This window comes from Pseudomonas sp. D(2018) (genome assembly GCF_005502555.1).
Lineage (GTDB): Bacteria > Pseudomonadota > Gammaproteobacteria > Pseudomonadales > Pseudomonadaceae > Metapseudomonas > Metapseudomonas resinovorans.
This window is the reverse complement of record NZ_SCOK01000048.1, coordinates 1-42647: the sequence shown is the minus strand read 5'-3', so window position 1 is coordinate 42647 and position 42647 is coordinate 1. Positions and strand designations below refer to the sequence as shown.

Genomic DNA, 42647 nt, shown 5'->3' with positions numbered 1-42647 from the left:
ACCACCACCTCCGCCTCCGCCATCCTTTGCATACGCGCTGGAGAAATTACCGATGTAGTCCGGAACCAGAACTGTCGAGGCCGACAAGACCCCAGCAATTGCCAGAGCCAGCAAACATTTCTTGAGCATCATGATGAACCTCCGGATGGAGTTGCGTAGTCATTTCCCTATCGAACGCAATTGATAGAAGACTCGCAGCCGCCCCGAGGAGCGGCCAACCAACCAGCTCAGCCTTTTTCTGCAACCTGAATGCTTGGCTGCGGATTCCGCGCTATGCGTGCAAGCCAGTCAGAACTTTGGTGTGGGAATTTTTCCCACACCATGAGGCTAGTACTGACAACCCGGGTGTCAACGACCGACTATCCGGATTCGTGGTTCACGTGAGACGTCGAACGCGCAAGCCGCCCCTCCCAGATTTGCTGGCGGCGCTTTGCCCCGTTTGGCGCAGGGCCGCGCGGATCAGGCCTTGGCAGCGGCCAGGTAGGCGCCCAGGCGCTGACCCATCTCCGCACCGAGCGCCTGCAGGCCGCTCATGGGGCGGACCATGACCTCGAACTCGACGATCTTCCCCTGTTCATCGAAACGGATCATGTCGATGCCCTTTAGCTCGCGCCCTCCGACCGAGGCGCTGAACTCCAGCACCACGCTGAGCCCATCGGCGGTTGCAAGCTGGCGGTGGTAGGTGAAGCCGACGAAAACCTTGAGCACGGTGTTGAGGATGGTCGAGACCACCACCGGTCCCGGATAGGGGGTATGCGCCATGGGTGAGCGGAACACCACGTTCGTTGCAAGCAGCTCGGGCAACGCGCTGAGATCCTGCTGCGCGACCATGTCGTGCCAGCGCTGCAGCGACTCGGCGGCCCGGGGGTTCAGGTTCAGTTCGGACATCGTGCATTCCTCTCGATCGTTCTTCTTGTTGGGCGCACCCGCTGCGAATCGAGGCGCCGATTGGTGTGATCGAGACGGACGATAACGAGCGGAAACTCCCGGGCTCAATGATCGAAAATGACAGTCGAATGATCCTGCCGAACAAATTGGGTGGGCAACCCTCTCAATGGGTCACTGGCGTCACCAGGAAGCTCAGTAGCTGTGCGTCGTCTTCCGGCTCGATGGCACGTACCGGGCAAGGCAGCTCGTCCAGCACGGCGCGCCAGAACGCCAGCGCCGTTTCATCCTGGCCATAGAAACGCACCAGCCAGGCACCCTGCCCGCCCGTCAGCACCTGGGTAGCCACAGCTCGCCCGACGCCCAATCGGCGGTACTTCTTGAGGATGAACAGGTCGGCCAGTTCCAGGGCGTCAAGGCCCGGCAACTCGCTGCGCTCGATCAGCAGAAACCCGGCAATGAAGCCATCGACCAGGATCAGGTTGGCGCTCCACTGCGGATCTTGCCAATAGCGCGCCAGATGCTCCTCGTGGATGTAGAAGCGACCGTCGACCTCCACGTCTTCCTGCTCCCAGTCCGACGACTCGTAGGCATAGAACTGGTACAGGTTGCGGATCAACTCGGCGTGCTCCGGGCCGGTCTGCACCAGCTCGATTGCGGCACCACTCATGGTCGGACCTCGCTGCCGTGCTGGTAACGAAAGAGGGAATTGGGAATGACAGGCATGGTTATCTCGATAGAAGGGTGCGATCACGAAGGCCCGCTCAGGGCCTGCCGTTTTCCATGGCGGTATTTATTACGAAAAGTGCTGGGCAACGCCATCGGATCTGCGTGTTGGAGCGACGACTGTTGGAAGAAATCGGGGGATTATCAGCTGAGAGCAGACATTAGTCGCTGCCTGTTCGGCCGATTGCCTTTACCCAGCATGCAGTTGCAGTGCACCTGATCAGCTTCAGGCCCACCCAGTCAGTGTCGACCTGGGTGGACCTGTTGGTGCTACTTCATGCTCCCAAGACGAAGTCAGCCTGGTTGACCGTGGCTACGTTGACGCCTACCAGCGTGATGCTGTCTGCGCCGATAGTGAGGGTGGTCTGGGCGACAGTACCGCTGATGGCAACGGAAGCGGCGAAGTTCGCCGCGCTGATGCCGAGGGCCGAGATATCCAGCACGTCCTGGCCTCCGGCCGGGTTGCTGTCGAAACCGATGATCTGGTCGTGCCCGAAGCCGGCGGAGAGCTGGAAGATATCGTTCCCCGATCCTCCATCCATCAGGTCGTTGCCGGCGCCGCCCACCAGAACGTCATTACCGGTTTCGCCTCGCAGAACATCCGCCCCATCGCCACCCTGCAACAGGTCATCGCCGCTACCACCGGATAGCGAATCGTCACCCTCGTCGCCTTCGAGTCGATCATTGCCCGTGCCACCTGTCAGCGAGTCGCTGCCCTGCCCTCCCTGCAGCAGGTCATTGCCAAGACCACCATCCAGCGAATCGTCACCCTCCAGGCCGATCAGCGTGTCATCGCCGCTGTTACCCATCAGCACGTCGCCCTCGGTTCCGCCACTGATCAGGTTGGCGAGGTTGTTGCCAATGACATAGGTGGAATCGGGCCCGGTGTAGGCCAGATTCTCCAGATTGGCCGCCATGACGTAGCTGGACCGTTGCGAATAGGCCAGGTCATCGCCGCCCCCCGCGGCTTCGACTATCACATCGCCGGACGCCTCCAGGTAATAGGTGTCGTTGCCGGCACCGCCCACCAGCCGGTCCGCGCCGGCGCCGCCGTCGAGCACATCGTCGCCAGCGCCGCCCGTGATGGTATTGGCCAGCGCATTGCCGATGCCGGTGAAGCTGCCGTTGCCGACGAAGGTCAGGTGCTCGACGTTGGCCCCGAGTGTGTAGCTGGCGAGGGTGGTATCGACCCGGTCGGTGCCGCCTGCGGTACCGGCGGCTTCCTCCACCACCTGGTCAGCGGCATCGTCGACCAGATAGACGTCGTTGCCGGCGCCACCCTGCATCAGGTCTGCGCCGGTGCCGCCATTCAGCGTGTCATTGCCGGCATCTCCCTGGAGGGTGTCGTTGCCGTCGCCTCCCTGCAACGTGTCGTTACCGACGCCGCCCTGGAGGGTATCGTCCCCTAGCTCTCCATGGAGTGCGTCATTGCCGTTGCCACCGGTGAGCAGATCGTTGCCGGCCAAGCCAAATAGCTGATCATTACCGTTGTTGCCGTGGGCGATGTCGTCTCCGGCGGTGAAGCTCAGCACATCGGCCGTGGCGCCCACCCCATTCCAGAGGTCGCCGACCACCTGGGTCGGCGCGGAATAGACCACTTCCGCACTCCCCTGGTCGTCGGTGTAGCTGACCATCACCCGCAACTCCTTGCCGACTTCCGCCTGAGTGGGCGTGAAGGTGGCGGCAACAGCGCCGAGAATGTTGACGAACGCCAGGCCGTTGAACACTTGCCACTGGTAGCTGAAGGCGGCGTTGCTGGTGCCGTTGATATCAGTGAACGCGCGGGTAGCGGTCAGCATCTGGCCTTCGGTGGGTGAGGTATCGCTGATGGAGACCGTGCCGACCGGGGCCTGATTGCCGATGAACACCTCCTGATCGAGGAAACGCAGCACCTCGATGTTACTCAGGCGATCGGTGCCATCCAGCTGGGTGCCGCGGGCGTGAACCACGCTCCAGGAGCCGTCGTCATTTCGCGTCCGGTCATAGTTCTCCGCAAGGTCGGAGAACAGCGCGACGTCGCGGTCGCTCGCGTCGTTGGTGAAGAGAATCTCGCGCACGATCTCCAACTGGCCGGGGTTCAGCTCACGGTTGAACATCCGCGTTTGCAGCTCGACCAGGCTGTTGAAGCGCAGTTCGTTGCCGCTGCCATCCACCATCGGCACACCGTTCGCGTCGAGCAGTCGCAGCTGAACGTTGAGCCAGGCATCGCCGTCGATGAAATCATCACCACCACGCCCTTCGATCAGATCGCTGCCGCCACCGCCCAGCAGGATGTTGCCGCTGTTGAACGCAATCAGGGTTTCCGCATCGACACCAACCGACGGCGTGTAATCGGGGATCACATCGCCCAGCAGGTCCCGCAGACCGTCGATGCGATCCACCCCGGCCTGGGAGAGGAAGTTGTTGTTATCCAGGAACAACTCCGGCTCGCCCGTGGGGTCATTGGTGCGGTCGTCGCCGCGCAGGGTGTCATCGAGGTTCCAGCCGGACAGCGCTTCCACTTCGCTGAAGCGGTCACGCAGCACCTCGATGGGCATGTTCGGGAAAATCGCCTGGTTGAGGTCGGAATCCGCCACCACCGGGCTGTTCAAATGGACAGCCCAGTCGAAGCCCCACATGCCGATGTTCTTCTGGATGCCGGCACTCTGGAACATGATGTCGTCGCCCGACTCGGCGTCGTAGTCGGTATCCCCGCCGCCGCCATTGAGCACGTCATGGCCGATGACCTTGCTCTCGAAGAAGATGTCGCCGTTGTCACCCGCGATGTAGTCGAAGCCGGCCCCACCTTCGACCCAGTCATCCCCTTCATTGCCGAACAGCGCGTCGATGCCATCGCCGCCATAGACGAAGTCGTTCCCACTGCCGGCCAGTACTTGCTTGCCATCCGTACCGCCGATGATGAAATCCTTGCCGGCGCCGCCGAACAGCAGGTCGATGCCATTGCCGCCGCTGATGACGTCGTTGCCGTCCTCGCCCTTGATGTTGTCGTCACCCCCGATGTCGGTGATCACATCGTCGCCGGCACCGCCATGGAGGATGTCATTGCCGTAACCGCCTTCCAGCGTGTCGTTGCCTCCGTCGCCCCACAGGGTGTCGTCGCCCGTCCCCGCCAGCAGCAACTCGTTCCCCTCACTGCCGCCCAGCACCACATGGTCATCGCCGTGGTACTTGAGCACGCCTTCCGCGCGCTCGACCATCGGCGTCAGGGCCTGGAGTATCGGGTTGCTCCAGGTGGGATCGGCGCCTATCTGCAGCGACTGGTTGATTTCCAGGATGTAGTCCACCGCCGCGAACAGATCGCCCGGCAGGTGCGAGGACCCGGCCGCGCCCAGGTCGGTGTTGGCCATCACCAGGGAGGCGAAGGAGTTGGCCTCCAGTTCGCCCAGCAAGTGCTGCCCCTGCAAGCGCGACAAGTAGTAGAAACGGTCCGCGTTCTGCAGCGTTTCCATCTGGGTTTCGAAGACGAAGTTGAAGGTAGAGCCGAGCATGCCGCCGAACAGCATCTTGCGTTCTGCCAGGCCACCGATCCAGAAGTCCACCAGGTTCAGGCCAGACTCCTGGCTGGCCCAGGTACCGCTGCTGTTGAGGAAGTCCACCCGGTCCGCAGGGGCGTTGGCGCCACCGAGCACCAGCGCTTCGGCCGCCGCACGCTTGTCAGCGAGCGTGGTAGCCGCAGTGACGCTGTCGTGGGTGCCGTAGGCCGCGATGAAGTTGATGATCGACGCGGGGTTCTTCAGGTTCAGCGCGAAGTCCACCCAGCTCACGTAAGGTTTGAGATTGGCGTCGTTGGTCATCTCGAAGAACTGCTCCCGCGCATGGTTCAGCGAGGGCACGCCGGTATCGCGGCCACGGGCAATATTGATGGCGGCCAGGTCCAGCGGCAGTCCCACCAGGTTGTTGCGCAGGGCACCAGTGATGAACTCGTCGATCTCATTGCCCACCTGCCGCGTCATGCCACGGACGATGGCGCCAGCGGCGGCATCCGCATCCCCGGAGCTGCCGAACTCAACAGGATTGAGGAAGGCCTCGATCAGGCCGATTTCGCCGCTCTGCATGTTGATATCGAGACGGTTCACCGTTTCGTTCAGCATGGAGTGGCCGAAGCGGTACACCACATGGGCGAACTCCGCGACGATGGCCGGGTCCAGTTCGACGTTGGGCTGCACCAGGAACACGTCGGTGAAGGGCTGGATCTTGCGCACGAACTCTTCGAACACCAGATGCTGGTATTGCATCTCATTGGTGAAGCGTGCGGCTTGGAACAACCGCTCGCCGTCCCAGGCCAAGGCGTCGATCTCGGCCTGATTGGCCGGCCAGGTGGCGACATCCACGCGTAGCCACTGATTTAGAAAGGTCAGGTCGCCATCCTCCAACAGCGTTGTCTTGATCTGCTCGATCAGGCGGTTGTGCTCGGAGTGGAAGACGTGGTGCACGGCGGTCAGGCCGATATTCTCGTTACCGCGGCCGTCGCCGGTGATGTAGTGGGCATCCAGCAGCTCGTTGTCGTAGGTAGTCAGGGTCGGCAAGTTGCCGGGGCCTACAGGCTGGGTGGGGTCGAAATCCGGATTGGGAACAGGAGCGCCACCCACGCCCAGGGCATCGTCGCCATCGGCCACCTTCAGGCTGCCGTCACTGTTGCGTGGAGCGGCGTCGTGGGCGATGTCATCGAGGAAGGCATGGCCCGTGCGAATCGCTTCTGCGGTGCTGATTGGCGCGGCGGGATTGCCTTCTACCAGACCGCTGACAGTAACGATCTGCGCAAAGCCATTGGCACCTCGTTCGAAGCGACCGTACTCGTCCGTGGCCAACAGCGGCAGATTGGTGACGTCGGCATCGCTGAGGTCGATGCCGAGCTTCTCGCGGGCCTGCTGCTTGATGTCTGCCCAGGTGGCCAGGCCACCACCCGCACCATCGAGCATGCGGCCGGTCGCCACGGGAACCAGCAGTGGTTGGCCATTGCCATCAAGCACCGGCTGCCCGTTGGCGTCCAGTTTCGGCACCATCTCGTACTCACGCAGGAACACCTGGTGGGATGCGTGGGAGGTGTAGGTCTGGTTCTGGTCAACGAAGGGCGTGGTCTGGTTGATGTGTTCGCGCACATCGTCCTCGGTGCCGAGCACCCCATCAGGACCCGGCTGGTTGGTCGCGCGGGTGAGCACCATGAAATTGGTGTGGGAGTCAGGGTCGTAGAGCGGGTCATCCGGCTTCAAGGGGATGTAGACAGTGCCGCTGCCTCCCTTGTTGACCAGGTCCAGCCCGTGGTCGAAAAACTGGCCAAAGATAGCCATCCAGGCGTTATAGGGCGCGGAAATCCCTTCATCCGGCGCAACGTTGGGAATGAACAACAGGTCCGGTGTGTCCGGGTTGCCATCGTGGTCGAAGGCGAAGCTGCCCTCTGTAGCAGCCGCTGCCGCCACGGCGGCCGGGTTGGCAACGGACTGGTCGGAAATCAGGTTGCTGATGGTTCTCGGCGTCGAATCCACCACATAGCCGGACGTCTGTTCGTAAGACGTCTGCGTAGTGCTGTCGGGGAAACCGGGTGGAGCGCCGGGGCCGTCGATGCCGTTCTCGGCATCCCGGAATTCATGGTCCAGCATGCGGGGCATCGTCTGGTCTGCCGAGCCGTAGTTCTCGCGGCCGGGGATCAGGTTGTTCCACATGCCATTGACGGTACGCAGACCAATAGGCAGCAATGGATTGCCTACCAGGTCGTAGAGGGATTCACCAGCGGCGTGGCGTTCGGCAATGACGATCTGGTCGAGGATAAATGCCAAGTCTTGCTTGATCAGGGTGACCATTTTGCTTTCCTTGAGGCAAAGCGCCCCTCTGGGCCATTCGTCAGCGAGGGCGGATGGCCTATTGCTCAGGTATCAACGGTTTTCAGGCAGACGCGACGTCCTCGCACAGGCAGCGGACTGCGCGTTGTCTACGGTGGCGGAATGGGTGCCACTTTTTCACTCAGGCGGCGGTACCTGAGTGATTGGCAGCGAGTGGCGGACCATGGAACAAAGGATGGCCGTGTCGCCGGAACGACAACCACCTTTGCATTGCATTCGAACGGGCCAGAATCAAGACGCCTCCCTGACGCCCTCCCCGAACGGGATGAGTGGAGACTGCTTAACGACTGGGAACTGGCGTCGTGTTCACTTAAATACTCGCCCCCATAGCCGTCAAGAGATCGTCACAATCGAAAAGGCACAACTAAGAAAACCTATCTAATTGAAAATTCGATAGTTTTTTTAAATTATCTGGATTGTCGATATATAGTTCATGACACCCCAGAAAGTGGGGATTACTTCCCCCACTTTTCTTCTTCAATGCTTTAGAAGAACTATTTGACACCCCCATAACTCCCCCACAAATGGGCTATTCACCCAACCGGAAATGGGTCTGCACGCCCGTTTATCTGATGACATCGGTGTTTGTGTCGTTATATTTCCAAGTGCAGCTGCACGTGCAGGCCGCGGGACGCGCCGTCAAGCTCGCCAGGTCAATTCAAGAGGGGCTTTCAACGGATTCCGGCATGTTGCTTGCCTGGTTCCAAGCACCGATCAGCTCATCTGGATAGTACTCATGGATAAAGAAACCCTGGCCTTACTGGAAGTTCTTTTTGAACAAGCGGCGGCGGACTTTGCCGCCCATGGTTTCGCAAGAGTGAACACCCAACTTGCGAACCCAACCCGCGAGCGGATTCAGCATGCAGGGGAATTCTTGCTGGAGCGAGCAGCAGAGAAGTTTCCGAATCTTGATCCATATGTCTCATCGAGTTCGGACGGAACGATCAACCTGATCCTGGGTCGCCAGAAGACACAATGAGGTTTCTACCAGTGGATATTTCGGCGCCCCGTACCGCTATGGCGGCGAATCGCATTCACCTGAACTCGGTGGGCGGCACGCCCTCCCAGCGTTTGAACGCCCGCCGGAAGTTGGCCACATCGTTGTAGCCCAGGGAATAAGCGATCTCCTGCACGGTCAGGCGCCCGGCCTTCAGGTGCTCCACCGCCAAGGTGCGCCGGACGTCTTCGAGAATCAGTTTGAAAGTCGTGCCTTCGTCCAGCAGATGACGGTGGAGGGTGCGCGGGGTCATGTGGAACAGGCGAGCCGTCACCTCCAGGCTGGGGAAACCGTTTTGCTTTTCCAGCATGAGCCGGCGGATGCGCGCGGTGAGGGACGTCTTCTCGCGGAGCTTCATCAATTCGCGCTGGCAGATCTGCTCGGCCTCGCGGAAGGCGACCGGGTCGGCCATTCGCAGCGGGAGGTCCAGCAGGGCCGAGTCGAAGGTGAAGCCTGCCCAGGGCTGCGCGTAGGCGACCGGGCAGTTGAACATTGCACTGGCCAGGTCCGCGTAGTCCGTCGCCGGTAACGGGAAGTTGACCTGGTTGACCCGTGCGCTGCCGGGCGTAATGGCGTCGAAAACGTTCTTGATGGCCAGCATTACCGCCTCCAGCACGGTTTGCTGGATGGGGCCGAGCGGATAGCTGGGAACGAACTGGATGTGTTCCAGTTGCGCCGCCTCGTCATGTTCATGCCTGAGCGTCACGAGTGTGGTGCGCACCGCGAGGTAGCGCTCCACGAGTTGGATCGCCTGGCGCAGCGATTCACTCTGCAGGGCCGCGTAGCCCAGGATGCCGTGGGTGTTGATCCCCAGTCGCTCGCCCAACAGCAGGCCAAACGCGGGCTCGTCGGTCAGTTCCAGTGCGTGCTCGATAAGCCGGCAAAACAACGGCAAGCCTGGCTGGTAGCCCAGGTCATCCAGTTGCCGTGGTTCGACACCGCACTGGAGCAGCCAGTCGGCCGGGTCTGCGCCCATCACCCGCAGCTGTTCGGCAATCTGTCGCAGGTAGTGCACGGGGAGCAGGAAGTCGGACATGGGGGCAGCAGGTTCTCGTGATCTGGCTTAGCGCCAGAATGTCAATTAATGACCCCCTGAATGTCAATCCGGGCTCTCTCTGCCCACCTCCCCTGCGCCCTAGGATTTCAGCGTCCCGAACCTCTACGCCAATAACTAGAACAGGAGGACGCATGTTTTCTCTCTTTACCCGGCATCGCCCAACCACTGCGTTGATCAACGGGGTCAGCGTCGGGGTTTATCCGAAAGAGACGCTGCTGCAGGCCGCCCTGCGCCATGGCATCGACTTTCCCCACAGCTGCCGTGTCGGCGGATGTGCCAGCTGCAAGTGCAAGCTGGTGTCGGGCAGCGTGCGTGAACTGACCGAGACGGGCTACATCCTGTCCGATGAAGAGCTGGACGCCGGCTACATCCTCGCCTGCCAAAGCGTGCCTCGGGGGGATGTACACATCGAAGTGGATCTCGCCCGCCAGCCGAGCAGACGCCAGGTGCGCGGGAAGGTGGTGGCGCAGGACAGGCTGACCCACGACATCACCCGGCTGGTCATCCAACTGGAAGAAAGCCTGGCGTACCGCGCCGGCCAGTACGCCGACCTCAGCCTCGACAGCCTGCCGCGATTGCGCCGCAGCTTCTCCTTTGCCAGCCCCGCACAGCCGGATGCCCAGGTGAGCTTCTTCGTACGCAGGGTGCCTGGTGGGGTGTTTACCGGCGTGGTCAACGACCGCCCCCTGCTCGGCCACGGCGTGACCGTGGAAGGTCCCTTGGGCGATTTCCACCTGCGAGCGGCGGATGCTCCCCTGCTGCTGATTGCCGGCGGTAGCGGCCTGGCACCACTGCTGGCGATGCTGCAGGACGCCGTGGCCAATGGTGTTTCGCGCCCCGTCACGCTGCTGTTCGGTGCCCGCCAGGCGCGGGATCTCTATGCCTTGGAGGACATCAGTGCCATCGCCACGCAATGGCGTGGGTCATTCAGTTTCGTACCGGTGCTGTCGGAAGCTGCCGCCGATGCCGCCTGGCGAGGCGAGCGCGGTCTGGTGACGGCGCAGATACCTGCGCTGCTCCCGCCTGGCGCCCATGCCTACCTGTGCGGACCACCGGCCATGATCGACAGCGCCATCACGCTGCTGCGCGAAGCCGGTGTGCCCCGCGAACACATTCACGCCGACCGTTTCACCACCCTGCAGGACGTGTTGCCCACGTCGGCCTGACACCCTTCAAAACAACAAGAGAGACGACCATGAACGCCCTGCACTACCTCAAGTACTTCCTCTTCCATGCCATTGGCCTGCTGGCGGCCGTAGCGATTCTCGCCGGCGGCGCCTGGATCACCTTCGGCCTGGTGGCGGTGCTGGTGATCTACCTGATCGGCGACGCTGTCTGTGGCGACGACATCAGCACCCCGCGGTTCAACTATCCCGGCATCCTGACCGTGCAGCTCTGGCTGGCGCTGCCGCTACTGGCCTTCATCGTGTTCTCCGCGGTGTGGAGTGTCAGCAGCGGCGACTTGTTCAGTTTCGGCCTGGCGCTGAGCCAACTGACCGGTTACGACTTGATCGCCGCGCGGGACGCCACCTTCGTCGGCCATTACCTTTCCACCTGGATCATCACCGGCCTGATGATCGGCATGGTCGGCACCATCACCGCCCATGAGCTGACGCACCGCACCTGGGACCCGGTTTCCATGCTGGTCGGCCGCTGGCTGCTGGCCTTCAGCTTCGACACCATCTTCTCGATCGAGCACGTCTACGGTCACCACCGCTACGTGTCCACCCGCGAGGACCCGGCCACCGCGCCGCGCGGCCGCAACGTCTACTTTCACATCCTCGCCTCGACGCTCAAGGGCAACCTCAGTGCCTGGCAGATCGAGCGGAAGCGCCTGGCGCGCAAAGGCCATGCCCTGTTCGGCTGGCGCAACGCGGTAATCCGCGGCCACCTGATGAGCCTGTTGCTGGTGCTGGCCGCCTATGCCATCGGCGGTCCGGTAGCCGCGCTGTTCTTCACCGCCTGTGCCTTGTGGGGCAAGGCGCTGCTGGAGATCGTCAACTACATGGAGCACTACGGCATGGTGCGCAACCCGGCAACCCCGGTGCAGCCACGGCATTCCTGGAACACCAACAAGCGCATCAGCTCCTGGGCGATGTTCAACCTGACCCGCCACTCCCACCATCATGCCCAGGGCGAGGTGCCCTATCAGGACCTGAAACCCTTCGCGGACGCGCCGATGATGATCGGTGGCTACCTGACCACCATCATCGTCGCGATGATCCCGCCGCTCTGGCACAAGCTGATGACGCCCAAGGTGCTGGCCTGGGACCGCCACTACGCCAGTGCTGAAGAGCGCCAATTGGCCGCCGAGGCCAACGCCCGCAGCGGCATCCGCGAGCTGATGAGCCACGGCGCGGCCTGAGTTCACCCACTGGACTTGACGGCTCCCTGAAACACCACGCCGCCGACAGGAATGTCCTGCCGGCGGCGTGGTGTTCAGAGCAGGCAGGCCCGCCAGGGCCTTGCCGTTGTCGTCACTTCAGGTCATAGCGGTCCAGGTTCATCACCTTGGTCCAGGCGGCGACGAAGTCAGTCACGAACTTCTGCGGCGAGTCGCTACTGGCGTAGATCTCCGCAATCGCTCGAAGCTGGGAGTTGGAACCAAAGACCAGGTCCGCCACGGTGGCTGTCCACTTGAGATCGCCGCTGGTCCGGTCACGCCCTTCCAGCACATTCGCATCGGATGAGGAACGCTGCCACTTCGTGCTCATGTCCAGCAGGTTCACAAAGAAGTCATTGGTCAGCGCTTCAGGCCGCTTGGTGAACACTCCGTGCTGCGCCTTGCCGTAGTTGGCGCCGAGAACGCGCAAACCACCGACCAGAACAGTCATCTCGGGGGCGCTCAACTTCAGCAACTGCGCCTTGTCCACCAACATCTCGGCCGCCGAACCCTCGAATCCCTTCTTGGCGAAGTTGCGGAAGCCATCTGCGAGCGGCTCCAGCGGTGCGAAGGATTCCACATCGGTCTGGGCCTGCGAGGCATCGGTACGGCCCGGTGCGAAGGGGACGGTCACATCGATGCCGGCCTTCTTCGCGGCGGCTTCAACGCCCACACCACCAGCCAGAACGATCAGGTCGGCGAGCGAGACTTTCTTGCCGGAAGCGTTGAAGTCCTTCTGGACGCCTTCCAGCGCCGCGATGACCTTCGCCACCTCAGCCGGCTGGTTCACTTCCCAATCCTTCTGCGGTGCGAGACGCAGGCGCGCGCCGTTGGCACCGCCGCGCTTGTCGCTGCCACGGAAGGAAGCCGCCGCCGCCCAGGCCGTGCTGACCAGTTGCGAAACGGACAAACCTGTCGCGGCGATCTTTGCCTTCAACGCGGCGACATCCTGCTCATTGACCAACGGATGGTCGACGGCGGGTACCGGGTCCTGCCAGATCAGCTCTTCTTTCGGTACCAGCGGGCCGAGGTAGCGGCTGCGCGGTCCCATGTCGCGGTGGGTCAGTTTGAACCAGGCACGGGCGAAGGCGTCTTCCAGTTCCTTCGGATTGTCCTTGTAGCGCCGGGAGATCTTCTCGTAGACCGGGTCCATGCGCATGCCCATGTCGGCGGTGGTCATCATCGGCGCATGGCGCTTGTTCGGGTCATGGGCGTCCGGCACCGTGCCATCCCCGCTGGTGCCAACGGGTTTCCACTGGTGGGCGCCCGCGGGGCTCTTGGTCAGTTCCCACTCGTAGCCGAACAGGGTTTCCAGGTAGCTGTTGTCCCACTTGGTGGGCGTCGGGGTCCAAGCGCCTTCAAGGCCGCTGGTGATTGCGTCGCCACCCTTGCCGGTGCCGAACGCGTTCCGCCAGCCCAGGCCCAATTCTTCGATCGGAGCGGCTTCCGGCTCCGGTCCGACGTTGGCCGCATCACCGGCGCCGTGGCATTTGCCGAAGGTATGGCCACCGACCGTCAGGGCCACGGTCTCTTCATCATTCATGGCCATGCGGGCGAAGGTTTCACGGACATCGCTCGCCGAGGCTACCGGGTCGGGGTTGCCGTCCGGGCCTTGCGGGTTCACGTAGATCAGGCCCATCTGCACGGCGGCCAGCGGGTTTGCCAGCTCCCGCTTGCCGGAGTAGCGGCTGTTGGGCTTGTCACTGGTGGCCAGCCACTCTTGCTCGGCGCCCCAGTAAACGTCGTCCTCCGGCTCGAAGATGTCCGCACGACCGCCGCCGAAGCCGAAGGTCTTGAAGCCCATGGATTCCAACGCGACGTTGCCGGTGAGGATCAGCAGGTCGCCCCAGGACAGCTTGTTGCCGTACTTCTGCTTGATCGGCCAGAGCAGGCGGCGCGCCTTGTCCAGGTTGCCGTTGTCCGGCCAGCTGTTGAGCGGCGCGAAACGCTGGTTGCCGGTGCCCGCGCCACCACGTCCGTCGGCGATGCGATAAGTACCGGCGGCGTGCCAGGCCATACGAATGAACATTGGGCCATAGTGGCCGTAGTCAGCCGGCCACCAGTCCTGGGAATCGGTCATCAACGCGTGGAGGTCCTTGATCACCGCGTCGAGGTCGAGGGTCTTGAAGGCTTCGGCGTAATCGAATTCACCACCCAATGGGTTGGATTCGGCCGAGTGCTGATGAAGGATCTTGAGGTTCAGTTGGTTGGGCCACCACTCCGCATTGGATGGCGTGACACCTGCGATCACATTTTTGCCAGAGAACGGGCACTTTGCTTCGCTTGACATACTTATCTCCTCTTCTTGTCTTCAGCCAATCACTCTATTCAGCTTGGAATCCACCTTGCGACCCAGCCAATAGGTTTTGGAAATGGCATTGATAGTAGACAAGGATTGTGAAAACCATGCGGGCGCGCCCGTTCGCGCAGCTCGGACGAGGCTGACGCAGCAGCGATATCTCTCTGGATATCAAGGGCTTTGAGGGTGTTGCGTGTTAATTGTCGAATTGATTTAGCTGGCTGATGGACTGCTCTGGCCCTCATAGGCGGACTTAATCGCCCGACCAGGAATGCCAGGGTCTGAAGAGCTTCGGGGCGTCACCCTGTCTCAAACCTTCCATTCCTGTGTGCACTCCATCAGGAAGTCGATGAAGGCGCGCAGGCGCAATGGCACGTGTCGGCCATGGGGATACAGCAGGGTGAAGGGACGGGAGCGCCCGCCGAACTCCGGCAGGACCTCAACCAGACTGCCCTCCTCCAGCTCCTTCTCGACAATGAAGCGGTAAGTCTGGAACAGACCGGCGCCATGCCTGGCCAGGGTCACTCCGCCCAGCACATCGTCCGAACAGCAATAGTTGCCTGTGGCGAGGATCTCGCGCTCCTTGCCGTTGTCGGTGAACAACCAGGAGATACGGCGCCCGCTGCTGGGTAGCTCGTACTGGATGCAATCGTGCCCGGTAAGGTCGTCCAGGGAAGTGGGCGTGCCAGCCCTGGCCAGGTATTCCGGCGCGGCAATCACGACCAGCCGTGCGTCTTCGAGATGGCGGGCATTGAGCGTCGAATCGGGCTGAGCGCGCACACGGATCGCCAGGTCGTAACCCTCACCGACGAAGTCGATGTTCCGGTTACTCAGGTGAACATCGATCCTCACACCGGGATGACGCTCCCTGAAGCGCGGCAGCAGCGGGAGGATGCGGTGGTGGCCATAGGTCGTGGGAATGCTGATGCGCAGCTCGCCGGCCGGTTCGAGTTGCTTGCCCATCACTTCACGCTCGGCTTCCACCAGTTGGGTCAGCGCCTGCCGGCACTGCTCGAAATAGGCGCGGCCACTCTCAGTGAGGCGAATACTGCGCGTCGTCCTCATGAACAGACGTGTGCCCAGGCGCTCTTCCAGCCTGGAAATCGAACGGCTCACGGCCGCTGGCGTAACCCCGGCCGAGAGCGCCGCGGCCGTGAAGCTGCCCTCCTCTGCGGCAAGACAGAAGAGCTCGATGCTGCCCAGTTGGATGTCGTCAAAGTGGCGCTTCACGATTCATTACACCGCGTATCAACTGAAGTATCCGAGCCTACATTTATCTACACGCCAAGCACAAATACAGTTGACTCCAGACAGCCACTCCCACGGCGTTTCGCCCGGAGCGAGGCTGATGACCACCACCATCAGCAGAGGAAACTCAAGATGCCCTTCGTAAGCGTACGAATCACCCGAGACGGGGTTACCCGGGAGCAGAAGGCCCAGGTCATTGCCGAGATCACCGACACCCTGCAGCGCGTACTCGGCAAACGTCCTGACCTCACGCACATCGTCATAGAGGAAGTGGATACCGACAACTGGGGCTATGCCGGAATGACGACGACCGAGTACCGGAAGAACTCGCCGGGCTGACCTGCCAACCACCCCCATCCATTCGCCTCCAAGGCAAACCCATCCCCACTTTTGCGAGGAACCACCATGGGCAAGCAAACCGTAGTCATCACCGGCGCATCCAGCGGTATCGGCCTGGGCCTGGCCAAGGCCTTCATTGAAAATGGCTACAACGTCGTAGGTACCGCTCGCTCCGTCGAGCGCCTGCAGGAAGCCGCCGCCAGCCTGGGCAACCCGAGCAACTTCGTTGGCGTTGCCGGCGACGTGGCCGATCCGGCGACCGCCCGCAAGATTTTCGCCGCCGCTATCGAGGCCTTCGGCAGCGTCGAAGTCCTGGTCAACAACGCCGGCTTCTTTATGGCCAAGCCCTTCACCGACTACACGCCGGAAGACCTTGAGTCGCTGCTGGAGACCAACCTCAAGGGCGTGGTCTACACCTCCCAGGTGGCGGCCGCGCACATGAAACAACAGGGGGGCGGACACATCGTGAACATTTCCGCGGCAGTCGCACTTCAGCCCAACATCAACGTGCCGGCAGCCTTGCCCGTGCTGATCAAGGGCGGTATCAACCAGATGACCCGGGCCCTGGCCCTGGAACTGTCGCCGCATAACATTCAGGTGAACGCGGTCGCCCCCGGCATCATCGACACCCCGATGCACGACCCGGCCGCCCGCGACTTCCTCAACAACCTGGCGCCGTCCGGCCGTGTCGGCACCGTGCAGGAAATCGCCGACGCGGTGCTGTACCTGGCCAAGGCCGACTTCACCACCGGCGTCGTCCTCGCCGTGGACGGTGGGATGAGCACCGGCAAATGGTAATCGCCTGAAGGCATGAAAAACGGAGGCCTCGGCCTCCCTTCTTCAATTGGGCGTGGTCATGAATCATCGGTTCTACCTGTGACGATTCGAGTCAGCGGACCAGCAGCGGGGCCGGCTCTTGTAGGTTGTGGCTGAGCTCCGCGAAGCCCAACGCGCAGTCCGGCCAGAACCCCATCAATCGTCCAGGCTGGATTCCCCCGGGGGCCGCAGCCCCGCCCGTTGGGTTTCGTTCCTCTACCCAACCTACTGATGCGCTTCCAGCTCACCGAGGATGCGGTAAGCCAGCTTCACCCGTTCCTCGTTCGGGTAGTTCTTGTTGGCCAACAGCACGATGCCGAATTTCTTCTCCGGCACGAAGGCCACGTAGGCGCCGAAGCCATTGGTCGAGCCTGTCTTGTTGACCCAGACGGCCTGTTGCGGCGCCAGGGGCGGCGTGATGGCCGTGACGGCATGGCTTTCAAGGGCCATCCGGCTGGCATTGCCTTCCAGCAGCGTTTGCAGGGCCACCGGGTAGTCGTACTGCTCCCAGATCAGGGCCTGGGTCATGGCCCCCAGCCTGTAGTAACCGGTGCGGGTGGCGTCGATCGCCTGCTGCAAGGAAGCATCATCCATCGCTACCTGGCCCAGATTGGCTTCGACGAAGTGCAGCAGGTCCTTGCTGCTGGTCTTCACTCCATAAGCCTCCGCCGCCAGCATCGCCGGATTCACCCGCACCGGCGCATCGTCCTTGTTGTAACCCTGGGCGTAGCGCGGCATGGCACTCGCCGGTACGTCGATGAAGGTGCTGCGCATGCCAAGCTTCGGCAGGAGTTCGGATTCCATCGCCTTGGCATAGGGCATGCCGAGGCTCCTGGCCGCGATCACACCCAGCAGGCCAATGCTGGGGTTGGCATAGGTCCGGTAGGTGCCAGGGGCGAACCGGGGCTGCCAGGAGCTGTAATAGTCCATCAACTGCTGGTGGTTCTGGACCTCATCGGGCAGTTGCAGCGGAAATCCACCCGCCGTGTGCGTGGCCAGGTTGATCAGGGTCACCGGGTCGAGCTGGCTGCCTTTGAGTTGCGGCAGGTACTGCCCGGGACTGTCGGAGAGGGATAGTTTGCCGTTGGCTTCGGCATAGGCAGCGAGCGTTACCGTCAGCGTCTTGCTGACCGAGCCGACTTCGAAGAGGGTGTCGCGAGTGACCGCCTGCCGAGTCTCCCTGGACGCCACACCGAAGTTGTAGAAGTGCTGCTCACCATTGGCAGTGACTGCAATGGCCAGGCCCGGAATGCCGTACTGCTGCATGACCTGCCCTGCGGCTTGCTGCACGGCGGCGCCGATATCTGCCCGCTCGGCATCGGCCACGGCATGGCCAGCGAGCGAAGTGGCAAGGGCGAACAGAAGCCTCTGCACGCTGCGCTTTCCTGTTGGGCGCATCGGGACGTCCTTTGATGATGAAAGGGGCAGAAGCTAGCAAATCAGGCAGGCGCGTCCAATCCAGGCTCATCACCAGATGTCGCGCGGCCCCGATCGGCCGCGCATGTCTACCGCACGGGTTCAGCGACTGCCGCCGCCTTCCCCCATTGTTGCCTGCCGTTCCTGCAGAAGCTTCTGGATGATGGCCTCCTGCTCTGCGTAGTCCCCTTCGCCGATATGCAGGTGGCGAACCCGCCCGTTGGCGTCGATGAAGTAATGCGCCGGCCAGTACTGGTTGGTGAACGCGTTCCAGATGCGGTACTGGTTATCGATGGCCACCGGGTGCTTGACGCCCAGGCGACCGGCCGCCTCGCGCACATTGTCGATGATCCGTTCGAAGGGGTATTCGGGCGTGTGCACGCCGATCACCACCAGGCCCTGGTCGGCGTAGCGCTTGGCCCATTCATTCACATACGGCAGGCTGTTCCGGCAGTTGATGCAGTCGAAGGTCCAGAAGTCCACCAGGACCACCTTGCCGAGCAGTTGTTCGTTGCTGAGCGGCGGGCCATTGAGCCACTGGGTGGCGCCCTCAAGAGAGGGCATCGCGCCCAGATCCGGCAGTTGCTCGATGCTATCGGCATGGGCGTTGCCCACCAGGCGTTCCACCAGCGCCGGAATACCCTCGATCGCCTTGCGCTCCAGTTCGAACACCAGGCGCGAGGAACCCGCTCCTGCCAACTGGTCACTGGTGCCGCTTGCAATGCCAACGACCGCCAGCAAGGCCAGGGCGCCGGCGCCGCGACGCAGCCATTCCATCGCGCGCAACGACAGCTTCGCGCGCTGGAACGCACCGCGGCCCAGGAAGATCAACGCGCCCATCGCAACTGCACTGCCGAGGCCGTAACTGAGCAGCAGAAGGCTAGTGGAGGCACTCGGTCCATTGAGCATCGCGCCGGAGAGGATCAGGCCCAGGATGGGGCCGGCACAGGGCGCCCAGAGCAACCCGGCGGCGCAGCCCAGCAGCCAGGTCGAAAGCACCGGCGGCAGTCCGCGGGCATCAGCGTGCAAACGGTTGCCGAGCCAGACCCAGGGCCGCGACAGCCAGGCACCGACACGCGTCGAGAGCAAAGCCATCGCCGATACCGCCAGCAGGCCCAGGGCCAGGTAGCGGCCCCATTGGCTGGCCTCGATCACCCAGTTACTGGAAACCACGGCCAGGCTCGCCAGCACGGCGAAGCCCGAGGCCAGGCCGGCCAGGGTCACGAGCGGCGACCAGGCCGGGCCACCGGCGCGGGAAAGTAGCAGGGGCAATACGGGAAGGATGCAGGGGCTGAAGAGGGTCAGCACCCCGCCAAGAAAGGCAACAAGCAACATGGGCACCTCGATGGTGAATGCGCCCGGGATGATCCGGGCGAGCGAACCAGGCCGTCCCAGGCACACGGGTTCGGTTAAGGGGGGATGCGACTTGGCATCCGTGCGGTGCCCATTTCAGTGGCGGGAGGTATCGCGGATGTGTCCGACACCATCGGCGATTGCTGCGCCAGGTATCGACAGCGCCAGCGGATACAGACGGATACGCGAGGCTATTGTGCAAGCTCGGGTATCAGGGCCACGCTGGATACACTGCAATACAAAGGCCGGCGGGCAAGCGCCATCGAGCCCGATACACTAGCGCCGACACATGTGTTGTGAGGACTGCCCATGGACCATATCGATCACATCCTGGTCGTCGACGACGACCGGGAAATCCGGGAGCTGGTTGGCAACTACCTGAAGAAGAATGGCTTGCGCGTCAGCCTGGCGGCGGACGGCCGGCAGATGCGTGCCTTCCTCGAGGGCAATGTGGTCGACCTGATCGTGCTCGACATCATGATGCCCGGCGACGATGGCCTGCGCCTGTGTCGCGAATTGCGCGTCGGCAAGCACAAGGCGACGCCGGTGCTGATGCTGACCGCGCGCAACGAGGAGACCGATCGCATCATCGGCCTGGAGATGGGCGCCGACGACTACCTGACCAAACCCTTCTCCGCCCGCGAGCTGCTGGCGCGGATCAACGCCGTGCTGCGCCGTACCCGCATGCTGCCGCCGAACCTGCAGATCAGCGAAAGTAGCCGGCTGATCGGCTTCGGCAAATGGCGCCTGGATACCACGCAGCGCCACCTGCTGGACGCAGAAGGCACCCTGGTGGCCCTGAGCGGCGCAGAGTACCGCCTGCTGCGGGTCTTTCTCGACCATCCCCAGCGCGTGCTCAGCCGCGAGCAACTGCTCAACCTGACCCAGGGCCGCGAAGCGGATGTCTTCGACCGTTCCATCGACCTGCTGGTGAGCCGCCTGCGCCAACGCCTGCAGGACGACGCCCGCGAGCCGGCCTGCATCAAGACGGTGCGCAGCGAAGGCTATGTCTTCGCGCTGCCCGTGCAACTGATCGAGCCGACCGCGTGATGACCCTGCCCCACTGGCCGCGCACCCTGGCGGCGCGCCTGGCACTGATCTTTCTCAGCGGCCTGTTGCTGGCCTACGGACTGTCCTTCGCCTCGCAGTTCTACGAGCGCTACCAGACCGGGCGCGACGTGATGCTGGGCAACCTGGAATATGACGTGAGCACCGCCGTGGCGCTGATCGACCGGCTGCCGGCGGACGAACGCGCCGCCTGGCTGTCGCTGCTGGAACGGCGCAACTACCGTTATCGCCTCGATGAGGGCGTGCCGGGTGTGCCCATGGATATGAACCAGGCGCACATGGCAGCGATCTCCATCGAACGGGCCATCGGCCAACGCTACCCCGTGCGCTTCGAGAACATTCCCGGACCGACCCCGCACTTCCAGGCCCACCTGGTGCTGAGCGATGGCCAGCCGCTGACGGTGGATGTCACGCCCAGGCCGATTCCGGTGGCCCAGTGGCTGCCCGTGGTCCTGATCCTGCAACTGCTGTTGCTGTTGTTCTGCACCTGGCTGGCAGTGCGCACGGCCATTCGCCCGTTGACTCGCCTGGCAGAAGCCGTCGACCACCTCGACCCCGACTCCCCCGGCCCGGAACTCGACGAGCGCGGCCCGAACGAAGTGGCCTACGCCGCCCGCGCCTTCAATGCCCTGCAGGGGCGTATCGGCACCTACCTGAAGGAACGCATGCAGCTGCTCGCGGCCATTTCCCACGACCTGCAAACCCCCATTACCCGCATGAAGCTGCGCGTCGAGCAGATGGATGCCTCGCAGGAACGAGACAAGCTGTGGAGCGACCTCAATGAAATGCAGCACCTCGTGCGCGAAGGCGTGGCCTATGCGCGCAGCATGGACGGCGCCAGCGAACCCCTGTGCCGGATCGACCTCGACGCCTTCCTCGACAGCCTGGTCTGCGACTACCAGGACAGCGGCCAGGCAGTGAGCCTGAGCGGCAGCTGCGGGATGCAACTGGAAACCCGACCCCATGCCTTGCGTCGGGTGCTCAGCAACCTGATCGACAATGCCCTGAAGTTTGGCGGCGAGGCCCAGCTGGTTGTGCAACGCGATGTACAGGGCACCGTGCAGGTACAGGTGCGGGACAACGGCCCAGGTATCGCCGATGAGGAATTGAACGAAGTGTTCAAGCCCTTCTACCGGGTGGAAAGCTCGCGCAACCGTAGCACCGGCGGCACAGGCCTGGGCCTGGCCATCGCCCAGCAATTGAGCCAGGCCCTGGGCGCCCGCCTGACCCTGCACAACCGCGAAAACGGTGGCCTGTGCGCACAGCTGGAGCTCGGCGCCACGGCCTGAGGCGCCGTACACAGCGATACACGACGGGCCGCAGCCGACACATGCGGGACAAGCCCCCTTGCCAGCATGGGCACAGGAGCAGCGACAGCATCCCGCGGTCGCGCTCAGTTCATTGGAGCCCGCCCGTGTCCCACCTTGCCTTCGCCCCGCTCAAGCACGCCTGCCAGCAACTCGACCGCCTGGGCGCCTGGAGCGCCGACATTCCCCTGCGCCTGTTCCTCGCCTGGGAATTCTTCGAATCCGGCCTGGAGAAATGGAACGGTGCAAACTGGTTCGAACAGATCAATTCGGCCTTCCCCTTCCCCTTCGACCAGATTCCCGCCGACATCAACTGGCAGGTGTCGATGTGGGCCGAGCTGATCGCCCCCGTGCTTTTGTTGCTCGGTCTCGGTACGCGCTTCGCCACCCTGGTGCTGATGATCTTGACCCTGGTGGCCATCGCCGCCGTGCACTGGCCGGCGCACTGGTCAAGCCTGTCGGAACTCGCCCAGGGGTACTCCATCAGCGACAAGGGCTTTGGCAACTACAAGCTGCCGCTGATCTACCTGGTGGCCGCAATGCCTCTGCTGCTCAAGGGCGCCGGGAAATTCAGCCTGGATGCCTTGCTCTTCCGCAGGAAAGCCTGACCCGTTCGGATGCGCGGGCTTTTCGTACCTGTAACACGATGGGTTTCGCAGGCTCTACCCATCCTACGTGGGCGCGCCGAGTGGCGGTACGTAGGATGCGGTTGAGCGGAGCGAAACCCATCGGCAGTCCAAGACACGCATTCCACCAGACAATAAAAAGCCCGCGTACCTTTCCAGGCGCGCGGGCTTTTTGTACTGGCAGGAACTGATCAGGGAATGTCGAAGGTCACCGCTATGTTCCCCCGGGTGGCCTTGGAGTACGGGCAAAGCTGGTGCGCTGCGTCCACCAGCCGGGCCTTGTCCTCGGTGGCCAATCCCGGCAGTTCCACGGTCAGTTTCGCCGCCAGGGCGAAGCCACCGTCAGCGGTGTTGCCCAGTGAAATATCGGCCGCCACCGCCACGTCGTCCGGCAGACTGATCGCCAGGCTCTGGCCAGCGCGACGCAGTGCCCCGATGAAACAGGCAGACCAGCCAACGGCCAGGAGCTGCTCGGGGTTGGTACCCGGCCGCCCCGAACCGGGCGGGCTCAGGCGAACATCCAGTTCGCCATCGGACGACTTACCGCGGCCATCGCGGCCGCCGGTGGTCCGGGTCTGTGCGACATAAAGGGTTTTTTCGAGAATTGCGGTCATCACTGAATCTCCACAGGTGGGGAAATGCCGGGGCAAACCGGCATCGAAACGCACGTCAGCTGCGGGTGCCGAGCACCACGCCCTGAGCACGCAGGTTTTCCAGCAGGGCCAGGCCCTGCGGCAGGATGGTTTCGCTGTCGGCACCAATGGCCTCGGCCAGGGCCTCCAGGTGTTCGCGGCCGGAGCAGTTACGCTCCTGCAACGAATCGAGCAGTGCATGGGCCAGGGGCGCCAGCCGCGAGAAGTGCACGTTCATGTCCGCTCCGCGCCGCGCCAGCACCAGGGTCGGTTGCTCCGGGGCCTCATGCGGTAGGTAGTCGGGGCCGATCTCACTGACCGGCCACTGGTAGGCCAACGGCCAGGCCAGATTGGATAGCAGGGGCACGCCATCGAGCAGGTCGCCCTCCGGGTCGTGGGCTGGTTCGCGCCGGTCGCTCAGGAGCAGCGCGGCCTCCACCCACTCGTAATGCGCCAGTTCCACGACCCAGGGCGGCAGGCCCTGGGCATCGGCCCCGCCCTCCGCCAGGTAGTCGACGAACTCGCCGGAAATCTCGGTGAACAAGGGTGTCTGGCAGCGGTAGTCGGCGTAGAAGGACTCGTTCAGCGCCTGCCACTGCTTCGGCCCAAGGCTGGCGCGCAGCACGGGGAAGCCGCCGGCCAACAGCGACTCCACGTTGCCAAAGAACAACTGCCGGTAAACCGCCAGCCGCCGCGCCTCGATACCGGGCGGCGGCGCGTTGTGCTGCGGGTCGCGCACGTAGCGCGCCATGCTCATCAGTTGGTCATGCAGTACCTCATGCATGGCGCACCTCCGGCCATGTCTGCGCTGCCTGTTGCCGCACACGAATCTGTTCGACCTCGGCCAGCAGTTCTGCCAAGGGCGGGAAGTTGAAGTCCCGCTCCAACAAGGTCGGTAACGGACCAAAGCGCCGATAGGCCTGCTCCAGCAAGGACCAGACATCCGCCTTCACTGTGGCGCCGTGGGTATCGATCTTCAGGTCCGGCGCTTCGTCGTAATGACCGGCTACATGCACGTAGGCAACCCGCTCCGCCGGCAGCGCCGCCATGTATTCCGTGGCGTCATAACCGTGGTTGATCGAGTTGACGAAAAGGTTGTTGACGTCCAGCAGCAGGTCGCAGTCGGCCTCCTCCAGTACCGCGCGGAGGAAGTCGATCTCCTGCAGCGCCTGGTACGGCGCGGCGTAGTAGGAAATGTTCTCCACGGCAATGCGGCGCTCCAGGGCATCCTGGGTCTGGCGAATTCGCGCGGCGACATGGCGTACCGCTTCGTCGGTGAAGGGCAGCGGCAGCAGGTCGTAGAGCTGGCCATCGTCCGAGCAGTAGCTCAGGTGCTCGCTGAAGAACGCGACATTGTGATGGTCGAGGAATACGCGGGTGCGTTGCAGCAGGTCGCGGTCCAGGGGCGCCGGGCCACCGAGGGACAGCGACAGGCCGTGACAGGCCAGCGGGAAACGCTCGGCCAGGCGCGCCAGGCCGTCTCCGTGGCGGCCACCGACCTTGATCCAGTTGTCGGGTGTGCACTCCAGAAAGTCCACGGCACCGGCATCCATCTCCAGCAACTCGGGCAACAGGGCGCGACGCAGGCCAAGGCCTGCACCGTAGGGGAAAGCGGCGGTGGTCATGGCAGTTCTCCAGCGGGGTGAAACCCTCCCCGGCCGAGGGCACAGGGAGGGAGGGACGAGTGGCCTCGAATCAGTTCTTGGCCTGGCTCATCTTGGTGAACAGCTCGGTGGGGACTTTCTTGCCGTTGGAGGTGTACTGGTTGCTGCGGAACTTGTAGACCTCGCCCTCGGACAGGAAGCCGTCCTTGTTGGTATCCATCGCAATGAATTCCGCACCGCCGTTCGGGGCCACGGTCAGGAGTTCCTTGCGTGAGACCAGGCCGTCGTCATCGGTATCGGTGCGGGCAAAGGAGGCGTCGCCGCACTTGCCTTCACCGCACTTGCCTTCGGCCGCTTTGGCATTGCCGGCTTCGGCAGCGCCGCATTTGCCTTCGCCACACTTGCCTTCGGCCTGGGTTGCCTTGTCACTGGCTTCAGCCGCACCGCACTTGCCTTCTCCACACTTGCCTTCTCCACATTTACCTTCACCCGCCTTGTCGGCAGCGGCCAGCAGGTAGCCCTGGGGCAGCGCCTCCACGGCGAAGGCGGTGGACGAAGCCAGGTTGATGCCGCTGGCCAGGGCGACAGCGATCAGGCCAATACGGGTCTTGTTTGAAATCTGGGCACGGGACATGGAGTTTCTCCGGATAGGGGTAGCGGCCAGGCCGCGCAGGTCATGCCGCAAGGGCGTTGTAACCCTGGAGCGAGGCGCCAGGGCTAACCTCGTTGGGGTGTGGCCATTAAGCCGCTGCCGTGTATCCGCGGCGTATCCGTGAAAAGGCGCATTTGTAAGCGAGTCAGCGAGGACGGGGAGCGGATACAAAGGGATACGTCAGCGGTCGCAGGCAGTGATTGGCCGAATGCCGCCCGAAATCCACCCGGCGTCCTTGCCCCCGGAGCCAAACCGAAGTGCAGAGCGTCTAGAATTCGCCGTTCACGCAAGTGAAATGCGCTGCGGCCAGGATTCGCGGGTGGACAGGGTCCATCGCAAAGCCTGAACCATGTTGCCGAACAGGGTGCTCCGGCACCGCTCCGATCACCGCTCCTATTCGTACAAGTGCCCCCGGCCTATGGAAGAGATCCAAACCTCCCTGGTCCTGCTCCCGGGCCTGCTCAATGACCATCGCCTCTGGGCGCATCAGGCCGATGCGCTGTCCGACGAGGCGAACGTACAGATCGCTGATCTGACACGAGACAGCAGCATCGCTGCCATGGCCCACCGCGTGCTGGACGAGTCGCCGCCCCAATTCGCCCTGGCGGCGCTGTCCATGGGCGGTTACGTGGCCTTCGAAATCCTGCGCCAGGCCCCTGAGCGTGTGTCGCGCCTGGCCCTGTTCGACACCATGGCAAGCCTCGACTCCGCGGAGCGCGCGGCCACTCGCCAGGGACTGCTGGAACTGGCTAATCGCGGGCGCTTCATCGGCGTCAGCCCACAATTGATGCCGCGCCTGATCCATTCACGCTGGCTCGATTCCCAGGTTTCCGCCACGGTGCAGCAGATGGCGGCTGCGGTGGGCAAGGAAGGCTTCATCCGCCAGCAACAAGCGATCATCGACCGCCCCGACTCAGTGCCGCTGCTTGAGGACATCCGCATCCCCACGATGATCGTGGTGGGTGCCGAAGACCAGCTCACACCGGTCGCCGAAGCCCATCTGATGCATGAAAAAATTGCCGGTTCGCGGCTGGAAATCCTGCCGCAATGCGGGCACTTGCCGCCGCTGGAGGAACCCGAGCGCACCACGGCGTTGCTGCGGGAATGGCTAGGCCAGCGCCCTGCTCCAGAGTTCGTCTACACCCTCTGAATGCGGCATGCCTTCCGCCGCCCCGCTGGAGGTGGAAGGTGTCGCTGTGGCGCATGGTCGAGTTCGGAATGGCTTCTACTTTCAGCCCGAAACGCACATAGTGCCCGCCTTCGCCCTGCCATTACGTCAGTACCGCCATGACCCAGACACCGAACAACCCCCTCCACGGCATCACCCTGGAAAAGCTGCTGAACGAACTGGTCGACCATTACGGCTGGGACGGTTTGGCCAAGCGCATCGATATCCGCTGTTTCAAGAGCGACCCCAGCATCAAGTCCAGCCTCACCTTCCTGCGCAAGACACCCTGGGCGCGGGAGAAGGTCGAGGCGCTGTTTGTCGATCTGCGCAAGCGGGGCGCCTGACCCGGTCGCTGCCAGCACGCCGCGCCACGAATGGCGCGGCGAGGTTCCCGTTCACTCCTCCAGCTTCAACAGCGGCTTGGCCTTGTCCACGATGTAGGTCGCCAGTTCCGACGCCTCCACCTTGCCGATGTTCGTCGCGACATGCGGGGTGCCGGCCGGGATGAACAGGGATTCACCGGCCTTGAGAACCACCGGCGCACGACCCTCCAGTCGATACTCGAAGGTGCCCGAGATGACATGGGCGACCTCCGCCCCCGGATGCGAGTGCCGTGGGGACACGACGCCCGGCTCGAAGTCCACCCGAACCTGGATGGCTTCGTAGCCCGGAACCTCCAGATCGTGGCGCGAAAGATCGGTGCGGTGGATGCCGTTCTGCCAGCTTGGGGGGCTGGCCGTGCCTTCAGCGTGGGCGAGCCCTGCGAAAAGGACCAGTGCTGCAGTGGTGGTGAGAAAACGTACGTGCCACATGGCTGTGACCTCTCGAATGGGTGGGATTGGAAGCTCCACCCTATTCACGCCACGTACCGCCAATGTGTCGGCGTATCGAGGTTCTGCAAGCCTGCATGTGCAAGGCCGGGGCGGACACAGAGAAATACAGAAGCGCCAGAGGTGCAACGAAACCGACGCGTGGAGCATGCCGCTCTCGGCGGCATGGGGGTTGCCTGTTTGGGAATGGGTGGAGGCAGACGGGAAGAAGGACTGAGCACCCGCCGGGTTTGTACTGATGGGTATCGCGTTGCTCCACCACATCCTACGGAGTGCAGGTTGCACAGCGTCCGGAGTGGCTGCTGGTAGTCCTCAACGCTCGCTGACGCGCGATGTTTTACAGGTAGATGGCAAGGCGGAGGTGACAACACTACACCCCCGCCTTGGTGAAGCAGCATGGCCTGGAGTCTGGCGCTGCACTTGAGGGCTAGCCCAACTGATCGATCATCACCGAGTTGGTGTATACCAGGCTGCCATCGCTTTCACGGTGGCCCACGAGGTGGAACTGGCCGCGTTCGTCGTCCCTGCTGAGATAGACACGGAACTGCAGATCGGACAGCGAACCGCATTCGCTGGGCGTGATCAGTTCCATGTGCTCCATGTCGGCGGCGATCATCATTTCCCGCTCATGGGTTTGCTGCAGGCGTTCTTCCGCTTCCTCCAGCCGCAGATGGTCGGTGTCATTGACGTGGAAATGCAGATCCCCCATCGGGATCGACTTTTCCGCGCCTTTGGGCTTGCACCAGCTTTTGATGGTCAACGTGTTCATCTAGCAACCTCCTGACGTGGGCGTTGCCACACCTGATGTTCAATCACCAGTTTAGACAAGCCCTATCAGCGGACTACGTCATCCATCGCCGGAAGCCACGCATCACAAGGGCTTCAGGGATTGCCCGAGAACACGAATGCTATAATTTTCAAGTGAAAGAACCATCAAGTTTCATTGATGCTTCGTAGATAACCAACCGGAATAACGCGATCAATTGCGGGAGACGGCAGACCACTTCGAACAAGAAGCCGGAGGTGCGGCATGAATCGGCACTACTACATCAGTGACAACCTCGACGATCTGGAAATCCTTGAGTCCGAGCTTGAGGCCAGCGGCATCAATACAGAACAGATCCACGTACTGAGCGACAAGGATGCCGATGTCGAACAACACCATCTCCATGACGTGAACTCCTTCATGAAGCAGGACGTCGTCCACTCGGGCGAGATCGGAGCGGTGATCGGTGTGCCGCTGGCCGCGCTGATCCTGCTGGTCGCCTGGCTGGCAGGCTGGACGGACACGCCGGCGGGCTGGGTGCCGTTCGCGTTCCTTGCCGTGGTGGTGCTCGGATTCTGCATCTGGGAAGGCGGTTTCTTCGGTATCCAGGTACCCAACGCCCACTTCCGCAACCTGAAAGAGAAGGTCAAGGAAGGTGAACACATCTTCTTCGTGGATGTGGAGCCGGAACAGGAATCCACGCTCGACCGGGTCATCAACCACCATCCGCAGCTGCGACTGGCCGGAACGGGTTCGGCTTCACCGCACTGGATAGTCTCCTGGCTGCACCGCTGGCATCAGTTCAAGCGGACGATCTAGGGCTGCCCGCTCTCGACCCCTCTCCCGGAAGGGAGAGGGGTTTTCAGTGCAAGCCTGTGGGTCGCCAAGTTGGGTTTCGCTCCGCTCTACCGCAACCTTGTGGGGGCGAATTCATTCGCCAAGCAGGGCGCAGTCCTGCCACAACCGCATCTCAATGCTCCCAGCTACTGCCCCAGGAACGTCCCGCGGGTGAAGAGCACGTAGTCGGCCTCGGCCGCCATCAACCCCACCAGTACCAGCAGGCACAGCGGCGGTACCAGGATGGCGTAGACCAGCGCCAGGCGCTCCCAGGCCATGTGCATGAAGATCGAAACGATCAGCCCGGCCTTCAGCAACATCAGGATGAGGATCATCGACCAGCGGAAGTACCCGGTGAAGTGGTAGTAATCCACGAGATACGACAGGGTGCTGAGGACGAACAGCAACCCCCATATCTTCAGGTACAGGCTGATCGGGTGTTGTTGACCTTGCGCATGTGCCATCTCATCTCTCCCCTGCTCTACCACAGGTAGAAGAACGCGAAGATGAATACCCAGACCAGGTCGACGAAGTGCCAGTAGAGCCCAGTGATTTCGACGATCTGGTAGTTCCCGCGCTTCTCGTAATCCCCGCGCAGCACCTTGAACGCCACGGTGCAGAGATAGATCACCCCCACCGAAACATGCAGCCCGTGGAAGCCGGTGATCATGAAGAAGCAAGCGCCGAACTGCGCCGCGCCCATGGGGTTGCCCCAGGGCCGCACACCTTCTGAGATGAGTTTGCTCCATTCGAACGCCTGCATGCCGACGAAGGTGGCCCCCAAGGCAGCGGTCGTCAGCATCAGCGCCGCGCTGCGCACCCGGTCGCGTCGATATCCGTAGTTCACGGCCATGGCCATGGTGCCGCTGCTGGTGATCAGCACGAAGGTCATGATGGCGATGAGAATCAACGGAATGCTCGCGCCGCCGATGGTCAGGGCGAAAACTTCGCTGGGATTCGGCCAGGTGGCGGTGGTGCTCATGCGCACCGACATGTAGCCGGTGAGGAAGCAGGTGAAGATGAAGGTGTCGCTGAGCAGGAAGATCCACATCATCGCCTTGCCCCAAGGCACCTGCTTGAAAGCGTCGCGATCCGAGGACCAGTCCTGTGCGATGCCCTGCCAGGTCGATGGATTGCCGACCGGCGTTTCCCGCGTCGATGTGGCCATGGTGCTACCTCAACCCGCAGAAGGCCGCGATGGCCTGGTAGGTTTCCGGCGTGCTGGTGAGCAGTGCGAAAAGCACCAGCCACAACCCCAGCAGGTAATGCCAATAGAAGGCGCAGAGTTCCATTCCGGTACGCATTCGTTTCATCGGGCCGTGGCGCAGCATGCGTTGCGCCACCACGGCCCATACCACCAGACCGCCTGCCAGGTGCAGGCCGTGCAGGCCGGTGAGCAGGTAGAAGAAGCTGTTGGCTGGATTACCCGAGACGGCGTAGCCCCAGGCGGCGAACTGTTGCCAGACCCAGAGCTGGCCTGCGAGGAAAGCCATGGCAAAGGCCCCTCCGAGCAGGAACGCCAGGGTCGATGTGCCCATCTGGTCGCGCCGCATCGCCCCGTTCGCCCACTGCAGGCAAGCACTGCCCAGAGCCAGCAGCGCGGTGTTCACCCAGAGCATCCAGGGATGGGCCAAGGGCGCCAGCGGATCGGTCAGCGGGCGCCAGTCCGAGACCTGCGAGCGGGCGATGAAGGCCAGCAGGAACAGCAGGAACAGCGCGGTCACGACACCGAGGAACACCCACAGGCCAACCTTGGCGGTCCGCTCAGGGTCCTGGATCGGCGCCTCGGGACCTTGGGATTCGCTCGGGCCCCAGCCACCTGGCTCGGAAGCCCCGGCGTTCTTCCAGGGTTGCGTGCTCATGGCTGTTCCTCCGCGCGGGTAGCCGTGCCGTTGGCCTCGCGAAGAAGCTGAAGTTCTTCTTCTGAAACCGTCTGCGGCACGAAGTCCTGCTCCACGCCGGGCACGCTGTAGTCATAGGCCCAGCGATGCACCACTGGCAGTTTCTCCCGCCAGTTGCCATGCACCGGCGGTGTGTCCGGGGTCTGCCATTCGAGGCTGGTGGCCTTCCACGGGTTGCCACCCGCCGGCCGGCCCTTGAAGGTGCTCCAGGCCAGGTTGAACAGGAAAAGCAGCTGCGCCACACCCACGATCAGCGCGGCCACCGTGATGAAGGCATTCAGCTCCTGGGCCGACTGCGGGATGAACTCGTAGTCCGGATAGGCGTAGTAACGCCGCGGCATGCCGAGGAACCCCAGGTAATGCATGGGGAAGTAGATGGCATAGGTTCCGAGGAAAGTGATCCAGAAATGCAGTTTGCCGAGGGTGTCATTCAGCATCCGCCCGGTGATCTTCGGGAACCAGTGGTAGATGGAACCGAACACCACCAGGATCGGTGCCACTCCCATGACCATGTGGAAGTGCGCGACCACGAAATAGGTATCGGACAGCGGGATGTCGACGATCACATTGCCGAGGAACAGCCCGGTCAGGCCGCCCACCAGGAAGGTGACGATGAACGCCAGGGCGAACAGCATCGGCACCGTGAGGTGGATGTCGCCATGCCAGAGCGTGAGGGTCCAGTTGTAGACCTTGAGCGCGGTCGGCACCGCAATGACCAGGGTGGTGATGGCGAAGAAGAAGCCGAAGTACGGGTTCATCCCGCTGACGTACATGTGGTGGGCCCAGACCACGAAGCTCAGCACGCCGATGGCGATGATGGCCCAGACCATCATGCGGTAACCGAAGATGTTCTTGCGCGCGTGGGTGCTGATCAGGTCCGACACCAGGCCGAAGGCCGGCAACGCGACGATGTACACCTCCGGGTGCCCGAAGAACCAGAACAGGTGCTGGAAGAGAATCGGACTGCCGCCCTGGTGATCCAGCGGCTGGCCCATCGAGATCAGCGCCGGCATGAAGAAACTGGTCCCCAGCAACCGGTCGAAGAGCATCATCACCGCACTGACGAACAGCGCCGGGAAGGCCAGCAGCGCCAGGATCGAGGCCATGAAGATGCCCCACACCGAGAGCGGCATGCGAAACAGCGTCATGCCATGTGTGCGGGCCTGCAGCACAGTGGTGACGTAATTCAGGCCGCCCATGGTGGCGGCGACGATGAAGATCGCCAGGGACACCAGCATCAGCACGATGCCCCATTCGGTTCCCGGTGTGCCCTGGGTGATGGCCTGGGGCGGATAGAGCGTCCAGCCCGCCCCCGTCGGGCCGCCCGGCACGAAAAAGCTCGCCAGCAGCACCAGCACCGAGAGCAGGTAGAACCAGTAGCTGAGCATGTTGACGTAGGGAAAGACCATGTCCCGCGCACCCACCATCAGCGGAATCAGGTAATTACCGAAGCCACCGAGGAAAAGTGCCGTCAGCAGGTAGATCACCATGATCATCCCGTGCAGGGTCATGGCCTGGTAGTAGGTGGTCGGGTCCATGAACTCCAGGCTGCCGGGGAAGCCGATCTGCATTCGCATCAGGCCGGACAGCACCAGGGCGATCAGGCCCACGAAGATCGCGGTCAGGGAGTACTGGATAGCAATGACCTTGTGGTCCTGGCTCCAGATGTAGCGCGTGAAGAAGCTCTGCGGTTCGTGCAGCACATCGGCTTCGGCTTGCTCGACATGGGCCATCGGAAACCCTCCGTGACGCGACCGGGTCCTTCCGCTTCTACGGCGCCTGTTCCTGCTTGGCGTCGGGATCTGCCCTGGATTTGATGAAGGCGACCAGTGCCGCCAGTTCCACATCGGTCGGGGTAAAGGCCGGCATCACCGGCGCGAACCCCTGGACCAGCTTGGCGGCAGGCGCCAGCACGGACTCTTTGAGGTAGGCGTCGTCCGCTTCGACCTGGCTGCCATCGGCCAGGGTCACACGGTGGCCGTACAAACCCTGCCAACTGGGCCCTATGCCCTTGCTGCCATCCAGGCTGTGGCAGGCCAGGCAACCCATGGACTGGGCAAGTCGTTGCCCCTGCTCCACCGCATCGCCACCCGCCTCGGAGGAACGCTGCTCCTGCTGGTCGGCGGCGCTCAACGACTGGATGAACGCGACCAGGGCGGCCAGTTCATCCTGGTTGAAAGTATAGGGCACCATCACGGGCGGAAAGCCCTGCACCAGACTGGCCTTGGGATCGAGGATGGACTCCCTCAGGTAGGCGTCATCCACCTTCACGCGGGTGCCATCCACCAGTTTCTCTTCGCGCCCATAGAGATCCTTCCAGCCCGGCCCCAGGCTCGCGCTGCCGTCCTGGCTATGGCAGGCACGGCAACCATGGTCTTCCGCCAGTTGGCGCCCCTTGTCGATCAGGCTGCCCTGGCTGGGTTTACTGGCCGCCGCCAGGGTCTGGGCGAAGGTGGGCTGGGCTGCCAGCCACTGATCGAAGGCCTGGACCGGTTCGACGAACAGCATCCCGCGCATATTGAAGTGCCCTACCCCGCAGAACTCCGCACAGAGGATTTCGTACTTGCCGGCCACCGTCGGGGTGAACCAGAAGTGCGAAACCATGCCCGGCACCATGTCCATCTTTCCGCGGATCTGCGGGATGTAAAAGTTGTGCAGCACATCCTTGGAACGCAGCAATACCTTCACCGGTCGGTCCTGGGGCAGGCGCACCTCATTGCTGCGGATCAGCACGTCGTCCTGGCCGACCGGATCGCTCGGGTCCAGCCCGAGCGGATTGCCCGCATCGACCCACTTCACGTCGGCGCGGCCGAGTTGGCCGTCCTGGCCGGGAAAACGAAAAGCCCACTGCCACTGCTGGGCAACGACTTCCAGGGGATAGGCATCCTTGGGCACCCGGACGAAATCGCTGTAGACCACCAGCCCCGGTGCGAGCATGCCCATAATGCCGATCGACGTGACCACGATCAGCCACCACTCCAGCTTGCGGTTTTCCGGCTCGTACTTTGCGCGCCGGCCTTCGCGGTGACGGAAACGGATGATGGCCACCACCATGAAACCGACAATGGCGATGAAGAACACACCGGTGATCAGCAGGGTGATGAGGAGTGTGGTGTCGATGGAACCCCAGTTCGACGCGGCCGGGGTCAGGTGCCAGGGCGCCAGGAAGTGGAACAGCACAGACGCGACAACGATGAGACCCAAGATGATTGCTATCGCCATGTTCCCGTCGCCTCGTTCCTGATGCTCGTACGCGGGTGGAGCGTGCGACGGTCATCGGCAGTGCAGCAGACACGTGTTCCGGCTTCCGGACAGGCCGGAAGATCGCTCTCTATCTCCCCCAGGACAAAGTTCGTGGCAAGTATAGTCGCTGCTGCCCGCTTGCCCGCCCGTTCACGGGGCGTACGGGTTACACTTCGCCGCTGATAGATAAACGAAATAAGGTCATTTCCTCCATCTATCAAAGCACCGTTCATAGTTTTTTCAAGAAAGAGGCTTGCTCATGGAGAACGATCGTTCTACCATCTCTCACATGGACAGCAAATCAACTTCCGATGTCAGAGAACGAATTCTCGAAACCGCCGAAGACCTCATCTACAGAAACGGTATCAATGCCACCGGCATGGATTTCCTGGTCAAGACTTCCGGGATTTCGAGAAAGAGTATCTACAAGTACTTCGGAACCAAGGACGAATTGGTAGCAGAGGTATTGAAACAGCGCGATGAGCGCTGGATGAACTGGTTCAAGAACGAAGTCGAAAAGGTCGACAACCCGGAAGCACGTCTATTGCAAATCTTCAGCGTGCTCAAGGGCTGGTTCCAGTCGAACGGCTTTCGCGGCTGTGCCTTCATCAATACCGCTGGCGAAACGGGTGATCCCCTGGACCCTGTGCGCCTGGTTGCCAAAGAGCATAAAGAGAAGATGCTCGCATTCGTACTCGGGATTTGCCAGCAATATGGTGCCGTTGATCCGGAAGCCCTGGCCAGGCAATTCATTATCCTGATCGACGGTGCCATTACCGTTGCCCACGTGCTTGGTGATTTCAACTCGGCAGATAATGCTCAAGCAGTAGCACGCACTCTGCTGCGTAAATAGAGAAGTTATCGAGCGGGCAACTTCAAACTTTGAACCTCTATTTGTATTGGAGACAACTAATGTCCTCTAGCGCCGAAGTTCGTCCGCCGCTTCCCCCGTTCACCCGTGAAACCGCCATCCAGAAGATCCGCCTGGCCGAAGATGGCTGGAACAGCCGTGACCCGGAGAAGGTCTCCCTCGCCTATACCCTGGACACCAGGTGGCGCAACCGCGCCGAGTTCGCCGCCAACCGCGCAGAAGCCAAGGCTTTCCTCACCCGCAAGTGGGCCAAGGAACTGGAATACCGCCTGATTAAGGAACTCTGGGCCTTTACCGACAACCGCATTGCGGTTCGCTACGCCTACGAATGGCACGACGACTCCGGCAACTGGTTCCGCTCCTACGGCAACGAGAACTGGGAGTTCGATGAGCACGGCCTGATGTCCAACCGGCACGCCTGCATCAACGACATGCCCATCAAGGAATCCGAGCGCAAGTTCCACTGGCCTCTGGGGCGCCGTCCGGACGATCATCCTGGGCTTTCCGAACTGGGCCTCTGACCCCGGCACGACAGGGACGCTCAGCCATTTCAGGTTTGCGCGGCGCACACAGCGCCGCGCACTTCATCGACCCTGTCTATGCATGCCCAGTCAACACCTGGATCACGTTGCTATCACTGATAGATGACGTTGATCACCCGGTCATTACTGGCGATTGGACGTAATGCCTTGCGCGGCCTTAGCTTTCGTTACACGAATGCCTCCGGCGCCAGGTACCCCGATGATCGTCCGCCCCAAACCCAATCTGCTCGGCATCCTCACCACCCTCAAAGGCTCCATCGCGCGACATATTGCCCTGCGTACCTCGATGATCACCCTGCTGGCCTGCCTGATCGTCGTTGTCGAAAACCTGCATCCGGACTGGTTCACGAAGGTCAACGCCATGCCGTTCACCCTGCTCGGACTGTCGTTGTCGATTTTCATGAGCTTTCGCAACAACGCTTGCTATGACCGCTGGTGGGAGGGCCGCAAGGCCTGGGGCCAGGTCATCATCGAAGTCCGCTCCTTCATCCGGCAAAGCGTGGCCATTGCCGATGCGCCCCTGCGCGAGGCAGTGCTGCGCGAGTTATGCGGTTTCGTCCATGCGTTCAATGCCCGACTGCGGGACGAGGACGAACGGGAGGCAGCACGTCCCTGGCTGACTGACACGCCCGATGCCTACGGCCTCAACACCAGCGACGGCATCCTGCGGAACATCGGCGACCAGTGCGCCCGCCTGGCCGGTCGCGGCGAAATCAACGAATGGCGCTACACCCTGCTGGAAACCCGCCTGACCGGATTGAGCATGGCCCAGGCCACCTGTGAGCGGATCAAGGGCACACCATTGCCCTTCCCCTACACACTGCTATTGCATCGCACCAGCTACATCTTCTGCGTGCTGTTGCCCTTCGCCATGGCTGGGCCACTGGGCTGGCTGGCGCCCATCATTACCGTCTTCGTTGCGTACACCTTCTTTGGCCTGGATGCCATCGGCGACCAACTGGAGGACCCCTTCGGCCACGACGAGAACGACCTGGCAACCGACGCCATGGTGCGTACCCTGGAGCGCGAAATCCTCGACGTTCTTGGCCAGCGTGACCTGCCGCCGGTACTGCAACCGGTGGACTATGTACTGAGCTGAGCGTGCCCAAGGCGCCACACAGGATTCATTGAACAACCACTGGGCGCTTGCAACCGCTCAGCCGCCGCTACAGTCCCGGTGACATCCACGCTGCATGCACAAGAGCCTGGGTTCACCCATTCATCGGCGCTTCGGGATTGTTCAAGGCATAGAGGTAACAGCTCGCCAGGCTGTGGTCGTCTTCGACACTCGTGTAGCTGGCGGTGAAGGTGACGGCCTGGCCCAGGTGCTGGTAGACCCACTTGCCGGTTACGCCGGGCGGGACTTCGGGCACCAGGTCGCTGTCGTTGACGATCCGGTAGGTGGGCACGTCGAGGCCGTTGTAATAGGCCGCGAAGCTGGGATCGACCACCCGCGGACTGGCGAGGTTGTAGTGCTGGATCGCCTGCCCCGGCCAGGCCTGCTGCAGGTCGAGCACCGCGAGGCTGGAAAGCGCACAGCCCAGGCTGTGACCGCAAACCCAGAAGTTGCCGGCAGGTTTGAGGCTGTCCACGGCCTGCAGGGCGAGGTCGCGCAGCGAGGTGTAGAGCTTGAGGAAGCCGTCGTGGACCAGCCCGACGTCAGCCTTCCAGGGATAGGCGGACTGCTTGGCCTCCAGGTCATCGACCCAGTCCTGGGCCGATTCGGTACCCCGGAACACCAGGTAAACGTCGCCGTTCGGATCGCTGACGGCAAAGCCGAAGGGTTCGGATTCATTGATGTATTTCAGCTCGCTGAGGATGCTCCAGATCGGTGCCGAAAAGCCCCATCCGCTAATGCTCGGCGGTTGCCAGTTGAAATCCGAGGGTTTGCGCGGCTTGTCCTGCTGCAGCCACTGGTCGTACTGGTCGTAGGCGGCTTCCACCAGGTTGGCGCACTGCAGCGCCTGGGAAAGGGAAAATGCAGCGGGAAAGTACATCGGAAGACTGGGCATGGTGGCCTCCTTGCCTGCGGATCTGGGTTCCCACTCTAGACCATGCCCGTCTGCCGTAAAGCTACCGTTGGCCGCTGTGGGGTCACGCGTCGAAGTCGGTGGACATCGCCAGGTCCTTCCACGCGGCCACTTCACCTTCCACCAGGCTGTGCTTTTCGCTGATGCGGGCCAGGGCGTCACTGCCCAGCGGCAGGCGCTGCGGCGGATTGGCCGCGTTGACCAGGTTCAGCACGGCGCCGGCGAACTTGCTCGGGTCGCCCGGCTGAGCATGGTTGGCGCCTTCGGCGAAGCGGCGCATGGCACCGACGGTTTCGTCGTAGTCCGGCAGTTCCAGGGCCGTCTTCACCAGCGACTGGTCATCGAGGAAGTCGGTGCGGAAGAAACCCGGTTCGACCACGGTGACCTTCACGCCCAGCGGCGCCAGTTCCTGATGCAGTGCCTCGCTGATGCCTTCCACGGCGAACTTGGTGGAGCCGTACACGCCCCAGCCGTAGTAGGCCTGGTAGCCGCCCAGGGAGGAAATGTTGAGCACGTGGCCGGAGCGCTGTCGACGCATGTGCGGCAGCACGGCGCGGGTGACGTTGAGCAGGCCGAAGACGTTGGTCGCATAGATGCGCTCCACTTCCTGGGCGCTGGTTTCTTCCACTGCGCCGAGGATGCCGTAGCCGGCGTTGTTCAGCAGCACGTCGATGCGGCCGAAGCGCTTGATGCCCTCGGCGACTGCTTCATGGGCCTCGCTTTCGCGGGTCACATCCAGGCGCACGGCCAGCAGGTTGGGGTGGTCACCCAGGCGGGCAACGACGTCTTCCGGCTTGCGGGCGGTGGCGATCACTGCATCGCCGATTTCCAGCGCTTTGGCTGCGATCAGGGCGCCGAGACCGCGGGAAGCTCCAGTAATGAACCAGGTACGCATAGCAACTCCTCCTGTGTGGGAACCCGCACCGCGCGGGCTTTCTTGGTGAGTTGCCGTCACTTTATGGCGCCTTTACTCCTGCGATAATCCCAATAAAATCACATGAGCTTTTGAGCAGGATTCATCAATGAAATCCGTATCCGCTGCCGACCTCAATGTCTTCCTCAGCATCGCCGCCCACCTCAGCTTCAGCCGCGCCGCCGTGGAGCTGGGCCTCTCCCCTTCGGCGCTGAGTCACGCCTTGCGCGCCCTGGAGGAGCGACTGGGCGTGCGCCTGTTCAACCGCACCACCCGCAGCGTGGCCCTCACCGAGGCCGGCGAGCGCCTGTACGCACGCATCAAGCCGGCCTTCCGCGACATCGATGACGCGCTGGAGGACCTCAACCAATTCCGCGACACACCGTCCGGCACCCTGCGCATCAACGCCGGCCGCGCCACTGCGGAGCTGGTCCTGTTGCCGCTGGCGAGCCGCTTCCTCGAGGCCTATCCGGATGTCGTGCTGGAAATCTCCACCGACGATGCGCTGGTGGATGTGGTGTCCGGTGGATACGACGCCGGCGTGCGCTTCGGTGAACGGCTGGAGGCCGACATGGTGTCGCTGCCCATCGGCCCTTACATGCGCTCGGTGGTGGTGGCGGCTCCCGCCTTCTTCGAGCGCCATCCCGTGCCGCAGAAACCCCAGGACCTCCATGGCCTGCCGTGCATTCGCCACCGTTTCCCCAGTGGCAACCTGTATCGCTGGGAGTTCGAGCGTGGCGGCATGCAACTGGAGATCGAGGTGGATGGCCCACTGACGCTGGGCGACGTAGGCCTGATGATCGGCCCGGCACTGCAAGGCGTCGGGCTGGCCTATGTGTTCGAGGACATGGTGACCGGGCCTATCGCCGATGGCCGGCTGATCCAGGTACTCGCGGACTGGTGCCCCTACTACCCGGGCCTGCACCTCTACTACCCCAGCCGCCGCCAGGTGCCGGCAGTGCTCAAGGCCTTCATCGAGTTCGCCCGCGCGGCTCGGGAGGAAACGTGACCCCCACGCGCTTCAGCGCTCCAGCAAATGGCTCATGGCGGTCTTCAGCTTCATGGGGCGGACCGGCTTGTGCATCAGGGTGTGGCCCAGCTCACGCATCTGTTGCTTGAGCTCGTTGCTGTAGTTGGCGGTGATCATCAGGGCGGGCAGCGGCGTGCTGCGACGGGCGTTGATGGTGGCGACGGCGTCGACGCCGTTGCAGTCGTTGTCCAGGTGGTAGTCGGCGATCAACAGGTCCGCTTCAGCGTGGAAGTTGTCCACCTGGCGCGCCAGATCTTCTTTCGACAGCGCGGTGATGACCTGGCAGCCCCAGCCTTCGAGCAGGGTCCGCATGCCTGCGCAGATGGCCGCGTCGTTATCCAGTACCCAGACCCTGGCTCCCTGCAAGCGCTCCAGAACCGCCCTGGGTTCGTCGCGCTCCTGCTTCTGGCGGGGAACGCGGCGGGTCAACGGGACTTCCACCGCGAACAACGAGCCCTTGCCCGGCACTGAAGACACGTGGATGCGGTGACCGAGCATGCGCGCGATCTTCTCGACGATGGCCAGGCCCAGACCGAGCCCCCGGTCCTGCTTCTCGCGCACGACTTCGCCGCGTTTGAACTCCTGGAATATCTCGCCGAGCTTGTCCTGGGCGATGCCGACACCGGTGTCGCGCACCTCGATCCACAGGCTCTGGCGCCGGCGCCGACAGCCCAGCAGGATGCGCCCCCTGGGCGTGTAGCGAATGGCGTTGCTGAGCAGGTTGCGCAGGATGCGCGCCAACAGCTGGGAGTCGCTGCGCACCAGTGCCGAACTGGGCACGAAGTCCAACTGCAAGCCTTCGCTGGCGGCGATCTGGCGGTATTCCACTGCGAGGTTTTCGAGGAGTTCGCAGACGGCGAAGGACGCGATATCCGGCTTGATCACCCCCGCATCCAGCTTGGAAATGTCCACCAGGGTGCCCAGCAGGTTCTCCACGTCTTCCAGGGAGTTGCTGACATTGCGCACCAGCTCCAGGTTGCAGGACGGGCCACGCTGCTCCAGCAACGCACTGGTGAACAGCCGCGCGGCGTTGAGCGGTTGAAGCAGATCATGGCTCACGGCCGCGAGGAACTTGGTTTTCGACAGGTTGGCCTTCTCCGCCTCGAACTTGGCTTCGCGAAGGCGCAGTTCCACCTGGGTGCGCTCGTCGATTTCGCGGCGCAGCTGGCTGTTCAGCGCGGTCAGCTCGGTGGTCCGCTCGCGTACCCGCTGTTCCAGGTTCTGGTAGGCCTGGTGCAACGCCTCAGCGGTGCGGCGGCGTTCGGTGATATCGCGGATCAGCACGAAAATGCCTACCACCTCGCCATTTGCCAGGCGGTTGGGCACGTAGGAACGCAGCATGCAGCGCTCCTGGCCGTTGTGGTTGGTCTCCGTGACCTCGAAAGACAGGCTTTCGCCACTGAGCGCCCGCTCCACATAGGGCTCCAGGCGCCGCCAGTGCTCTTCGCTGTGTACCTCGAGCAGGCTCTGGCCGAGCATCGAGCCGCGCGGCCAGCAGTACCACTCCTCGTACACCTTGTTGGTGAACTCATAGACCAGGTCGGCGCTGAGGTAGGCGATCAACGCCGGCACATGGTCGGTGATCAGGCGAATCCAGCGCTCGCTTTCGGCCAGTGTTTCGGCGTGGCGGTAACGCTCGGTGATGTCGGTGAAGGTGTTGACGAAGCCGCCGGTGGGCAGCGGATGGGTACGCACCTCCAGTACCCGGCCGTTGTACCGGCGCTGCTCCATCTCGCGGACCGGACGGCCCTGGGCGTCCCGGGTGTCAGGCGTGAGCAGCGGCAGCTCACTGTCAGCCATGACCCCGGCGAACGTGCGGTGCGCCTCCACCGGTGCCAGACCGCAGAGTTCGAGGAAGCGGTGGTTCCAGAGCTCCAGGATGCCCTCGGCGCTGACCATCGCCACCCCTTGTGACAGGTTGTCCACGGCCCGCTGCAACAGGCGCGACTTCTGCGCCAGGGCCTGTTCGCGCCGATCGGTTTCGCTCCGTTTCACCTCGGTGATGTCGGTGTAGAGAATCACCAGTCCGCCTTCACGGGTGGGCCGCTCACTGACCTGTACCCAGCGCCCATCGTGCAGGCGGTAGAAGATGTTGTCGTCGCTGCCACGGTGCTCTTCGACGATCAGCCCGGTACTTTCCGCCAGGCGCCGGATTTCCGAGAGCCGTGTGCCTGCGCAGATACGGGCACGGCTGCGGGCCCAGAACGATTTGAAGCGGCTGTTGAAGAGCACGATGCGCTGCTCACGATCGAACAGCACGAAGGCATCGGAAATACTCTCGATGGCGTCGATCAGATGGTGATGGGCCGTTTCCGCGCGCAGTCGCGCGTCGCTCAGCAATCGATTGCTGGCCTTCAACTCCGCCATGGCCTGGTTGAGCGCATCGGTGCGCTCGCGCACCTGTTCCGCCAGCACCACGGAGTGCTGGAACGCGGCGTAGCTGTCGTCGCGGCGCGAGGCGCTGGATTCCACCCGTTCGATCAACGCCGCGTTGATGCTCCGCAGCTTGCGGTTCTCCTCCGCCAACGCCACCAGGCGCGTCTGTTGTTCAGCGGCCCCCATTGCGACCCCGGCGGCCGATGGCGACTCCGGTGAAGGTCTGGTTGATGTGCATGCCATTGAACTGCTCTCCGTAGGAGTTGAAGCCGATGACGCGCTGCCGGCGCAGGATTTCTGATGTGAGCGCCACGGCGTCGGGGTCGTCCTCGATCTCCAGGCGGCGCAGGAAGCAGTCGCAGCCAATGGTCAGCAAGGGTGGGCCGAGGCGCTCGCCAAGGCGCTGGAACAGCGACTCCAGGTTGGGCAGCAAGGGCCCGGTGCGCATGGCGGTGAGGACGATGCCGTTCTCCACCGCGCAGTAGAAGGTCAGGCTGTGGTCCGCGTTGACCCGCTGGATCGAGCGCACGTAGTACGAATCCCCAAGGCGAACCGCCAACGGATGCGCCGCGAACATGCGCAGGTCCAGGGCACTCACCGGGACGCCGATCATCCGCGCGTAGACCTCCGCTGCCGGTTCGGCGTTGAGTTCGTAGACCCTGCGGCTGGCATTGTCGGCTCGGGTAACCACCAGTTTTTCAGCACCGGGCAGGATGTGATGGGTGCTGAACACTTCGAAATCCAACGCCGTGTTGACCAGCACCACCACCGCGGCCCCGGCATGGAAGCGCCCTTCGTAATAGACGTGGGTGTGCTTGAGGTGATGGTCGTCGGCGGCGGAACCGCCGAAATGCGGGATGCTGCCGAATGCCGCGCCGAGAGCAGCCAGCACCAC

At 62.8% G+C, this 42647-nt stretch carries 38 protein-coding genes; 15 read left to right on the top strand and 23 right to left on the bottom strand.

Going from position 1 to position 42647, the window contains the following annotated elements; translation table 11 throughout:
• Positions 1 to 459: 459 nt before the first annotated feature.
• The 3 genes from FFS60_RS23235 to FFS60_RS23225 all read right to left on the bottom strand — a co-directional run bounded on the left by FFS60_RS23235 (position 460) and on the right by FFS60_RS23225 (position 7409).
• Complete coding sequence (locus tag FFS60_RS23235) at positions 460 to 888, bottom strand: nuclear transport factor 2 family protein (RefSeq protein WP_028628291.1); 429 nt, start codon at positions 886 to 888, stop codon at positions 460 to 462.
• Positions 889 to 1051: 163 nt separating this feature from the next.
• On the bottom strand, positions 1052 to 1555 hold the full coding sequence (locus tag FFS60_RS23230) for a GNAT family N-acetyltransferase (RefSeq protein ID WP_137823286.1): 504 nt from the start codon (positions 1553 to 1555) through the stop codon (positions 1052 to 1054).
• Positions 1556 to 1886: 331 nt separating this feature from the next.
• Positions 1887 to 7409 carry a peroxidase family protein gene (locus FFS60_RS23225; protein ID WP_137823285.1) on the bottom strand — a complete coding sequence of 1841 codons (5523 nt, stop codon included), beginning with the start codon at positions 7407 to 7409 and terminating at the stop codon, positions 1887 to 1889.
• 775 nt (positions 7410 to 8184) lie between these two features.
• Here FFS60_RS23225 and FFS60_RS23220 point away from each other — a divergent pair.
• Positions 8185 to 8427: a hypothetical protein gene (locus tag FFS60_RS23220; protein ID WP_137823284.1), complete on the top strand. Its 243-nt coding sequence runs from the start codon at positions 8185 to 8187 to the stop codon at positions 8425 to 8427.
• A 55-nt stretch (positions 8428 to 8482) separates the two neighbouring features.
• On the opposite strand, the gene FFS60_RS23215 is transcribed toward FFS60_RS23220, so the two are convergent.
• Complete coding sequence (locus FFS60_RS23215; RefSeq protein WP_028628289.1) at positions 8483 to 9481, bottom strand: AraC family transcriptional regulator; 999 nt, start codon at positions 9479 to 9481, stop codon at positions 8483 to 8485.
• Positions 9482 to 9633: 152 nt separating this feature from the next.
• On the opposite strand from FFS60_RS23215, the gene FFS60_RS23210 reads away from it, so the two are divergent.
• Together FFS60_RS23210 and FFS60_RS23205 are read left to right on the top strand one after the other, a co-directional pair.
• Positions 9634 to 10668, top strand: coding sequence for a 2Fe-2S iron-sulfur cluster binding domain-containing protein (locus FFS60_RS23210; protein ID WP_028628288.1), 1035 nt, complete (start codon positions 9634 to 9636; stop codon positions 10666 to 10668).
• Between the two features lie 29 nt (positions 10669 to 10697).
• The gene (locus FFS60_RS23205; protein ID WP_028628287.1) at positions 10698 to 11867 is read left to right on the top strand and encodes an alkane 1-monooxygenase; all 1170 of its coding nucleotides are present in this window, start codon (positions 10698 to 10700) and stop codon (positions 11865 to 11867) included.
• Positions 11868 to 11979: 112 nt separating this feature from the next.
• Here the strand turns inward: FFS60_RS23205 and katG are convergent, their stop codons facing one another.
• Complete coding sequence (katG, locus tag FFS60_RS23200; RefSeq protein ID WP_028628286.1) at positions 11980 to 14175, bottom strand: catalase/peroxidase HPI; 2196 nt, start codon at positions 14173 to 14175, stop codon at positions 11980 to 11982.
• A gap of 318 nt (positions 14176 to 14493) precedes the next feature.
• Positions 14494 to 15414 (bottom strand): LysR family transcriptional regulator, encoded by a 921-nt coding sequence (locus FFS60_RS23195; RefSeq protein ID WP_137823283.1) that lies wholly within the window; start codon positions 15412 to 15414, stop codon positions 14494 to 14496.
• A 150-nt stretch (positions 15415 to 15564) separates the two neighbouring features.
• On the opposite strand from FFS60_RS23195, the gene FFS60_RS23190 reads away from it, so the two are divergent.
• The gene (locus tag FFS60_RS23190; protein WP_028628284.1) at positions 15565 to 15771 is read left to right on the top strand and encodes a 4-oxalocrotonate tautomerase family protein; all 207 of its coding nucleotides are present in this window, start codon (positions 15565 to 15567) and stop codon (positions 15769 to 15771) included.
• A 66-nt stretch (positions 15772 to 15837) separates the two neighbouring features.
• Positions 15838 to 16569, top strand: a complete 732-nt coding sequence (locus FFS60_RS23185; RefSeq protein ID WP_137823282.1) for an SDR family NAD(P)-dependent oxidoreductase — start codon at positions 15838 to 15840, stop codon at positions 16567 to 16569.
• Positions 16570 to 16812: 243 nt separating this feature from the next.
• Here FFS60_RS23185 and ampC read toward each other — a convergent pair whose 3' ends face one another.
• Complete coding sequence (ampC, locus tag FFS60_RS23180; protein ID WP_137823281.1) at positions 16813 to 17985, bottom strand: class C beta-lactamase; 1173 nt, start codon at positions 17983 to 17985, stop codon at positions 16813 to 16815.
• A gap of 120 nt (positions 17986 to 18105) precedes the next feature.
• On the bottom strand, positions 18106 to 19338 hold the full coding sequence (locus tag FFS60_RS23175; RefSeq protein WP_028628281.1) for a cytochrome c biogenesis protein DipZ: 1233 nt from the start codon (positions 19336 to 19338) through the stop codon (positions 18106 to 18108).
• A gap of 327 nt (positions 19339 to 19665) precedes the next feature.
• Between FFS60_RS23175 and FFS60_RS23170 the strand changes: the two genes are divergently transcribed.
• From FFS60_RS23170 to FFS60_RS23160, 3 genes are all read left to right on the top strand, one after another.
• Positions 19666 to 20406, top strand: a complete 741-nt coding sequence (locus tag FFS60_RS23170; protein ID WP_028628280.1) for a response regulator — start codon at positions 19666 to 19668, stop codon at positions 20404 to 20406.
• Entirely contained in the window at positions 20406 to 21713 is a 1308-nt protein-coding gene (locus tag FFS60_RS23165) for a HAMP domain-containing sensor histidine kinase (RefSeq protein ID WP_137823280.1), read from the top strand. The genes FFS60_RS23170 and FFS60_RS23165 overlap by 1 nt, the downstream gene beginning before the upstream one ends.
• A 125-nt stretch (positions 21714 to 21838) precedes the next feature.
• Complete coding sequence (locus FFS60_RS23160) at positions 21839 to 22339, top strand: DoxX family protein (protein ID WP_256658135.1); 501 nt, start codon at positions 21839 to 21841, stop codon at positions 22337 to 22339.
• Between the two features lie 209 nt (positions 22340 to 22548).
• On the opposite strand, the gene FFS60_RS23155 is transcribed toward FFS60_RS23160, so the two are convergent.
• The 4 genes from FFS60_RS23155 to FFS60_RS23140 form a co-directional block, all read right to left on the bottom strand.
• On the bottom strand, positions 22549 to 22971 hold the full coding sequence (locus FFS60_RS23155; RefSeq protein WP_137823278.1) for an organic hydroperoxide resistance protein: 423 nt from the start codon (positions 22969 to 22971) through the stop codon (positions 22549 to 22551).
• 55 nt (positions 22972 to 23026) lie between these two features.
• Entirely contained in the window at positions 23027 to 23773 is a 747-nt protein-coding gene (locus FFS60_RS23150) for a DUF2063 domain-containing protein (RefSeq protein WP_137823277.1), read from the bottom strand.
• Positions 23766 to 24614, bottom strand: coding sequence for a DUF692 domain-containing protein (locus tag FFS60_RS23145; RefSeq protein WP_137823276.1), 849 nt, complete (start codon positions 24612 to 24614; stop codon positions 23766 to 23768). The genes FFS60_RS23150 and FFS60_RS23145 overlap by 8 nt, the downstream gene beginning before the upstream one ends.
• A 70-nt stretch (positions 24615 to 24684) precedes the next feature.
• Entirely contained in the window at positions 24685 to 25227 is a 543-nt protein-coding gene (locus FFS60_RS23140; RefSeq protein WP_137823275.1) for a hypothetical protein, read from the bottom strand.
• Between the two features lie 436 nt (positions 25228 to 25663).
• Here FFS60_RS23140 and FFS60_RS23135 point away from each other — a divergent pair, with 436 nt between their 5' ends.
• Both FFS60_RS23135 and FFS60_RS23130 read left to right on the top strand, forming a co-directional pair.
• Positions 25664 to 26395, top strand: coding sequence for an alpha/beta fold hydrolase (locus FFS60_RS23135; protein ID WP_137823274.1), 732 nt, complete (start codon positions 25664 to 25666; stop codon positions 26393 to 26395).
• Between the two features lie 137 nt (positions 26396 to 26532).
• Positions 26533 to 26757 (top strand): VF530 family DNA-binding protein, encoded by a 225-nt coding sequence (locus FFS60_RS23130; protein WP_028628272.1) that lies wholly within the window; start codon positions 26533 to 26535, stop codon positions 26755 to 26757.
• A gap of 51 nt (positions 26758 to 26808) precedes the next feature.
• On the opposite strand, the gene FFS60_RS23125 is transcribed toward FFS60_RS23130, so the two are convergent.
• Together FFS60_RS23125 and FFS60_RS23120 are read right to left on the bottom strand one after the other, a co-directional pair.
• Entirely contained in the window at positions 26809 to 27225 is a 417-nt protein-coding gene (locus FFS60_RS23125) for a cupin domain-containing protein (protein WP_137823273.1), read from the bottom strand.
• Positions 27226 to 27670: 445 nt separating this feature from the next.
• On the bottom strand, positions 27671 to 28012 hold the full coding sequence (locus tag FFS60_RS23120) for a hypothetical protein (protein WP_028628270.1): 342 nt from the start codon (positions 28010 to 28012) through the stop codon (positions 27671 to 27673).
• 261 nt (positions 28013 to 28273) lie between these two features.
• Here FFS60_RS23120 and FFS60_RS23115 point away from each other — a divergent pair, with 261 nt between their 5' ends.
• Positions 28274 to 28828, top strand: coding sequence for a magnesium transporter (locus FFS60_RS23115; protein WP_028628269.1), 555 nt, complete (start codon positions 28274 to 28276; stop codon positions 28826 to 28828).
• A 164-nt stretch (positions 28829 to 28992) separates the two neighbouring features.
• Here the strand turns inward: FFS60_RS23115 and FFS60_RS23110 are convergent, their stop codons facing one another.
• The 5 genes from FFS60_RS23110 to FFS60_RS23090 are packed head-to-tail and all read right to left on the bottom strand — an operon-like array spanning position 28993 to position 33969.
• Positions 28993 to 29310: a cytochrome C oxidase subunit IV family protein gene (locus FFS60_RS23110; RefSeq protein WP_028628268.1), complete on the bottom strand. Its 318-nt coding sequence runs from the start codon at positions 29308 to 29310 to the stop codon at positions 28993 to 28995.
• A 17-nt stretch (positions 29311 to 29327) separates the two neighbouring features.
• A complete protein-coding gene (locus FFS60_RS23105; RefSeq protein ID WP_028628267.1) occupies positions 29328 to 30014 on the bottom strand; it encodes a heme-copper oxidase subunit III family protein in 687 nt (228 codons plus the stop codon).
• A 4-nt stretch (positions 30015 to 30018) separates the two neighbouring features.
• Positions 30019 to 30708 carry a cytochrome c oxidase subunit 3 gene (locus FFS60_RS23100; protein WP_137823272.1) on the bottom strand — a complete coding sequence of 230 codons (690 nt, stop codon included), beginning with the start codon at positions 30706 to 30708 and terminating at the stop codon, positions 30019 to 30021.
• A complete protein-coding gene (ctaD, locus tag FFS60_RS23095) occupies positions 30705 to 32480 on the bottom strand; it encodes a cytochrome c oxidase subunit I (RefSeq protein ID WP_137823271.1) in 1776 nt (591 codons plus the stop codon). The genes FFS60_RS23100 and ctaD overlap by 4 nt, the downstream gene beginning before the upstream one ends.
• Before the next feature lie 37 nt (positions 32481 to 32517).
• A complete protein-coding gene (locus FFS60_RS23090; RefSeq protein WP_137823270.1) occupies positions 32518 to 33969 on the bottom strand; it encodes a cytochrome c oxidase subunit II in 1452 nt (483 codons plus the stop codon).
• A 280-nt stretch (positions 33970 to 34249) separates the two neighbouring features.
• Between FFS60_RS23090 and FFS60_RS23085 the strand changes: the two genes are divergently transcribed.
• The 3 genes from FFS60_RS23085 to FFS60_RS23075 all read left to right on the top strand — a co-directional run bounded on the left by FFS60_RS23085 (position 34250) and on the right by FFS60_RS23075 (position 36502).
• Positions 34250 to 34843 (top strand): TetR/AcrR family transcriptional regulator, encoded by a 594-nt coding sequence (locus tag FFS60_RS23085; protein WP_256658134.1) that lies wholly within the window; start codon positions 34250 to 34252, stop codon positions 34841 to 34843.
• Positions 34844 to 34902: 59 nt separating this feature from the next.
• Positions 34903 to 35382 carry a nuclear transport factor 2 family protein gene (locus FFS60_RS23080; RefSeq protein WP_028628262.1) on the top strand — a complete coding sequence of 160 codons (480 nt, stop codon included), beginning with the start codon at positions 34903 to 34905 and terminating at the stop codon, positions 35380 to 35382.
• A gap of 220 nt (positions 35383 to 35602) precedes the next feature.
• Complete coding sequence (locus tag FFS60_RS23075) at positions 35603 to 36502, top strand: bestrophin family protein (RefSeq protein ID WP_137823269.1); 900 nt, start codon at positions 35603 to 35605, stop codon at positions 36500 to 36502.
• A 112-nt stretch (positions 36503 to 36614) separates the two neighbouring features.
• Here FFS60_RS23075 and FFS60_RS23070 read toward each other — a convergent pair whose 3' ends face one another.
• Together FFS60_RS23070 and FFS60_RS23065 are read right to left on the bottom strand one after the other, a co-directional pair.
• On the bottom strand, positions 36615 to 37415 hold the full coding sequence (locus tag FFS60_RS23070; RefSeq protein ID WP_137823268.1) for a lipase family protein: 801 nt from the start codon (positions 37413 to 37415) through the stop codon (positions 36615 to 36617).
• Positions 37416 to 37497: 82 nt separating this feature from the next.
• Positions 37498 to 38328, bottom strand: coding sequence for an oxidoreductase (locus tag FFS60_RS23065; RefSeq protein ID WP_137823267.1), 831 nt, complete (start codon positions 38326 to 38328; stop codon positions 37498 to 37500).
• 127 nt (positions 38329 to 38455) lie between these two features.
• Here FFS60_RS23065 and FFS60_RS23060 point away from each other — a divergent pair, with 127 nt between their 5' ends.
• Positions 38456 to 39355: a LysR family transcriptional regulator gene (locus FFS60_RS23060; protein WP_137823266.1), complete on the top strand. Its 900-nt coding sequence runs from the start codon at positions 38456 to 38458 to the stop codon at positions 39353 to 39355.
• Positions 39356 to 39367: 12 nt separating this feature from the next.
• Here FFS60_RS23060 and nahK read toward each other — a convergent pair whose 3' ends face one another.
• Both nahK and FFS60_RS23050 read right to left on the bottom strand, forming a co-directional pair.
• Positions 39368 to 41995, bottom strand: a complete 2628-nt coding sequence (gene nahK, locus FFS60_RS23055) for a hybrid sensor histidine kinase/response regulator NahK/ErcS' (protein ID WP_137823265.1) — start codon at positions 41993 to 41995, stop codon at positions 39368 to 39370.
• Positions 41925 to 42647, bottom strand: a 723-nt coding sequence (locus FFS60_RS23050) for an FIST C-terminal domain-containing protein (protein WP_171016563.1), incomplete at its 5' end; no start/stop codon positions are given. The genes FFS60_RS23050 and nahK, both read right to left, overlap by 71 nt.

What these genes read in the sequence shown, in the direction of transcription:
- FFS60_RS23190 (WP_028628284.1), top strand. Translation starts at nt 15,565, where the DNA reads ATGCCCTTCGTAAGCGTACGAATCACCCGAGACGGGGTTACCCGGGAG.
- FFS60_RS23060 (WP_137823266.1), top strand. Translation starts at nt 38,456, where the DNA reads ATGAAATCCGTATCCGCTGCCGACCTCAATGTCTTCCTCAGCATCGCC.
- FFS60_RS23225 (WP_137823285.1), bottom strand. Translation starts at nt 7,409, where the DNA reads ATGGTCACCCTGATCAAGCAAGACTTGGCATTTATCCTCGACCAGATC.
- FFS60_RS23230 (WP_137823286.1), bottom strand. Translation starts at nt 1,555, where the DNA reads ATGAGTGGTGCCGCAATCGAGCTGGTGCAGACCGGCCCGGAGCACGCC.
- FFS60_RS23140 (WP_137823275.1), bottom strand. Translation starts at nt 25,227, where the DNA reads ATGTCCCGTGCCCAGATTTCAAACAAGACCCGTATTGGCCTGATCGCT.
- FFS60_RS23215 (WP_028628289.1), bottom strand. Translation starts at nt 9,481, where the DNA reads ATGTCCGACTTCCTGCTCCCCGTGCACTACCTGCGACAGATTGCCGAA.
- FFS60_RS23135 (WP_137823274.1), top strand. Translation starts at nt 25,664, where the DNA reads ATGGAAGAGATCCAAACCTCCCTGGTCCTGCTCCCGGGCCTGCTCAAT.
- FFS60_RS23065 (WP_137823267.1), bottom strand. Translation starts at nt 38,328, where the DNA reads ATGCGTACCTGGTTCATTACTGGAGCTTCCCGCGGTCTCGGCGCCCTG.
- FFS60_RS23130 (WP_028628272.1), top strand. Translation starts at nt 26,533, where the DNA reads ATGACCCAGACACCGAACAACCCCCTCCACGGCATCACCCTGGAAAAG.
- FFS60_RS23120 (WP_028628270.1), bottom strand. Translation starts at nt 28,012, where the DNA reads ATGAACACGTTGACCATCAAAAGCTGGTGCAAGCCCAAAGGCGCGGAA.
- FFS60_RS23080 (WP_028628262.1), top strand. Translation starts at nt 34,903, where the DNA reads ATGTCCTCTAGCGCCGAAGTTCGTCCGCCGCTTCCCCCGTTCACCCGT.
- FFS60_RS23165 (WP_137823280.1), top strand. Translation starts at nt 20,406, where the DNA reads ATGACCCTGCCCCACTGGCCGCGCACCCTGGCGGCGCGCCTGGCACTG.
- FFS60_RS23100 (WP_137823272.1), bottom strand. Translation starts at nt 30,708, where the DNA reads ATGAGCACGCAACCCTGGAAGAACGCCGGGGCTTCCGAGCCAGGTGGC.
- FFS60_RS23210 (WP_028628288.1), top strand. Translation starts at nt 9,634, where the DNA reads ATGTTTTCTCTCTTTACCCGGCATCGCCCAACCACTGCGTTGATCAAC.
- FFS60_RS23155 (WP_137823278.1), bottom strand. Translation starts at nt 22,971, where the DNA reads ATGACCGCAATTCTCGAAAAAACCCTTTATGTCGCACAGACCCGGACC.
- FFS60_RS23070 (WP_137823268.1), bottom strand. Translation starts at nt 37,415, where the DNA reads ATGCCCAGTCTTCCGATGTACTTTCCCGCTGCATTTTCCCTTTCCCAG.
- katG (WP_028628286.1), bottom strand. Translation starts at nt 14,175, where the DNA reads ATGTCAAGCGAAGCAAAGTGCCCGTTCTCTGGCAAAAATGTGATCGCA.
- FFS60_RS23085 (WP_256658134.1), top strand. Translation starts at nt 34,250, where the DNA reads ATGGAGAACGATCGTTCTACCATCTCTCACATGGACAGCAAATCAACT.
- FFS60_RS23205 (WP_028628287.1), top strand. Translation starts at nt 10,698, where the DNA reads ATGAACGCCCTGCACTACCTCAAGTACTTCCTCTTCCATGCCATTGGC.
- FFS60_RS23075 (WP_137823269.1), top strand. Translation starts at nt 35,603, where the DNA reads ATGATCGTCCGCCCCAAACCCAATCTGCTCGGCATCCTCACCACCCTC.
- FFS60_RS23090 (WP_137823270.1), bottom strand. Translation starts at nt 33,969, where the DNA reads ATGGCGATAGCAATCATCTTGGGTCTCATCGTTGTCGCGTCTGTGCTG.
- ctaD (WP_137823271.1), bottom strand. Translation starts at nt 32,480, where the DNA reads ATGGCCCATGTCGAGCAAGCCGAAGCCGATGTGCTGCACGAACCGCAG.
- FFS60_RS23235 (WP_028628291.1), bottom strand. Translation starts at nt 888, where the DNA reads ATGTCCGAACTGAACCTGAACCCCCGGGCCGCCGAGTCGCTGCAGCGC.
- FFS60_RS23170 (WP_028628280.1), top strand. Translation starts at nt 19,666, where the DNA reads ATGGACCATATCGATCACATCCTGGTCGTCGACGACGACCGGGAAATC.
- FFS60_RS23185 (WP_137823282.1), top strand. Translation starts at nt 15,838, where the DNA reads ATGGGCAAGCAAACCGTAGTCATCACCGGCGCATCCAGCGGTATCGGC.
- FFS60_RS23115 (WP_028628269.1), top strand. Translation starts at nt 28,274, where the DNA reads ATGAATCGGCACTACTACATCAGTGACAACCTCGACGATCTGGAAATC.
- FFS60_RS23125 (WP_137823273.1), bottom strand. Translation starts at nt 27,225, where the DNA reads ATGTGGCACGTACGTTTTCTCACCACCACTGCAGCACTGGTCCTTTTC.
- FFS60_RS23175 (WP_028628281.1), bottom strand. Translation starts at nt 19,338, where the DNA reads ATGTTGCTTGTTGCCTTTCTTGGCGGGGTGCTGACCCTCTTCAGCCCC.
- FFS60_RS23110 (WP_028628268.1), bottom strand. Translation starts at nt 29,310, where the DNA reads ATGGCACATGCGCAAGGTCAACAACACCCGATCAGCCTGTACCTGAAG.
- FFS60_RS23220 (WP_137823284.1), top strand. Translation starts at nt 8,185, where the DNA reads ATGGATAAAGAAACCCTGGCCTTACTGGAAGTTCTTTTTGAACAAGCG.
- ampC (WP_137823281.1), bottom strand. Translation starts at nt 17,985, where the DNA reads ATGCGCCCAACAGGAAAGCGCAGCGTGCAGAGGCTTCTGTTCGCCCTT.
- FFS60_RS23105 (WP_028628267.1), bottom strand. Translation starts at nt 30,014, where the DNA reads ATGGCCACATCGACGCGGGAAACGCCGGTCGGCAATCCATCGACCTGG.
- FFS60_RS23145 (WP_137823276.1), bottom strand. Translation starts at nt 24,614, where the DNA reads ATGACCACCGCCGCTTTCCCCTACGGTGCAGGCCTTGGCCTGCGTCGC.
- nahK (WP_137823265.1), bottom strand. Translation starts at nt 41,995, where the DNA reads ATGGCATGCACATCAACCAGACCTTCACCGGAGTCGCCATCGGCCGCC.
- FFS60_RS23150 (WP_137823277.1), bottom strand. Translation starts at nt 23,773, where the DNA reads ATGCATGAGGTACTGCATGACCAACTGATGAGCATGGCGCGCTACGTG.